Origin of the sequence: Micrococcus sp. HOU01, from assembly GCF_035609305.1 — a bacterium.
In the GTDB taxonomy this organism is placed as follows: domain Bacteria; phylum Actinomycetota; class Actinomycetes; order Actinomycetales; family Micrococcaceae; genus Micrococcus; species Micrococcus luteus.
This window is the reverse complement of record NZ_CP141211.1, coordinates 1,357,869-1,415,295: the sequence shown is the minus strand read 5'-3', so window position 1 is coordinate 1,415,295 and position 57,427 is coordinate 1,357,869. Positions and strand designations below refer to the sequence as shown.

General features: G+C 71.1%; 53 protein-coding genes and 1 pseudogene (2 of these 54 only partly in view). 20 read left to right on the top strand and 34 right to left on the bottom strand.

The annotated features are described in order from the left end of the window. From ctaD to SOY78_RS06465, 4 genes are all read right to left on the bottom strand, one after another. Positions 1–809, bottom strand: partial view of a cytochrome c oxidase subunit I gene (gene ctaD / locus SOY78_RS06480; RefSeq protein ID WP_052007134.1) — the beginning only. 901 nt of this gene lie to the left of the window's left edge; the window shows 809 of its 1,710 coding nt (coding positions 1–809); it begins with the start codon at positions 807–809; its stop codon lies off the left edge, out of view. Next, the gene (gene coxB, locus SOY78_RS06475; protein WP_324701931.1) at positions 809–1,669 is read right to left on the bottom strand and encodes a cytochrome c oxidase subunit II; all 861 of its coding nucleotides are present in this window, start codon (positions 1,667–1,669) and stop codon (positions 809–811) included. Before coxB ends, ctaD begins: the two co-directional genes overlap by 1 nt. A 335-nt stretch (positions 1,670–2,004) precedes the next feature. After that, a complete protein-coding gene (gene erpA, locus SOY78_RS06470; protein WP_002854644.1) occupies positions 2,005–2,397 on the bottom strand; it encodes an iron-sulfur cluster insertion protein ErpA in 393 nt (130 codons plus the stop codon). A gap of 118 nt (positions 2,398–2,515) precedes the next feature. Next, a complete protein-coding gene (locus SOY78_RS06465; RefSeq protein WP_036384731.1) occupies positions 2,516–3,919 on the bottom strand; it encodes a dipeptidase in 1,404 nt (467 codons plus the stop codon). An 80-nt stretch (positions 3,920–3,999) separates the two neighbouring features. Between SOY78_RS06465 and SOY78_RS06460 the strand changes: the two are divergent. Beyond that, a pseudogene (locus SOY78_RS06460) lies at positions 4,000–4,621 on the top strand (DUF3043 domain-containing protein). Between the two features lie 66 nt (positions 4,622–4,687). Here SOY78_RS06460 and SOY78_RS06450 read toward each other — a convergent pair. Next, complete coding sequence (locus tag SOY78_RS06450) at positions 4,688–5,815, bottom strand: quinone-dependent dihydroorotate dehydrogenase (protein ID WP_324701317.1); 1,128 nt, start codon at positions 5,813–5,815, stop codon at positions 4,688–4,690. Positions 5,816–5,870: 55 nt separating this feature from the next. Here SOY78_RS06450 and SOY78_RS06445 point away from each other — a divergent pair, with 55 nt between their 5' ends. Further along, the gene (locus SOY78_RS06445; RefSeq protein ID WP_036384727.1) at positions 5,871–6,980 is read left to right on the top strand and encodes an alpha/beta hydrolase; all 1,110 of its coding nucleotides are present in this window, start codon (positions 5,871–5,873) and stop codon (positions 6,978–6,980) included. Here the strand turns inward: SOY78_RS06445 and SOY78_RS06440 are convergent. From SOY78_RS06440 to hrcA, 10 genes are all read right to left on the bottom strand, one after another. Next, complete coding sequence (locus SOY78_RS06440; protein ID WP_237069128.1) at positions 6,920–7,783, bottom strand: isoprenyl transferase; 864 nt, start codon at positions 7,781–7,783, stop codon at positions 6,920–6,922. The two genes, SOY78_RS06445 and SOY78_RS06440, sit on opposite strands and share 61 nt — an antisense overlap. After that, entirely contained in the window at positions 7,780–8,601 is an 822-nt protein-coding gene (gene recO, locus SOY78_RS06435) for a DNA repair protein RecO (RefSeq protein ID WP_101967656.1), read from the bottom strand. The genes SOY78_RS06440 and recO overlap by 4 nt, the downstream gene beginning before the upstream one ends. Next, positions 8,598–10,331 carry a 2-isopropylmalate synthase gene (leuA, locus tag SOY78_RS06430; protein ID WP_036384708.1) on the bottom strand — a complete coding sequence of 578 codons (1,734 nt, stop codon included), beginning with the start codon at positions 10,329–10,331 and terminating at the stop codon, positions 8,598–8,600. Before leuA ends, recO begins: the two co-directional genes overlap by 4 nt. Before the next feature lie 337 nt (positions 10,332–10,668). Beyond that, positions 10,669–11,634 (bottom strand): GTPase Era, encoded by a 966-nt coding sequence (gene era, locus SOY78_RS06425; RefSeq protein WP_036384707.1) that lies wholly within the window; start codon positions 11,632–11,634, stop codon positions 10,669–10,671. A 43-nt stretch (positions 11,635–11,677) separates the two neighbouring features. Further along, positions 11,678–13,003, bottom strand: a complete 1,326-nt coding sequence (locus SOY78_RS06420) for a hemolysin family protein (protein WP_217564757.1) — start codon at positions 13,001–13,003, stop codon at positions 11,678–11,680. Between the two features lie 11 nt (positions 13,004–13,014). Further along, positions 13,015–13,488 (bottom strand): rRNA maturation RNase YbeY, encoded by a 474-nt coding sequence (ybeY, locus tag SOY78_RS06415; protein WP_010078622.1) that lies wholly within the window; start codon positions 13,486–13,488, stop codon positions 13,015–13,017. Next, on the bottom strand, positions 13,478–14,551 hold the full coding sequence (locus SOY78_RS06410; RefSeq protein WP_036336560.1) for a PhoH family protein: 1,074 nt from the start codon (positions 14,549–14,551) through the stop codon (positions 13,478–13,480). Before SOY78_RS06410 ends, ybeY begins: the two co-directional genes overlap by 11 nt. 40 nt (positions 14,552–14,591) lie before the next feature. Continuing rightward, positions 14,592–15,353: a 16S rRNA (uracil(1498)-N(3))-methyltransferase gene (locus SOY78_RS06405; RefSeq protein ID WP_248086574.1), complete on the bottom strand. Its 762-nt coding sequence runs from the start codon at positions 15,351–15,353 to the stop codon at positions 14,592–14,594. Continuing rightward, on the bottom strand, positions 15,350–16,483 hold the full coding sequence (dnaJ, locus tag SOY78_RS06400) for a molecular chaperone DnaJ (protein ID WP_248086575.1): 1,134 nt from the start codon (positions 16,481–16,483) through the stop codon (positions 15,350–15,352). Before dnaJ ends, SOY78_RS06405 begins: the two co-directional genes overlap by 4 nt. A gap of 75 nt (positions 16,484–16,558) precedes the next feature. Then, entirely contained in the window at positions 16,559–17,572 is a 1,014-nt protein-coding gene (hrcA, locus tag SOY78_RS06395) for a heat-inducible transcriptional repressor HrcA (protein WP_036336566.1), read from the bottom strand. Between the two features lie 171 nt (positions 17,573–17,743). On the opposite strand from hrcA, the gene SOY78_RS06390 reads away from it, so the two are divergent. Next, complete coding sequence (locus tag SOY78_RS06390) at positions 17,744–18,604, top strand: DUF3097 family protein (protein ID WP_036336568.1); 861 nt, start codon at positions 17,744–17,746, stop codon at positions 18,602–18,604. Positions 18,605–18,698: 94 nt separating this feature from the next. Further along, on the top strand, positions 18,699–19,118 hold the full coding sequence (locus SOY78_RS06385) for a DUF4870 domain-containing protein (RefSeq protein WP_002854682.1): 420 nt from the start codon (positions 18,699–18,701) through the stop codon (positions 19,116–19,118). Positions 19,119–19,133: 15 nt separating this feature from the next. Here SOY78_RS06385 and hemW read toward each other — a convergent pair whose 3' ends face one another. Together hemW and lepA are read right to left on the bottom strand one after the other, a co-directional pair. Next, positions 19,134–20,411, bottom strand: coding sequence for a radical SAM family heme chaperone HemW (gene hemW / locus SOY78_RS06380; RefSeq protein ID WP_324701316.1), 1,278 nt, complete (start codon positions 20,409–20,411; stop codon positions 19,134–19,136). Continuing rightward, entirely contained in the window at positions 20,412–22,271 is a 1,860-nt protein-coding gene (gene lepA / locus SOY78_RS06375) for a translation elongation factor 4 (RefSeq protein WP_017489171.1), read from the bottom strand. It lies immediately after the preceding gene. Between the two features lie 113 nt (positions 22,272–22,384). On the opposite strand from lepA, the gene SOY78_RS06370 reads away from it, so the two are divergent. Together SOY78_RS06370 and rpsT are read left to right on the top strand one after the other, a co-directional pair. Next, positions 22,385–23,071, top strand: coding sequence for a type II toxin-antitoxin system PemK/MazF family toxin (locus tag SOY78_RS06370; RefSeq protein WP_324701315.1), 687 nt, complete (start codon positions 22,385–22,387; stop codon positions 23,069–23,071). Positions 23,072–23,352: 281 nt separating this feature from the next. After that, positions 23,353–23,619, top strand: a complete 267-nt coding sequence (rpsT, locus tag SOY78_RS06365) for a 30S ribosomal protein S20 (protein ID WP_002854699.1) — start codon at positions 23,353–23,355, stop codon at positions 23,617–23,619. A gap of 65 nt (positions 23,620–23,684) precedes the next feature. Here rpsT and holA read toward each other — a convergent pair whose 3' ends face one another. Genes holA through SOY78_RS06345 form a run of 4 tightly spaced genes read right to left on the bottom strand, consistent with a single transcriptional unit; the run spans position 23,685 to position 27,684 of the window. After that, complete coding sequence (gene holA / locus SOY78_RS06360) at positions 23,685–24,704, bottom strand: DNA polymerase III subunit delta (RefSeq protein WP_017489172.1); 1,020 nt, start codon at positions 24,702–24,704, stop codon at positions 23,685–23,687. Between the two features lie 9 nt (positions 24,705–24,713). Then, a complete protein-coding gene (locus SOY78_RS06355; RefSeq protein WP_324701314.1) occupies positions 24,714–26,984 on the bottom strand; it encodes a ComEC/Rec2 family competence protein in 2,271 nt (756 codons plus the stop codon). After that, positions 26,981–27,349 carry a hypothetical protein gene (locus SOY78_RS06350; RefSeq protein ID WP_324701313.1) on the bottom strand — a complete coding sequence of 123 codons (369 nt, stop codon included), beginning with the start codon at positions 27,347–27,349 and terminating at the stop codon, positions 26,981–26,983. Before SOY78_RS06350 ends, SOY78_RS06355 begins: the two co-directional genes overlap by 4 nt. Further along, a complete protein-coding gene (locus SOY78_RS06345; RefSeq protein ID WP_324701312.1) occupies positions 27,346–27,684 on the bottom strand; it encodes a hypothetical protein in 339 nt (112 codons plus the stop codon). The genes SOY78_RS06350 and SOY78_RS06345 overlap by 4 nt, the downstream gene beginning before the upstream one ends. Positions 27,685–27,971: 287 nt before the next feature. Between SOY78_RS06345 and SOY78_RS06340 the strand changes: the two genes are divergently transcribed. Beyond that, positions 27,972–28,919 carry a DNA cytosine methyltransferase gene (locus tag SOY78_RS06340; RefSeq protein WP_324701311.1) on the top strand — a complete coding sequence of 316 codons (948 nt, stop codon included), beginning with the start codon at positions 27,972–27,974 and terminating at the stop codon, positions 28,917–28,919. Positions 28,920–28,934: 15 nt separating this feature from the next. Here the strand turns inward: SOY78_RS06340 and SOY78_RS06335 are convergent, their stop codons facing one another. From SOY78_RS06335 to SOY78_RS06315, 5 genes are all read right to left on the bottom strand, one after another. Then, positions 28,935–29,873 (bottom strand): NaeI family type II restriction endonuclease, encoded by a 939-nt coding sequence (locus tag SOY78_RS06335; protein WP_324701310.1) that lies wholly within the window; start codon positions 29,871–29,873, stop codon positions 28,935–28,937. A 46-nt stretch (positions 29,874–29,919) separates the two neighbouring features. Next, complete coding sequence (locus SOY78_RS06330) at positions 29,920–30,627, bottom strand: HNH endonuclease (protein WP_324701309.1); 708 nt, start codon at positions 30,625–30,627, stop codon at positions 29,920–29,922. 91 nt (positions 30,628–30,718) lie between these two features. Beyond that, entirely contained in the window at positions 30,719–31,189 is a 471-nt protein-coding gene (locus SOY78_RS06325; RefSeq protein ID WP_324701308.1) for a hypothetical protein, read from the bottom strand. A 75-nt stretch (positions 31,190–31,264) separates the two neighbouring features. After that, complete coding sequence (locus SOY78_RS06320) at positions 31,265–32,092, bottom strand: hypothetical protein (protein WP_324701307.1); 828 nt, start codon at positions 32,090–32,092, stop codon at positions 31,265–31,267. Next, positions 32,080–32,886 (bottom strand): hypothetical protein, encoded by an 807-nt coding sequence (locus SOY78_RS06315; RefSeq protein ID WP_324701306.1) that lies wholly within the window; start codon positions 32,884–32,886, stop codon positions 32,080–32,082. Before SOY78_RS06315 ends, SOY78_RS06320 begins: the two co-directional genes overlap by 13 nt. Positions 32,887–33,631: 745 nt before the next feature. On the opposite strand from SOY78_RS06315, the gene SOY78_RS06310 reads away from it, so the two are divergent. The 5 genes from SOY78_RS06310 to SOY78_RS06290 all read left to right on the top strand — a co-directional run bounded on the left by SOY78_RS06310 (position 33,632) and on the right by SOY78_RS06290 (position 40,740). Then, the gene (locus SOY78_RS06310) at positions 33,632–35,257 is read left to right on the top strand and encodes an ATP-dependent nuclease (protein WP_324701305.1); all 1,626 of its coding nucleotides are present in this window, start codon (positions 33,632–33,634) and stop codon (positions 35,255–35,257) included. After that, positions 35,257–36,909 (top strand): ATP-dependent helicase, encoded by a 1,653-nt coding sequence (locus SOY78_RS06305; RefSeq protein WP_324701304.1) that lies wholly within the window; start codon positions 35,257–35,259, stop codon positions 36,907–36,909. Before SOY78_RS06310 ends, SOY78_RS06305 begins: the two co-directional genes overlap by 1 nt. 709 nt (positions 36,910–37,618) lie before the next feature. Continuing rightward, the gene (locus SOY78_RS06300; RefSeq protein WP_324701303.1) at positions 37,619–38,155 is read left to right on the top strand and encodes a hypothetical protein; all 537 of its coding nucleotides are present in this window, start codon (positions 37,619–37,621) and stop codon (positions 38,153–38,155) included. A 310-nt stretch (positions 38,156–38,465) separates the two neighbouring features. Beyond that, entirely contained in the window at positions 38,466–39,815 is a 1,350-nt protein-coding gene (locus SOY78_RS06295) for an MFS transporter (protein ID WP_058859990.1), read from the top strand. A gap of 85 nt (positions 39,816–39,900) precedes the next feature. After that, positions 39,901–40,740 carry an IS5 family transposase gene (locus tag SOY78_RS06290; RefSeq protein ID WP_058859505.1) on the top strand — a complete coding sequence of 280 codons (840 nt, stop codon included), beginning with the start codon at positions 39,901–39,903 and terminating at the stop codon, positions 40,738–40,740. An 84-nt stretch (positions 40,741–40,824) separates the two neighbouring features. Here SOY78_RS06290 and SOY78_RS06285 read toward each other — a convergent pair whose 3' ends face one another. Together SOY78_RS06285 and SOY78_RS06280 are read right to left on the bottom strand one after the other, a co-directional pair. Beyond that, positions 40,825–41,004: a hypothetical protein gene (locus SOY78_RS06285; RefSeq protein WP_324701302.1), complete on the bottom strand. Its 180-nt coding sequence runs from the start codon at positions 41,002–41,004 to the stop codon at positions 40,825–40,827. A 45-nt stretch (positions 41,005–41,049) separates the two neighbouring features. Continuing rightward, positions 41,050–41,232, bottom strand: coding sequence for a helix-turn-helix domain-containing protein (locus SOY78_RS06280; RefSeq protein WP_324701929.1), 183 nt, complete (start codon positions 41,230–41,232; stop codon positions 41,050–41,052). A 583-nt stretch (positions 41,233–41,815) separates the two neighbouring features. Between SOY78_RS06280 and SOY78_RS06275 the strand changes: the two genes are divergently transcribed. From SOY78_RS06275 to SOY78_RS06260, 4 genes are all read left to right on the top strand, one after another. Then, entirely contained in the window at positions 41,816–42,016 is a 201-nt protein-coding gene (locus SOY78_RS06275) for a hypothetical protein (protein ID WP_324701301.1), read from the top strand. 178 nt (positions 42,017–42,194) lie between these two features. Next, positions 42,195–42,989, top strand: coding sequence for an abortive infection system antitoxin AbiGi family protein (locus tag SOY78_RS06270; RefSeq protein WP_324701300.1), 795 nt, complete (start codon positions 42,195–42,197; stop codon positions 42,987–42,989). Between the two features lie 159 nt (positions 42,990–43,148). Then, positions 43,149–43,454, top strand: coding sequence for a hypothetical protein (locus tag SOY78_RS06265; RefSeq protein WP_324701299.1), 306 nt, complete (start codon positions 43,149–43,151; stop codon positions 43,452–43,454). A gap of 45 nt (positions 43,455–43,499) precedes the next feature. Further along, positions 43,500–44,174, top strand: coding sequence for a zinc ribbon domain-containing protein (locus SOY78_RS06260; protein WP_324701298.1), 675 nt, complete (start codon positions 43,500–43,502; stop codon positions 44,172–44,174). A gap of 394 nt (positions 44,175–44,568) precedes the next feature. Here SOY78_RS06260 and SOY78_RS06255 read toward each other — a convergent pair whose 3' ends face one another. Continuing rightward, positions 44,569–45,756, bottom strand: a complete 1,188-nt coding sequence (locus SOY78_RS06255) for a hypothetical protein (RefSeq protein ID WP_324701297.1) — start codon at positions 45,754–45,756, stop codon at positions 44,569–44,571. A gap of 35 nt (positions 45,757–45,791) precedes the next feature. Between SOY78_RS06255 and SOY78_RS06250 the strand changes: the two genes are divergently transcribed. The 3 genes from SOY78_RS06250 to SOY78_RS06240 all read left to right on the top strand — a co-directional run bounded on the left by SOY78_RS06250 (position 45,792) and on the right by SOY78_RS06240 (position 48,394). Next, on the top strand, positions 45,792–45,995 hold the full coding sequence (locus tag SOY78_RS06250; protein WP_324701296.1) for a hypothetical protein: 204 nt from the start codon (positions 45,792–45,794) through the stop codon (positions 45,993–45,995). 124 nt (positions 45,996–46,119) lie between these two features. Beyond that, a complete protein-coding gene (locus SOY78_RS06245) occupies positions 46,120–46,422 on the top strand; it encodes a type II toxin-antitoxin system RelE/ParE family toxin (protein ID WP_324701295.1) in 303 nt (100 codons plus the stop codon). A gap of 13 nt (positions 46,423–46,435) precedes the next feature. Further along, on the top strand, positions 46,436–48,394 hold the full coding sequence (locus tag SOY78_RS06240; RefSeq protein WP_324701294.1) for a HigA family addiction module antitoxin: 1,959 nt from the start codon (positions 46,436–46,438) through the stop codon (positions 48,392–48,394). Between the two features lie 35 nt (positions 48,395–48,429). Here SOY78_RS06240 and SOY78_RS06235 read toward each other — a convergent pair whose 3' ends face one another. The 4 genes from SOY78_RS06235 to SOY78_RS06220 all read right to left on the bottom strand — a co-directional run bounded on the left by SOY78_RS06235 (position 48,430) and on the right by SOY78_RS06220 (position 54,127). Beyond that, the gene (locus SOY78_RS06235; protein WP_324701293.1) at positions 48,430–48,903 is read right to left on the bottom strand and encodes an SLBB domain-containing protein; all 474 of its coding nucleotides are present in this window, start codon (positions 48,901–48,903) and stop codon (positions 48,430–48,432) included. Positions 48,904–49,129: 226 nt separating this feature from the next. Next, a complete protein-coding gene (locus SOY78_RS06230) occupies positions 49,130–50,104 on the bottom strand; it encodes a DegV family protein (protein WP_324701292.1) in 975 nt (324 codons plus the stop codon). Between the two features lie 32 nt (positions 50,105–50,136). Then, positions 50,137–52,644 (bottom strand): leucine--tRNA ligase, encoded by a 2,508-nt coding sequence (leuS, locus tag SOY78_RS06225; protein ID WP_324701291.1) that lies wholly within the window; start codon positions 52,642–52,644, stop codon positions 50,137–50,139. A gap of 157 nt (positions 52,645–52,801) precedes the next feature. Then, complete coding sequence (locus SOY78_RS06220) at positions 52,802–54,127, bottom strand: membrane protein (protein ID WP_036336588.1); 1,326 nt, start codon at positions 54,125–54,127, stop codon at positions 52,802–52,804. Positions 54,128–54,399: 272 nt separating this feature from the next. On the opposite strand from SOY78_RS06220, the gene SOY78_RS06215 reads away from it, so the two are divergent. Continuing rightward, entirely contained in the window at positions 54,400–55,455 is a 1,056-nt protein-coding gene (locus tag SOY78_RS06215; RefSeq protein WP_036336590.1) for an alpha/beta fold hydrolase, read from the top strand. 66 nt (positions 55,456–55,521) lie between these two features. On the opposite strand, the gene SOY78_RS06210 is transcribed toward SOY78_RS06215, so the two are convergent. Beyond that, positions 55,522–57,427: the 3' portion of a primosomal protein N' gene (locus tag SOY78_RS06210; protein ID WP_044659809.1), read on the bottom strand. 146 nt of this gene lie beyond the right edge of the window; 1,906 of the gene's 2,052 nt are visible here — the last part of the coding sequence; its start codon lies beyond the right edge, outside the window; its stop codon occupies positions 55,522–55,524.

The following is a 57,427-nucleotide window of genomic DNA, read 5'->3' as shown; positions in this document are numbered from 1 at the left end:
ATGTACACCTCGGGGTGGCCGAAGAACCAGAAGAGGTGCTGCCACAGGATGGCGCCGCCGTTCTCCGGGTTGAAGATGTGGCCGCCGAAGCGACGGTCCAGGCCCAGCGCGAAGAGCGCGGAGGCAAACGGCGGGAACGCCATCATGATCAGGATGCTGGTGATGAGCGTGTTCCAGGTGAAGATCGGCATGCGCCACATCGTCATGCCAGGAGCACGCATCGTCAGGATCGTGGTGATGAAGTTGACGCCGCCCATGATCGTGCCGAAGCCCTGGAGGACCAGACCGAACACCCAGAGGTCACCGCCGACGCCCGGCGAGAACGTGGTGTTGGAGAGCGGGGCGTAGGCGAACCAGCCGAACGAGGCCGCACCCTGCGGGGTGAGGAACCCGGCGGTCGCGATGAGGGAGCCGAACAGGAAGAACCAGAACGCCAAGGCGTTCAGACGCGGGAAGGACACGTCCGGAGCACCGATCTGCAGCGGCACCAGCACGTTGGCGAAGCCCGTGAAGAGCGGGGTCGCGAACATGAGCAGCATGAGCGTGCCGTGCATGGTGAACAGCTGGTTGTACTGCTCCTTCGTCTGCAGGATCTGCATGCCGGGCTCGAAGAGCTCCGCGCGGATCATGAGGGCCATGACGCCGCCGATGCAGAAGAAGACGAAGGACGTGATCAGGTACATGTACCCGAGCACCTTGTGGTCGGTCGTCGTCAGCCAGCTGACGACGATCTTGCCCAGCGAACGGGGCACCACACGAGGCTGCGCCTGTGAGCGCACCTCATCCGTTGCGTACTCGTAAGTGGTCATCAGTGGCTACCTCCACCGCGGGGGGTCTGGAGATCGCGCTCCATCGTCCCGGCGCCGTCAGGGTTGTTGTTGGGATTGCGGCTGTACTCGTCGCCCACCTGACCCGGCTCCATCTCCTCGAGGCGCTGGACGAACTCCGCCTCGTCGACGACCTCCACGTTGAAGAGCATCTCGGAGTGGGACTCGCCGCACAGCTCGGCGCACTTGCCGTCGTAGCTGCCCAGCTCCTGGGGGGTCAGGTACAGGTGGTTGGTCTTGCCGGGCACCATGTCGCGCTTCTGGAGGAACTGCGGGATCCAGAAGGAGTGGGCCACGTCACGGGACTTCAGCTCGAAGTGCACCGGCACGTCATTCGGCAGGTACAGGACCGGAAGGGTGTCACGCACGCCCTCGGTGCCGTCCAGCTGGGCCTGGATGCCGGAGTAGTAGGCCTCGATGACCTCGCCGTTCTCCTGCTCGTAGGAGTAGTTGAAGTCCCAGGACCACTGCTTGCCGTACACGGTGACGGTCAGCGGCGAGTCGTCCACGGGGCGGTCGACCTCGGTCTGGACGCGGTCGGTGAAGCCCCAGAAAGTGAAGACCATCAGGATCGGGATGGCCGTGAACATGGTCTCGAGCGGCACATTGTAGGCCGTCTGCTTCGGGAAGCCCTGGTTGTTCTTGCGGCGGCGGTACGCCACCATGCACCAGATCATGGCGCCCCAGGCCAGCAGGCCGACGACCATGGCCGCGATCCAGGAGTTCACCCACAGGTCGGTGAGCTGGGCGTTGTGGTTGGTGGTGTCCCGGGTGCCGGGGTACCAGCCGCGCTGGACCTCTGCCGAACAGCCGGTCAGCACCAGGAGCGCCGTGGTGCCCACGGCACCGGCGGTCCAGCGGCGGCGGGTCCGACGTCCGGCGTCATTCTGTGCTCTCACAGACGGCCTTCCTCTTCATCTCGTGTGCGAGGGGCGTCCCCGCTCCCCCGGCGATTCGGCGGCTTCTCGCAGCGTCCTCGCAGGGAGCACGGGTATGCCCTGATGATTCAGAGCCAGTCTAAGCCGAAACACGCGGATTCTCCGCACCGTGACACGTGCCGATCGTGTCTGGGAGTCGGGTCCGAGCATCCTGGGCGCGGTGCCCGGGCACGACGACGGCGGGCCGGCCGAGGCCGACCCGCCGGTTCGCGGTCCGTGGCGCTCCGGGCGCCCGCAGATCAGTGGAAGGAGTCGCCGCAGGCGCACGAGCCGCCTGCGTTGGGGTTGTCGATCGTGAAGCCCTGCTTCGAGATGGTGTCCTCGAAGTCGATGGTCGCGCCCATGAGGTAGGGCACGCTCATCTTGTCGACGATCACCTCGACCCCGTCGTAGTCACGGACGGTGTCGCCGTCGAGGACGCGCTCGTCGAAGTAGAGCTGGTAGATCAGGCCCGAGCAGCCGCCCGGCTGCACGGCGACGCGCAGCCGCAGGTCCGTGCGGCCCTCCTGCTCGAGCAGCGAGCGCACCTTGCCGGCCGCCACGTCGGTCAGCTCGACCTCGTGCGGGGGCAGGCCCTCGGCGTCCTGGGTCGCGCCGATCTCGACGCCGGTCTCCTCTGCGGACAGAGCCATCGTGACCTCCTCAGATCATGGGGCGCGGACGGGGCCGTCACGCGCGTGTGGTCTCCCGGGCAACACTAGCCGCCCACGGGGCATTCCCGGCCCGCCGCACCGACGGGCCGGGCGGCGCTCACGCCGAGAGCCGCGCGAGCCAGAGCGCCTCGGCCACGACGGCCCGCTGGAAGTCGTCGATGTGCAGCGACTCGTTGGCCGAGTGCGCCCGCGTGTCCGGGTCCTCCACGCCCGTGATGAGGAGGGTGGCCTCCGGGAAGACCTCGGCGAGGTCCGCGGTGAACGGGATGGAGCCGCCCATGCCGATCGCCCGGGGCTCGACGCCCCAGGCGTCCTCCAGGGCGGCCATCATCGCGGCCGCGGCGGGGGCCGAGGTGTCCGTCGTGAACGGCTGACCGAACTCCCCCGCGGTGACCGTGGTCTCCGCGCCGAGCACCGCCGCGGACTGCGCCTCCAGGTGGGTGCGCAGCGCCTCGAAGGCCTCCGCGGGCTCCATGCCGGGGCCCAGGCGCAGCGAGAACTTCGCGCGCGCCGCGGGCTGGATCGTGTTCGAGGACTCCGCGACCGAGGGCGCGTCGATCCCGATGATGCTCAGCGCGGGAGCGTTCCACAGCCGGTCCGCGACCGGGCCGCGGCCGGCCAGGGTCACCCCGTCCAGCACGCCCGCGTCCGCGCGGAAGACGTCCTCGGGGTAGTCCAGGCCCGCGGTCTGCCGCGGCTCGAGGCCGGGCACGGCGACCGCGCCGTCCGCGTCGTGGAGCGTGGCGATCAGCCGCGAGAGCAGGACGACGGCGTCCAGGACCGGCCCGCCGAACATGCCGGAGTGCACGGCGTGGTCGAGCACCCGGACGGTCACCGTGCCGTCCACCAGCCCGCGCAGGGAGGTGGTCAGCGCGGGCTCCCCCACGGCCCAGTTGGACGAGTCCGCGACCACGATCGCGTCGGCGTCGAGGCGCGCCCGGTGCTTCTCCAGGAAGGTGCGGAAGGTGGGCGAGCCGGCCTCCTCCTCGCCCTCGATGAAGACGCGGACGCCGACGCCGGCGTCGGGCAGGACGTCCCGCAGGGCGGCGAGGGCGGCGAGGTGGACCATGATGCCGGCCTTGTCGTCGGCGGCGCCGCGGCCGTACAGCCGCCCGCCGCGCTCGGTGGCCACGAGCGGCGGGGTGTCCCAGAGGTCCTCGTCCCCGAGCGGCTGCACGTCATGATGGGCATACAACAAGACGGTGGGCTTGTCGGAGGCGCCGGGCTTCTCGCCGATCACCGCCGGCCCGCCGGGCCGGTCGTCGTCGCGGGTCTCGGTCACGATCTCCACATCCTGCAGGCCCGCCTCGCGCAGCAGGCCCGCGACAGCCTCGGCGGACCGCTCGAGCTGGGTGCGGTCCGCGGAGTCCCAGGCGATGCCCGGGATCGCCACGAGGTCGGTGAGGGTCTGGAGGGTCGTCGGGAAACGGGCCTCGACGGCCTCACGGACGGCGGAGACGAGGGCCGCGTCCTGCGGCGCACGGGAGGTGATGTCAGTCATGACGGCCAGCGTAGACGGCGGCGGGGCCGAGGGTCGTGCCCCCGGCCGGGCCGGACGCGCCCCACCACTAGACTGGACGGGTGTTCAAGCGAGACAAGACCCCCGAGACCGCGCCCGCCCCCTCGACTCACGGCTCCTCGGCTGCTCCCGCCGAGGGCGCCGTGTCCGGGGCCGCGCCGCGCGACCGCTCGCAGGGCAAGAAGGGCCCGACTCCACGGCGCCGCGACCAGGAGGCCGCGCGCCGTCGCACCCTGGTCCCCGAAGATCGCAAGGCGGCCCGCAAGGCCGAGCGTCAGGCGATGGCCCAGGAGCGGATGCGCCAGCGCGCCGCGCTGGAGACCGGGGACGAGCGCGGCCTCCCGGCACGCGACAAGGGACCGCAGAAGCGCTGGGTCCGTGACTACGTGGACGCGCGCACCGGCATCGGCGAGTGGCTCATGCCCGTCGTCTTCGCCTACGTCCTGCTCATGTTCATCCCCGGCCGCGAGGCGCAGCTGATCCTGATGATCAGCCTGTACGTCCTCGTGGCCCTCGTGCTCATCGAGAGCTTCCTGGTCAGCCTGGCACATCAAGAAGGGCCTGACGGAGCGCTTCGGCACGCCGGAGCCCGGGACCGGCTTCTACGGCATCATGCGGGCCCTGCAGTTCCGCCGCCTGCGTCTGCCCAAGCCCCAGGTCAAGCGGGGCGAGTACCCCGCCTGACACGACACCGCGCCACGGCCCGGACCCCGGTGGGTCCGGGCCGTCGCGGCCCCGGCGAGCAGACCGTCAGCCCCGCAGGGACCGCGCCAGCCCGGCGGTGATCCGGCCGGCCCAGAACGGCCCCTCGTAGAGGAACGCGGTGTAGCCCTGGACGAGGTCCGCGCCCGCGTCGAGACGGGCCTGGACGTCGTCGGCGTCCGTCACCCCGCCCACGCTGACGACGGCGGTGCCCGTCGGCAGCGCCGTCCGCAGGACCTCCAGCACCCGCATCGACCGCTCCTGGAGCGGGGCGCCGGACAGGCCGCCCGCGCCCAGGGCGTCCACGTCGGCACGCGGGGTGCGCAGGCCCTCCCGGGAGACGGTCGTGTTGGTCGCGATGACGCCGTCGAGTCCGAGGCGCTCGGCGAGCGCCCCGACGGCGCGCACGTCGTCGTCCGCCAGGTCCGGGGCGATCTTCACGGTCAGCGGCACGCGACGGCCCGGGACCGCACGGTCGGCCTCCTCGCGCACCGCCGTGAGGATCGGCTCCAGCGCGTCGATCTCCTGCAGCTGGCGCAGCCCCGGCGTGTTCGGTGAGGACACGTTGACCGTCAGGTAGTCGGCGTGGGGCGCGAGCAGGCGGGTCGAGGCCCGGTAGTCGTCCGCCGCGTCCTCGAGCGGGACCACCTTGGTCTTGCCGATGTTCACGCCCAGGACCGGCCGGGCCGGGCCGAAGCGGCGCTCCAGCGTCTGCCGGGTCCGCACCAGGCGGGGGGCGACGGCCGCCGCGCCGTCGTTGTTGAAGCCCATGCGGTTGACCAGCGCCCGGTTGTCCACGAGACGGAACAGTCGGGGCTGCGGGTTGCCGGGCTGCGGCTGCGCCGTGATCGTGCCGACCTCGATGTGGCCGAACCCGAGGTCGGCCAGGGCGGCGGTCCCCCGGCCGTCCTTGTCGAACCCCGCGGCCAGGCCGAAGGGCGTCGGGAACCGCAGGCCCATGACCGTGCGCGCGAGCATCGGGTCCGGGCGGAAGGCGGCGCGCAGGGCGGCGGACGCCCCGGTGCGCTCGGCCAGCCGGATCGCGTCGAAGCCCCGATGATGCGCCCGCTCCGCGTCCATGCCGCCGAACACGGCACGGAAGAAGGGCGGGTACAGGCGAGGCGCGCGGGAGGTCAGGATGCCGTCGACGGCGGACTTGGGATCAGGCAGCTGCATGCCCCCATCCTCGCACGGGCCTCCCGCCTGCCCGGGGTCCTCCTACAGTGGTCGGATGGCCCGTGACCCGCTCCAGCCGCCGCCCCCGGACCCCTCCGCCCCGCACGGCGCACCCGCCGGCGGACCGACGGAGGAGGACACCCGCCCGTTCCTCGACGATCCGCCGGGCCTGGGCTGGGTCCCGGACGGGCTGCCGGGCTTCGAACGATGCACGCTCGGCCTCGACACCGATGAACAAGGACAGAACCTTGTCACAGTGGTGCGTCCGCGCACGGACTCCGCCCGTGACCCGGCCCGGCGGCCCATCCTTTCGGTGCACGGGTGGAGCGACTACTTCTACAACGCCCCGCTCGCCCGCGCGTTCGAGGCCGCCGGCTACGCGTTCCACGCCGTCGACCTCCGCCACTACGGCCGCTCGCTGCGCGCGGGGCAGACGCCCGGCTGGACGGACGACCTGGCCCGCTACGACGCGGACCTCGAGGCCGCGTTCGAGACCATCGCCCAGGACCACCCGCTGCCGCCCATCCTCATGGGCCACTCCACGGGCGGGCTGATCGCCGCGCTGTGGGCGGACCGGAATCCCGGCCGCCTCGCCGCGCTCGTGCTCAACAGCCCGTGGCTGGAGATGCAGGGCAGCGCGGGCGTGCGCCTGCTGGCGAAGTCCATCGTGGGGCCCGTCTCCGCCATGAAGCCCTACGCCATGCTCACGCTGCCGCGCATCGACCACTACTGGCGTACCCTCTCGGACCAGGCCGAGGGCGAATGGGACCTGCACCCGCTCTGGCGTCCCCCGCACGCGTTCGAGGTGCCGGCCGCCTGGCTGAGCGCGGTCCTCTCGGGGCACCGGGCCGTGGCCGGGCGGCTCGACGTCTCCGTGCCGATCCTCGTGCTCGTCTCCGCGCGCGGGCATCGGGGCACGTCCTACGGCGAGGCGATGCTGACCTCGGACATCGTCCTGGACCCCGACGCCATGGCCCGCCGCTCCCTGCGGCTCGGCGACCGGGTGACCGTCCACCGGCTCCCCGACGCGCTGCACGACGTGTTCGCCTCCCCCGCGTCGGTGCGCGAGGCGGCCGGTGCCGCGACGCTCACGTGGCTGGGGGCCTACGCGCCGCCGTCGGCGTCCGAGGCCGAGTCCGGCGCGCCGGACGACGGCGCCGGCTGAGGGGTGTCCACGGCGCCGCCGTAGCGGCGGTCCCGTCGGGCGTAGGTCTCGACGGCGGCCCACAGGGTCCGCCGGTCGACGTCCGGCCACAGCACGTCCAGGAACAGCAGCTCCGCGTAGGCGGACTGCCACAGCAGGTAGTTGGACAGGCGCTGCTCCCCCGAGGTCCGCAGGAACAGGTCCACGTCCGGGACGACGTCGACGTCCTGCCCCGTGCGGAAGCCGCGGTCGAGGTAGCGGGTGATGACATCCTCGCTGATCTCGCCCGGCCGCATCCGGCCGGCCCGGACCTCTTCGGCGATCGCCTGGACGCCGTCCAGGATCTCGGCGCGGCTGCCGTAGTTCACGCACATGTGCAGGGTGGTGCCGGTGTTGTGGCGCGTGAGCTCCTCGGCCTCCTGCAGCTCCCGGATCACGGGGGTCCAGAGGCGCGGGGCCCGCCCGTTCCACCGGATCCGCACGTTCCACGAGTGCAGGGTGTCCCGCTGCCGGCGCAGCACGTCCCGGGAGAAGCCCATGAGGAAGCGCACCTCCTCCGCCGAGCGCCGCCAGTTCTCCGTGGAGAACGCATACACGGACACGTGGCCGATCCCCAGCTCCACCGCCCCGGCGACGACGTCCAGCAGCGCCGCCTCGCCGGCCCGATGGCCCTCGGTGCGGGGCAGGCCGCGCTGGTTGGCCCACCGTCCGTTGCCGTCCATCACGATCGCCACGTGCCGAGGCACGAAACGCGGGTCGATCCGCGGGGCGACCGCACCCGAGGGGTGCGGCGGCGGGGGCTGCGGGGCACGGTCGGCGCTCATGGTCTCCTCTCGACGCGCGGGGCGGGGAGGCCGAGGTCCTGGTCCAGGACGGACAGGGACACCAGGCGCCGCTCGGCGTGGAACTGCAGGTACGCCGCCACGATACCGGCCGCCTCGCGGCGGGCGGGGGCCCCGGAGGCGTCCGCGGTGGCCCAGTCCCCCGCCGCGAGGGCCGAGAGCAGGTCGAAGGTCTCCGGGGCCGGGTGAGCGGCACCGGGTGGCCTGCATTCGGGGCAGACGGCCCCGCCGAGGCCCACGTGCAGCGCCGTGTGCGGGCCGGGGGCGCCGCAGCGGGCGCACCGGTCGAAGGTCGGGGCCCAGCCGGCCTGGGCGAGCGCCCGCAGCAGGAACGAGTGCAGGATCAGGCGCGGGTCGTGCGCACCGCGGGCCAGCGCGGCCAGCGCGCCGTGGAACAGGCGGTACTGGGCGCGCCGACCGTCGTCGTCCACCGCGGGGACCCGCTCGACGGCCTCGGCGAGGGCGCCGGCGACGGTGTAGGCGTCGTAGTCGGCGGCCAGCATCGTTGCGTACGGGTGCAGCAGCTGCGCCTGGCTCACGGTGTGCAGCTCCCCCCGGCCGCGCGCGAGCTGGAGCGTGGAGTGCATGAACGGCTCCACCACCGAGCCCAGCCGGGAGGAGGTCTTGCGCACCCCCTTGGCCACGGCCCGGACCAGGCCGTGCTCGGGGGTGAGCGCCTCGATGATGCGATCGGCCTCCCCCAGACGGTGGGTGCGAAGCACGATGGCCTCGGTGCGGAACGAGTTCGCCGCGTAGCCGCCGTGCCGCGCACCCCGCCGGGAGGAGCCGGAGCCGCTCACGCGCGCAGGGCGCGGTTCACCGCGGACACCACGGCCTTCAGCGAGGCGGTGGTGGTGTTGTGGTCCAGGCCGACGCCCCAGAGGACACGGTCGCCCACGGCCGCCTCCACGTAGGCGGCGGCCATGGCCGCGCCGCCCTCGGACAGTGCGTGCTCGGAGTAGTCGAGCACGCGGACGTCCACGCCCTCCTCGCCGAGGATGCGCAGGAACGCGTCGATCGGGCCGTTGCCCTGCGCCGTGCGGGTCTGCGTGACGCCGTCGACCTCGAGCTCGGCCTCCATCCGGAACGCGCCGTCCTCGCCGGAGGCCGAGGAGACCGAGCGGAGCCGGTAGCGGCCCCACTGCGCCTCCGCCGCGTCGGCGGGCAGATACTCGTCCTGGAACACGCGCCACAGGTCGGCGCCGGAGACCTCGCCGCCCTGGGCGTCGGCCAGATCCTGGATGACGTGGGAGAACTCGATCTGCGCGCGGCGCGGCAGGTCCAGGTTGTGCTCGGACTTGAGCAGGTAGGCGACGCCGCCCTTGCCGGACTGCGAGTTCACGCGGATGACGGCTTCGTACGAGCGGCCGATGTCCTTCGGGTCGATGGGCAGGTACGGCACGGCCCACGGGATGCCGTCCACGTCCGTGCCGGCCGCCTTCGCGTCGACCTCCATCGCCTCGAAGCCCTTCTTGATGGCGTCCTGGTGGGAGCCGGAGAAGGCCGTGAAGACGAGGTCGCCGCCCCAGGGCGAGCGCTCGGGCACGGCCAGCTGGTTGCAGTACTCGACCGTGCGCTTGATGTGGTCCATGTCGGAGAAGTCGATCATGGGGTCGATGCCCTGCGAGTACAGGTTCATGCCCAGCGTCACCAGGTCGACGTTGCCGGTGCGCTCGCCGTTGCCGAACAGGCACCCCTCGATGCGGTCCGCCCCGGCGAGGTAGCCCAGCTCGGCGGCGGCCACGCCCGTGCCGCGGTCGTTGTGCGGGTGCAGGGAGAGGATGAGCGAGTCGCGGTGCTCCAGGTTGCGGTGCATCCACTCGATCGAGTCGGCGTACACGTTCGGGGTCGACATCTCCACCGTCGCCGGCAGGTTCAGGATCATCTTGCGGTCGGTGGAGGCCTCCAGGACCGTGGCCACCTCGTCCGAGATGCGCCGGGCGAACTCGAGCTCGGTGCCCGTGTAGGACTCGGGCGAGTACTCGTAGGTGATCTGCGTGCCCTTGAGCTGCTCCTCGAACTTCTTCACCAGGCGCGCGCCGGAGGTCGCGATGTCCACGATCCCGTCCTCGTCCTGCCGGAACACCACGCGGCGCTGCAGCACCGACGTCGAGTTGTACAGGTGCACGATGGCCCGGTCGGCCCCCTCGAGCGCCTCGAAGGTGCGCTCGATCAGGTGCTCACGGGACTGGGTGAGGACCTGGATGGTGACGTCGTCCGGGATGTGGTCGCCCTCGATGAGCTGGCGGACGAAGTCGTAGTCGGTCTGCGAGGCGGACGGGAAGCCGACCTCGATCTCCTTGAAGCCCATGCCGACGAGCAGCTGGAACATGCGCAGCTTGCGCTCGGGGCCCATGGGGTCGATCAGGGCCTGGTTGCCGTCGCGCAGGTCCACGGCGCACCACAGCGGCGCCTTCTCGATGACCTTGTCCGGCCAGGTGCGGTCCGGCAGGGCGACCTCGATCTGGTCCTGGAACGGGACGTACTTGTGGAACTTCATCCCCGACGACTTCTGCAGGTGGGCGCTCATGCGTGTTCTCCCTCGACGTGCGCGCGGCGGGCGCGCGAAAGGTGGGTGGTCGGTGGCCGGACCGGGAGGTCAGGGACTCCGCACGGGGTGTCCGGTCCGGTGGGAGGCGTCCTGCCTCCGCGTGCGCTCAGGCGGCGTGGATCACGGCCTGGCACGGGGACCCCGTGCGGCCGGGAAGTAGCAGGCGGGCCGTGGCCGGCGCTGTCGTCGCGAGGCGGAGGGACATGCCCCCGACCCTAGCACCGAGGTGGGCCGGGCCACAGGAGGCCGTCCCCGTGTGACGCACGACGACGGCGGCCCGCTCCGGCGCATGCGCGCCCGGGCCGGGGCCTCCGGCTCAGAAGCCGAGTCGGCCGAGCTGTTTGGGGTCGCGCTGCCACTCCTTGGCGACCTTGACCCGCAGGTCCAGGTGCACCTTGGTGCCGAGCATGCGCTCGATGCCCGCCCGCGCCTGCGCGCCGATCTCACGCAGCCGGGAGCCGCCCTTGCCGATGATGATGCCCTTCTGGCTGTCCCGCTCGACGAAGACGTTCGCCCACACGTCCATGAGGGGCCGATCCGCGGGGCGGTCCTCGCGCAGGGACATCTCCTCGACCACCACGGCCACCGAGTGCGGCAGCTCGTCGCGCACGCCCTCCAGGGCCGCCTCCCGGATGAGCTCGGCGACCATGATCGCCTCCGGCTCGTCCGTGAGCTCGCCGTCGGGATACAGGGGCGGCCCGGCCGGCAGCAGGCCCGCGAAGACGCCCAGGACGTCGTCGACCTGGCGGCCGGCCACCGCCGAGACCGGCACGACGGCCGCGAAGCCCTCCCCGCCGTTCTCCGGCCCGAGGACCTCGTCGCCCAGCGCGGTCACGGCCACGAGCTGCGCCATGAGCTGCTCCGGGCCCACCTTGTCCGTCTTCGTCACCACGGCGACCACCGGGGTGCGGTGCAGGTAGGAGAGCTGCTGGGCGATGAACCGGTCGCCGGGACCGATCGCCTCGTCGGCCGGCAGGCACATGCCCACGGCGTCGACCTCGTTGAGCGTCTCCGCCACGAGGTCGTTGAGGCGCTCGCCGAGCAGGGTGCGGGGCCGGTGCAGGCCCGGCGTGTCCACGAGCACGAGCTGGAAGTCCTCGCGGTGGACGATTCCGCGGATGGTGTGGCGCGTGGTCTGGGGCTTGGAGGAGGTGATCGCCACCTTCTCCCCCACCAGCGCGTTGGTGAGCGTGGACTTGCCGGCGTTCGGCCGGCCCACGAGCGAGACGAAGCCGGAACGGAAGCCGTCCGCGGCGCGGGCCGGATCGACGAGATCGGTCATGGGGTCATCCTTGTCAGGCGGGGAGTGGGGTGGGGCGGCCGGCTCAGGCCACGGGGTCGGCGGGCTCGGCGCCGTGGGCCCGCTCCTCGCGCCGGCGCAGCCGCACCGGGCGGTCGGGGGTCTCGGAGACGCGCAGGCGCGCGACCCGGTTGCGGCGGGGCTCGAGGGTGTCCGCGACGAGCTCGATCCCCTGGACCACGACGCGCGAGCCCTGGATCGGGACGCGGCCGAGCTCCTTGGCGAGCAGGCCGCCGACCGTGTCGACGTCGTCGTCCTCGTCCTCCTCCGGCAGCTCGAACTCCTCCCGGAAGTCGTGGATGCCCATGCGCGCGTCGACGGAGTAGACGCCGGGCGCGACGAACTCCACCTCGGGGCGGTCCGGGCGGTCGTCCTCGTCGTAGATCTCGCCGACGATCTCCTCGATGAGGTCCTCGAGGGTCACGAGCCCCGCCGTGCCGCCGTACTCGTCCACCACCACGGCCACGTGGGTGGACTCGCGCTGCAGCTCCTGCAGGAGGGTCGCCACGGACTTCGACTCGGGGACGAAGCGGACGTCGCGCATGACCTCGGTGACGGGGGTGTCAGTCGCAGCGCCGTCGTGGTGCAGGGCGCGGGCGACGTCCTTGAGGTGCAGCATGCCCCGGATGTCGTCGGCGTCCTCGCCGATCACCGGGATGCGGGAGTTGCCGGAGCGCAGGAACAGGGCCATCGCCTGGCCGAGCGTGTGGTCGGCGTCGATGGTGACGACGTCGGTGCGCGGCACCATGACGGAGCGGACGATGGTGTCGTTCATGGAGAACACCGACTGGATCAGCTCCGCCTCGGAGTCCGCGAGCACATCCGCGTCGTGGGCGCGGGCGACGAACTCACGCAGGTGGCGCTCCTGGAAGTCGTCCTCGTCCTCCGGCTCGACCTCGCGACGGCGCCGGTCCCGGTCCAGTCGGGCGGCGAGCGGGCCCAGGGCCCGGCGGAGCACCCACACGAGCCCGCCCAGGCGGCGGGCGACGGCGGCCTCGTTGCGGGAGCCGATCGGCCGCGGGCTCCAGACGCCCAGCAGGGCGGCCACGCCCACGAGCACGACCGCGGCGATCGCCACGGCGAGCCACGTGTCGTCCACCACCGCGTCGGCGGCCGCGGTCAGGCAGACGGCGGACAGGGCCTCGGCCACGAAGCGCCAGACCCGCAGGGCCCCGAGGTGGCTCTCCCGCTCGCGGGCGATCTCCAGGACCTTGGAGCCGGGCTGCTCGCGGACGATGTCCTCCGCAGCCCGCCGGGAGAGGTAGGAGAACGCGGACTCGGCCAGGGACAGCGTCCAGGTCAGGCCGAGGAAGACCAGGAAGAGGGCGAAGAGGACGGCGGGTGTCAGCATGGGCGGTGCCCTCAATCCTCGACGGTGGGGGCCGGGGCGGGCCGGCCGAGGACCTCGGAGACGAGCCGATCCTGGAGCGTGAACATCTCCTCGCGCTCGGCGTCCTCGACGTGGTCGTACCCGAGCAGGTGGAGCATGCCGTGGGTGAGCAGCAGGAGCAGCTCGTCGTCACGGGAGTGCCCGCCGCGCGCCGCCTGCTCGGCGGCGACCTCGGGGCAGAGCACGACGTCGCCCAGCACGCCCTCGGCCGGCGCCTCGGGCGAGCCGGGGGTCAGCTCGTCCATGGGCAGGCTCATCACGTCGGTGGGCCCGGGCAGGTCCATCCACTCCTCGTGCAGCTCGGCCATGCGCGCGGCGTCCACGACGGTCACGGCCGTCTCGGCGCGCTCGTGGACGTGCAGGCGCGCGTAGACGTGCCGGGCCATGCGCAGCAGCGCGTCCTCGGGGACCTCGATCCCCGACTCGTTCAGGATCTCAACGGCCACGGCGGGCCCCTCCTCGCTTCTGGGACCGCTCCGCGGGGCCGCGGGCGGCGTCGTAGGCGTCCACGATGGCGCTCACCAGCGAGTGCCGGACCACGTCCGAGGAGTCGAAGCGGACCATCTCCAGTCCCTCGATCCCCTCGAGCACCTCGACGGCCTGGGCCAGGCCGGACTGGGTGCCGCGCGGCAGGTCCACCTGCGAGGTGTCGCCCGTGACGACCATGCGCGCACCGAAGCCGAGGCGGGTCAGGAACATCTTCATCTGCTCGCCGGTGGTGTTCTGGGCCTCGTCGAGGATCACGAACGCGTCGTTCAGGGTGCGGCCGCGCATGTACGCCAGCGGGGCGACCTCGATGGTCCCGGCCTCCATCAGCCGCGGGATCGACTCGGGCTCGATCATGTCGTGCAGCGCGTCGTACAGGGGGCGCAGGTACGGGTCGATCTTCTCGGAGAGCCCGCCGGGCAGGAAGCCGAGCCGTTCGCCGGCCTCGACGGCCGGGCGGGTGAGGATGATCCGGTTGACCTCCTTGGCCTGCAGCGCCTGCACCGCCTTGGCCATCGCCAGGTAGGTCTTGCCGGTGCCGGCCGGGCCGATGCCGAAGACGACGGTGGAGCGGTCGATCGCCTCCACGTAGTCCTGCTGGTGCAGGGTCTTCGCGCGGATGCGGCGGCCCCGGCCCGAGAGGATCGAGTCCAGGTGCAGCTGACCCGCGCCGCGCCCGGTGGCGGCGTCGCGGACGTGGTGGACGACCTGGCCCATCACCTCGGGGGTGACGGCCTGGTCGCGGCGGGCGATCGAGCGCAGGTCCTCGACGACGCGCCGCACCGTGGCCACCTCGGCCACCGGCCCGGCCAGGTCCAGCCGCTGGTCGCGGACCGTGACGTCCACGGTGGGGAACACGCCGCCGAGGATCCGCAGCAGGGCGTCCTGCGGTCCGAGCGTGCGGACCATGAGGTCGGCGGACTCGAACGCGACCCCCTCGTGCGCGGTGGCGGGCGGGGTCGGGGTCGTGGGGGGCACGGTCACGATGGGGCGGATCACCTCGGGGTCGCGGGGGCGGGACATCCCGACCAGTCTAGGCGTCGGCGCGCCGTCCTGCCGGGGCTCACCAGCGGCCGAGCCGGTGCTGGAGCACGGCGAGGGCGGCGGGGCCGGCCGTGGAGGCGCGCAGCACGTGCGGGCCGAGCCGCACCGGCACGGCCCCCGCGGCCACGCAGGCCTCGAGCTCGGCCGGGCCGATCCCGCCCTCGGGGCCCACGACGACGGCGATCTCGGCGGCCGCGGAGAGTCGCTCCGCGGGCACCGCGGACACCCCGTGCTCCGCGTCCTCGTGCAGCACGAGGACGAGCCGGCCGCCGTCGTCGTCCCGGGCCAGCCCGGCGACCGCCGTCCCGGAGACGTGGTCTCGGACCGCGGGCACCCGGGCGCGACGCGCCTGCTTGGCGGCCGCGCGGGCCGTGTCCGCCCACTTCTGGCGGGCCTTGGCGGCCTTGGGCCCCTTCCAGCGGACGATCGAGCGCTCCGCCTCCCAGGGCACCACGGCGTCCACGCCGAGCTCGACGGCGGCCTGGACCGCCATGAGGTCCCGGTCGCCCTTGGCGAGGGCCTGGACGAGCACGAGCGCCGGGGTGGGCGCCGGCTCCTCCGCCACCGCGACCAGCCGCACGGACACCCCGTCCGGGGCGGCCGCGAGCACGGTGCCGTGGCCGAGCGTGCCCGACCCGTCGGCCAGGAGCACGGCCTCCCCGGGGGCCAGGCGCATGGCCGCGGCGGCGTGGCGGGCCTCGGGGCCGCCGAAGACAACCTCCACGCCCGCGCTCGCGCCGGCCAGGGCGCCCGGCTCGAGGTGGAACAGGGGGGCGGTCACAGGTTCCTCAGGTTCTCCCGCAGCCGGGCGAACATGCCCCTGGCCTGGGGTGCGCCGTGCACGACCTCCTCGCCGCGCACCTCGGCCAGGCGCTCCAGGAGCTGGCGCTGCTCGTCGTCCAGGTCGGTGGGCGTGGTGACCACCACGTCCACCTTGAGGTCACCACGGCCCTGCCCGCGCAGGCGGCCGACGCCCAGGCCGTGGAGGACCTCGACGTGGCCGGACTGCACACCCGGGTCCAGGCTGACGGACTGCTTGCCGTCCAGGGTGTCCAGCGTGACGGTGGTGCCTAGGGCCGCGGCCGCCATGGGGACGGTCACGGTGGTGGCCAGGTGGTCGCCCTCGCGGCGGAAGGTCTCGTCCGGGCGGACCGCGATCTCCACGTAGAGGTCGCCGTTCGGGCCGCCGCCCGGGCCGGCCTCGCCGCGGCCGGCGAGGTGGATGCGGGTGCCGTCGTCCACGCCCGCGGGGATGCGCAGGGTCAGCGACGTCCGGGTGCGGACGCGGCCCTGCCCGTCGCACTCGTGGCAGGGCGTCGGGATGACGGTGCCGAACCCCTGGCAGGCGGGGCAGGCCTCGGTGGCCATGACGGTGCCCAGCAGCGACCGCACGGGGCGCTGGATCATGCCGTGGCCCTGACAGGTCTGGCAGGTCTCCGGCTGGGTGCCGGGCTCGCAGCACGAGCCCCCGCACCGCTCGCAGCGCACGGCCGTGTCCAGCTCAATGGTCTGCTCGCCGCCGAAGACCGCGTCGCGCAGGTCGATCCGCGCGATCACCAGCGCGTCCTGGCCGCGGCGGGCGCGGCTGGCGGGGCCACCGCGGCCGCCCTGGCCGGCCGCGTTCATGAAGGTCTCGAAGATGTCGGCGAAGCCCCCGAAGCCGCCCGCCCCACCGAAGCCGCCCGGGAAGCCGGCCTGGCCGTTCTCATTGCCCGTCGTGTCGTAGGCCCGACGCCGGTCCTCGTCCGAGAGCACCTCATAGGCGTGGGAGATGCGCTTGAACTGCTCGGCCGCCTCCGGGTCGGGGTTGACGTCCGGGTGGTGGGTGCGCGCGAGCTTGCGGTAGGCGCGGCGGATCTCCTCGGTGCTGGCGTCACGGCTGACGCCGAGCGTCTCGTAGTGGTCGGTCACGGTGGGGATTCCTCTCGGGGCGAGCGGGACGTGGGGCGGTGCGGGACGGGGCCCGCCAGGACGCGCGGAGGCACGTCAGGTGGTCAGGATGCGGGAGAGATAGCGGGCGATCGCCCGGACGGCGGCCATGGTGCCCGGATAGTCCATCCGGGTCGGACCGATGACGCCGAGCTTCGCCACGGCGCCGGGGCCGTAGGCGGCCGCGACCACCGAGGTGTCCGCGAGCGATCCGGCGTTCTCGGAGCCGATCCGCACGGACACCCCGTGGGCGTCCTGCTCCATCTCCGTGAGCAGGCGCAGCAGCACCACCTGCTCCTCGAGCGCCTCCAGGATCGGCCCGATGGACGCGCCGAAGTCCCCCGGGGAGCGGGCCAGGTTGGCGGTGCCGGCCAGGACGATGCGGTCCTGCCGGCCGGCCTCGAGCAGGTCCTGGACGGCCGCGGCCACGAGGGCCGCGGCCGGCCGGTGCTCCGGGCGGACCCGGGTGACGACGTCGTCCATCACGGCGGCCGCCTGCACCGGACCGAGCCCCAGCAGGGCGTCCAGCAGGAGGCCGCGGAGCACGGACAGCTCCGCCTCGTCGACCGGCCGGTCCAGGACGGCGTGCCGCTGGTCCACCCGTCCCGTGGACAGGATGAGGACCACGAGCAGGCGCGTGGGCGTGAGGGAGACCAGTTCGAGGTGGCGGATCGTGGAGCCGTCCTCGTGGGGGAACTGCGCGACGGCGACCTGCTGGGTCAGCTGGGCCAGGAGGCGCACCGTGGACTCCATCATGTGCTCGGTGTCCGTCTCCGGGTCCAGCAGGGTGCTCACGGCCCGGCGCTCGGCCGGGGACAGCGGCTTCACCTCGGAGAGGCGGTCGACGAACACGCGGTAGCCCTTGTCCGTGGGGACGCGCCCGGCGGAGGTGTGCGGGGCCACGATGAGGCCCTCCTCCTCGAGCGCCGCCATGTCGTTGCGCACGGTCGCGGAGGACACGCCCAGGGCGTGCCGTTCCACGAGCGCCTTGGAGCCCACGGGCTCGCGCAGCGCCACGTAGTCCTCCACGATCGCCTGGAGCACCTGCAGGCGGCGGGGCTGCTCCGACATCTCGGTCCTCCTCTGGTCCGTCGGGATCCGGGGCGACCCCGGAGGTGCCCCTGACTGGCACTCCGGCGGGTCAAGTGCCAATGCTACCGTCCGACCCGGGTGGACCACCCGACCGGTCCGCACGGCTTCGCTCACGGTGATCGCCCGGCCCCGTTGCTACCGTGCTCTCCCATGGACTGGAGCAGCTGGGGCCCCGCGGGCCACGACGACCTGACGCGCCGCCCCGCCCGGACCGTCCCCGATGTGCCCGCCGCCCCCGGCACGGTGGTCGAGGACGTGGCCTCCGGGTTCACCGGGGCCGTGATCGGCATCGAGCGCTCCGGCGGCGTGCACGTGGTGGTCCTGGAGGACCACCGCGGCGTGCGCCGCGGCTTCCCCCTCGGCGGCGGCTTCTGGATCGACGGCGAGCCCGTGACCCTGGTCCCCCCGACCGCCGCGGCCCCGGCGGCGCCGGCCCGCACCGCCTCCGGCTCGCGACGGGTCGAGGGGGCGCGCGCCCGCACCGCCCGCGCCTCACGCATCTGGGTGGAGGGCGTGCACGACGCCGAGCTGGTGGAGAAGGTGTGGGGCGAGGACCTGCGCCTCGAGGGCATCGTCGTGGAGCCCCTGCACGGCGTGGACGACCTCGCCGGGGCGATCCGCACGTTCGCCCCCGGCCCGCGGCGCCGGCTCGGGATCCTCGTGGACCACCTCGTCACCGGGTCCAAGGAGGAGCGCCTCGCGGCCGAGGCCATGCGCGTGCCGGGGGCCGCGGGCAACGTGCTCATCCTCGGCCACCCCTACGTGGACGTCTGGCAGGTCATCAAGCCCTCCGTCCTCGGCATCCCCGCGTGGCCCGTCGTGCCGAAGGGGCAGGACTGGAAGACGGGGATCCTGCGGGGACTGGGCTGGCCGCACGGGAGCAAGGAGGCCACGGGGCTGGGGTGGAAGCGGCTGCTCTCCCACGTCACCACGTACGCGGACCTCGAGCCGTCCCTGCTGGGCCGCGTGGAGGAGCTCATCGACTTCCTCACCGCAGCACCCGAGCACTGATCTCGGCGCGGCCCCCGCCCGCCCGCGCTATGCTGGCCCATGCCCTGCGCCCGGTCCCCGGCGCGCGGGTCCCGCGATCCAGGAGGAGCCCCTCGTGAACACCCGCGCGCAGCCCGACGCCGGCCGCACCGGCCACGGCCCGCCCGCCTGGCTCGTCTCGGCCGGCGGCCGCGGCGCCCCGCTCACGGCGAAGCAGGACCGTGACCGCGCGGCGCTGGCCCACCTCAGTCTGGCGTTCGGCGTGCTCGGCCCGCTGGTCGTGTGGCTGCTCTACCGCGACCGCGGCCCGTTCACCTCGCAGGAGTCGCGCGAGGCCCTGAACTTCTCCGGGCCGCCCACGCTCATCACGCTCCTGTTCTTCTTCCTGTCCCTGCTGCCGGTGGTCGGCCCGATCTTCGCGATCCTCGGCGCGCTCACGTGGGCCGCCATGGCGGTCTACGGCGTGATGGGCGCCTCGCACGTGTCCAAGGGCCGTCCGTTCCGGTACCCGTTCAACCTGCGCATCCTGCGCTGACCCGGGGCCGGCCGGTCAGAAGCCGGCCAGCGCCCGGACGATCGCGTCGTTGCGCAGCCGCCCCTCGAGCGTGGGGATGATGCGCCCGTCGACGGCGGCACGCCCGTCCAGCAGGCCCGCGGCGATGAGTTCGGCGATCGCCCCGCGGATCCGCGCGGCCTCCCCCGGCGTCTCCGAGACGAGCTCCGCGGTCGGGAGCCCGTCCACCGTGCGCACCGCGAGCATGATGCGCTCGAGTCGCCGCGCGTCGGCGTCGGGCCGCTCGCGGCCGACGGCGGGGGTGACCCCCGTGGCCAGCCGTTGCGCGTAGGCGGCGGGGTGCTTGGCGTTCCAGAACCGGACGCCGGCGAGGTGCGAGTGCGCTCCCGGGCCGATCCCCCACCAGTCCTGGTCCTCCCAGTACGCCACGTTGTGCCGCGCGCGGTGGACCCCGGAGCCCTGCGGGTCGCGCGCCCAGTTGGACACCTCGTACCAGCGGTAGCCGGCGGCGCCGAGCAGCTCCTCGGCGAGCAGGTACTTGTCCGCCTGGTCGTCGGGGTCCACGTCCGCCACCTCGCCGCGGGCCACCTGGGCCCCGAGCTTGGTGCCCTCCTCCACGATCAGCGAGTACGCGCTCACGTGGTCCGGGGCCAGGGCGACGGCGGCCTCGAGCGTGGCCCGCCAGTCGGCGAGGGACTCTCCCGCGGTCCCGTAGATCAGGTCCAGGGACACCTCCAGGCCGGCCTCGCGGGCCGCGGCGACGGCGGCGGGGACGGACTCGGGCCGATGGGTGCGCTCGAGCGTGGCGAGCACGTGCGGCACCGCGGACTGCATGCCCAGGGAGAGGCGGGTGAAGCCGCCGGCCGCGAGCTCACGGGCGTACTCCGGAGTGATGGTGTCCGGGTTGGCCTCGGTGGTGACCTCCGCGCCGGGCGCGATCCCGAACCGGTCCACCGCCGCCTGGAGGATGCGCACGAGGTCCGCGGCCGGCAGGAGCGTGGGCGTGCCGCCGCCGAAGAACACCGTGTGCAGCGGGCGGGCGGGCACGTCCGAGGACGCGAGCACGTCCGCGGCGAAGTCCAGCTCCGCGACCGCGGACTCCCAGTAGTCGCCGCGGCCGGCGCCGGGGCCGAGGTCCACGGCCGTGTACGTGTTGAAGTCGCAGTAGCCGCACCGCACGGTGCAGAAGGGCACGTGGACGTACAGGCTGAAGGTGCGCGCCGCGCCGTCCTCGGCCGCGCGCACCCGCTCGCCGACGGCGGCCGGCAGCCGGCCGTCGTCGGGCACGGGCGCACCCAGGGGCAGGGCGGGCACTTACTTCTTCGCAGCCGAGTCGGCGCCGGCGCCGTCGGAGGACAGGGCGGCGATGAACGCCTCCTGGGGCACCTCCACGCGGCCGACCATCTTCATGCGCTTCTTGCCCTCCTTCTGCTTCTCGAGCAGCTTGCGCTTGCGGGAGATGTCGCCGCCGTAGCACTTGGAGAGCACGTCCTTGCGGATCGCGCGGATGTTCTCGCGGGCGATGACGCGCGAGCCGATGGCGGCCTGGATCGGCACCTCGAACTGCTGGCGCGGGATGAGCTCCTTGAGCTTGCCCGTCATCATCACGCCGTAGGAGTAGGCGTTGTCCTTGTGGGTGATCGAGGAGAAGGCGTCCACCTGCTCGCCCTGCAGGAGGATGTCCACCTTGACGAGGTCCGCCACCTGGTCGCCGTCGGCCTTCCAGTCCAGCGAGGCGTAGCCCTTGGTGCGGGACTTGAGCTGGTCGAAGAAGTCGAACACGATCTCCGCGAGCGGGATCCAGTAGCGGATCTCCACGCGCTCCTCGGAGAGGTAGTCCATGCCGCGCAGGTTGCCGCGCTTGGCCTGGCACAGCTCCATGACGGCACCGATGAACTCGGCGGGCACGATGATCGTGGCCGAGGCCATGGGCTCGCGCACCTCGTGGATCTTGCCCTCGGGGAACTCGGAGGGGTTGGTCACGGTGACCACCTCGCGGTCCTCCCGGGTGACCTCGTAGACCACGTTGGGGGCGGTGGAGATCAAGTCCAGGTTGAACTCGCGCTCGAGGCGTTCGCGCACGATCTCCAGGTGCAGCAGGCCCAGGAAGCCCACGCGGAAGCCGAAGCCGAGCGCCACGGAGGTCTCGGGCTCGTAGACCAGCGCGGCGTCGTTGAGCTTGAGCTTGTCCAGGGCGTCACGCAGCACGGGGTAGTCCGAGCCGTCGATCGGGTACAGGCCGGAGAACACCATCGGCTTGGGGTCCTCGTAGCCGCCGAGCTCCTCCGCCGCCGGCTTGGCGTGATTGGTGACCGTGTCGCCCACCTTCGACTGGCGCACGTCCTTCACGCCGGTGATGAGGTAGCCCACCTCGCCCACGGCCAGGCCCTTCGTGGGCGTCGGCTCCGGGGAGGACACGCCGATCTCGAGGAGCTCGTGGGTGGCGCCCGTGGACATCATGCGGATCTTCTCGCGCGGGGAGAGCCGGCCGTCCACCACGCGGACGTAGGTGACCACGCCGCGGTAGGTGTCGTACACCGAGTCGAAGATCATGGCGCGCGCCGGGGCGTCCGCCTCGCCCTCGGGGGCGGGGATGGACCGGACCACACGGTCCAGCAGGTCCTCGACGCCGACGCCCGTCTTGCCGGACACGCGCAGCACGTCCTCGGGCTCGCAGCCGATCAGGGTCGCCAGCTCGGCCGCGTAGCGGTCCGGGTCCGCGGCGGGCAGGTCGATCTTGTTGAGCACGGGGATGATCTCCAGCTCGTGCTCCATGGCGAGGTAGAGGTTCGCCAGCGTCTGCGCCTCGATGCCCTGTGCGGCGTCCACGAGGAGGATGGCGCCCTCGCACGCGGCGAGCGAGCGGGAGACCTCGTAGGTGAAGTCCACGTGGCCGGGCGTGTCGATCATGTTCAGCGCGTAGTCCACGCCGTCCAGCTCCCACGGCATGCGCACGGCCTGCGACTTGATGGTGATGCCGCGCTCGCGCTCGATGTCCATGCGGTCCAGGTACTGGGCCTTCATGTCCCGCGGCTGCACCACGCCGGTGGCCTGCAGCATGCGGTCGGCCAGCGTGGACTTGCCGTGGTCGATGTGGGCGATGATGCAGAAGTTGCGGATCACCGAGGGCTCGGTGGCAGCGGGCACCGGGGGGTTCGACGCCAGGGGCGACACGGGCACTTCCTCTACGGGTGAAGGGATCAGGACTCTGACCGCCTAGTCTCTCATGGCCCCGACGGGGCCCGGCCCGGCGCCGCGGGCCCCGCGCGTCCACTAGATTCCCCTGCATGGCCTTCGACCTGAACCGCGCCCTCGCCCTCGGCCGCCGGGCGATCCGCCTGATCGGCTCCCTCCGCGACGACGACGCCCGCCGCTCCTGGACCGGCGACGCCGGCGGGCGGGGCTCCGGCGCCGCCCCGTTCCCCGGTCCTCCCGGCCCCGCCGGCCGCGCGTGGGACCCGAAGGAGCCGACCGACTCCTGGCCCTTCCCCGACCGGGGCCACGACGGCCGGCCCCGGGGCGGGCAGGACCGGACGCGGCCGGCGTCGGGCGCCACGGACCCGCAGGGCCGCGCCCTGCTGGCGGACTTCACCGGCATGGGCCGCGTGGAGTACGCGCCCGTGCCCGGTCCGGCGGCCGGTCCCGGCGAGATCGTGTGGACCTGGGTGCCGTACGAGGAGATGGACGGCCGCGGCAAGGACCGGCCCGTGCTGCTCGTGGGCCGCGACGGGGACCTGCTGCTGGGCCTGATGCTGACCAGCCGCGACCGCAACAACGCCCGCGTGCGCGACGAGGACTACGTGGACGTGGGCTCCGGCCCGTGGGACCGCGCCGGCCGCCCGTCCGAGGCCAAGCTGGACCGCGTGCTGCGCGTGGACCCCGCCGCGGTGCGCCGCGAGGGCGGCGTGCTGGCCCCGGCTGCCTTCGAGCGGGTCGGCGACGCGCTGGCCCGCGCCCAGGGCTGGCGCCGCTGATCCGGGCGCTGGCCCGCTGCGCTCCCGTTGCCCCCGCCGTCCCCGCGGCGACGGGTCCGGCCCTCCCGGCCGACACGGGGCCCGCCCGGTGACCGCGTGCCCGGCGACGCGGTGGTAGGATCGTGCGCATTGTGTCCGCCGGTCGACGGGCACCCCCGGAACGGGTCATCATCGGTGTTCCCCACGCCGCTCAGTCCACGGATCCGGGCACCCTCCACGACCCCCCTGTTCATGCGGCGCACGGACGTCTCGTCCGCGCCGCCGACGACGAAGGACCCGATTTGGCTAACATCAAGTCCCAGAAGAAGCGCATCCTCACCAACGAGAAGGCGCGCCAGCGCAACGTCGCGGTGAAGTCCGAGCTGAAGACCGCCATCCGCGCCGTGGACAAGGCCGTCGCCGCCGGCGAGGCCGAGGCCGCCGCCGCCGCCCTGCGCACCGCCTCCCGCAAGCTGGACAAGGCCGCCTCCAAGGGCGTCATCCACAAGAACCAGGCCGCGAACCGCAAGTCCGGCATCGCCGCCCGCGTGAAGGCCCTCCTCGGCTGATCCACGCCGCACGGCTGTGACCGCGGCCCCCGCTCCGATCGCTCGGAGCGGGGGCCGCGTCGCGTTCAGCGGCTGACGGCGGTGGCGACGCGGATGACCGCGCGCTCGACGGCGAACTCGGGGTTGCGGGAGGCTCCCTTGGCCTCGGCGTCGGCCTGGGCGATCCACTCCATGGCCTGCGCGATGCCGGCGGGCGTCCAGTGGCGGGCGGCCTGCTGGATGTAGCGCACCTGGAAAGGGGCGACGCCCAGCAGCGCCGCCAGCTCTCCCGCCGGGCGGTGGGCGTCGATCATCCGGGCCACCTGCCGCGCCTTGAGGGCGAGGGCCGCGGTGACCATCACGGGGTGCACCCCGGTGGCCATCGCGTGCCGCACGAGGGAGACGGCTCGGGCGGCGTGTCCCTCCAGGGCGGCATCGGCGACGGCGAAGCTCGTGGCCTCGACCCGGCCGCCGTAGTAGGTGTCCACCATGGCGGCGGTGACGGTGCCCTCGGTGTCGTCCACGAGCTGGGCGCACGCCGCGGCCAGCTCGGTGAGGGAGGCGCCGGTGGCGCGCAGCAGGGAGCGGGCGGCGTCCTCCTCGATCCGCCGGCGGCGGTCCCGGAACTCGGCCAGCACGAAGGCGAGGCGCTCCTCGTCCTTCTTCAGCGGCACGCAGTCCACCACGGTGCCCGCCTTCGCGACGGCGTCCAGCAGCCGCTTGCCCCGGCTGCCGCCGGCGTGGCGCAGCACGAGCGTGACGTCGTCGGCCCCGGGGCCCTGCTGCACCAGGCGCAGGGCGTCCTCGAGGAACGCGTCGTTCATGGACTCCAGCCCGTCCACCTTGATGAGGGTGGGCTCGGCGAACAGCGAGGGGCTCGCGGCGGTGGCCAGCTGGCCGGCCTGGTACTCCCCCGCGCGCAGGCTGTGGACCTCGAGCTCGCCGTGGCGCTCGCGCAGCGCGGCGGTGACCTTGTCCGTGACCCAGCGGGCGGCGTGGTCCTCGGGGCCCTTCAGCAGCATGAGCGGGGCGGGCTCGGCCTTCCGCCAGGCCAGGGGGTCGACGCGGCCGGCTCGGCCGGAACGGGGGCTGCGGGCGGCGGACATGCCCCCATCCTAGGGCGCGGTGCGGACGGCCGAGGGCGGGCGGACGGTGTACACGCCGATCTCCCCGGCCCCGGCCGCGCCGTCCGGCCCCTCGGCCACGAGGGCGATCGTGCCGTGCAGGTCCGTGCGCGCGACCGGCCCCAGCCGGTGCAGGGCGTCCAGGGTCGCCGGGTGCGGGTGCCCGTACGTGTTCTCCGCGCCGACCGAGACGACGTGCAGGCGCGCCCGGACCGCGCGCGGCACCGCCGTGCCGCCATTGCGGGCGCCGTGGTGGGCCACCTTGAGCACGTCCACGGACGGCGGCCCGGCCGCGTCGGAGCGCCGCCCGGCGGCCCAGACGCCGGAGGCCTCCTCCTCCATGTCCCCCGTGACGAGCGTGGTCACCGGACCGGCCGGGGCGTCGACGGTGACGAGGAGCTGGGCCGAGGCGTCGTTCTCCTCGGCCGCCCGCGCGTCGGCGAGCAGCACCTCCCAGCGCGCCTGCCCCGCCGCGCCCCGCTCGCCCGTGACGAGCCGGGCGCCCCCGGCGGGCGGGGCGATCCCGGGGGCCTCCCCCGCCGTCGCCCCGGAGCGGCCGACGCCGGCGGCGTCCCGGGTGGCGTAGCGCACCGCCCCGGGTACGGCCCGGTCGGCGACTCCCGCGAGGCCGCCGGCGTGGTCGGCGTGCAGGTGGGCGAGCAGCACGGCCTCCACGCGGTCCACCCCGAGGTCCTCGAGGCAGCGCCGGGCGGCCTCGGGCTCGGGCCCCACGTCCACCACGACGCCGGCCCGAGGCCCGGAGCGGAACACCGCCATGTCCCCCTGGCCGACGTCGCAGAAGGCCACCGCCCAGTCCGGCGGGGCCGCGCCGGCCGGCCGGGGCACGAGGACCGCGCCCACGCCGCCCACGGCCGCCGCGACGAGCACGGCGGCGAGCAGCACCAGCGCGGGCGTGCGCTCCGGGGGCAGGGGCGCGCCCGCCCCCACCCGGCGGACCCGGGCGTGGCGGCGGCGCTCCAGCACGAGCACGGCCGCGAAGCCCGCGAGCGTGGCGGCGGTCAGGAGCGCCCCGAGGCCCACGCCGAGGGCCCCGGACGGCCAGGGCCGCAGCGCGCCGGGCAGCCCAGCGGCGGCGTGCGCCACCACCCCGATCCAGGCCGCGGGCCACTGGACGAGCCACACGAGCGCGGCCGCCACGGCGGGGGCCGGCAGCACGAGGGCGGCGGCGAGGGTGCCCAGCACCGTCACCGGGGCCACCGCGGGCGCCGCCACGAGGTTGGCCAGGACGGCGTAGGCGGAGAGCTCCCCGGTCATCGCCAGCAGGACCGGCTGGCACGCCAGGTGGGCGGCGAGGGTCACCGCGAGTGACGCCGACAGCCAGCGGGCCGCGGCGTCGGGCAGGACGCGGCGCAGGGGCCCGTGCAGGGTGCGGTCGCCCCAGGACCCGGCCAGGACGATCCCGGCGGTGGCCGCGAGGGAGAGGTGGAAGGCCGACTCGACGGAGAGGGACGGCACGGCCACCAGCAGGGCGGTCCCGCCGATCGCCAGGAGCGCGAAGGCCTGGCGCCCGCGGCCGAGTAACACGGCGACGGCGCCGAGCGCGCCCATGACGGCCGCCCGCAGCACCGAGGGCTCGGGCCCTACCACGACGACGAAGACCGCCAGCAGCCCCAGCCCGGCGGCGATCACCACGGCGCGGTGCACGCGCAGGGACCGCAGGGCCACGGCGGTGAAGCCGAGCAGCAGGGCGACGTTCGCCCCGTCGGGCGCGTCCACGACGGTGTAGCCCTGGCGCTCGTCCCTGGCCCACCGGGCAAGGTCGAAGAAGCGGCGAGCCTCCTCCGGCCAGTCCCGCTGCAGACCGGTCTCCTCGACCAGCTCGGCGGCGTAGTCCTCGAAGTCGGCCCACTCCCCGCAGTACCGCTCCCAGAAGGCAGGCACCGACGGCACGCCATCACCGTCCTCGACGTAGGCACCAGACTCGATCCAGGCGCAGAACGCCGGCGACTGGGCCTTACCCACCTCCTCGTAGGTCTCGCCCCACTGGACGGCCCGCTCGATGCTCATGGGCGTCGTCACCGGAAAGCCGCGGACCTCCAGGACGGCGAGAGAGTCCACATGGAGGTCGACGCCGGGCTCGAGGCGGACGACGCGCCCGCGGTGGACCTCATCCGTAATTGCATCGCCGGCCTCCGAGGCCGGCATCCAGACGCCACGGTCGGGGTGGCCCTCAGCCGCGCAACGGGTGCAGCCGACGAAGACCTGGGGCTCGGTCGTCGTGGTCTCAACGGTCGTGGTCATGCTGTGGTCTCCTCGCGGTTCAGGGGCGCCCGGTAGAGGGCGTAGAGGCCGATCTGATGGTCGATGAGCAGCCAGTAGTCGAGGCCACCGGCGCGGGCGCAGTGGAGCTGGTGCTGAAGACGTCCGAGTTCAGCTGCGGTAGGCATCTCCTCGGGCCACAGGGCCGCCTCGTCGTCAGCCTCGCTCCCACGGTCCCACTGGGCCAGGTACGCGGCTACGGCGTCCACGGAGCCGCCTGCGGCGTCTGCCTCGGCCACGGCGACCTCGTAGTCCTGGTCGGTGGCGGTGACGATGCGGACCAGGCGGACGGTGTCGTCTCGAACCACACGGATGACGCGGGCCCAGGGCTCAGTGCTGGTGGTCATCGAGCCGCCTCCGGGTCCAGCACCAGCACTCGGTACGCGCGGGAGTCGAAGGGGCCGATGCGCAGGGTCTCGGTCCTCATGACGATGCCGGCGTCGACGAGGGCGGCCGTGAGCCCGGAGTGCTCCGACCAGTCCTTGAGGATCAGCTCGTCCGGGAAGCAGATGTAGCCCTCGGCGGTTGCGTCCAGGTTGAGGACCTCGGAGTCGCCGTCGACGTCATGGAGCTCGAGCAGCTGACGAGCGCGGTCGAATGTGATCCGCCCGGTCAGGACGAAGTCGGGCAGCAGCAGGTCGCGGTGGCCGTAGTCGATGGTGACGGTCTGGCTGATGGACACGGTGGTCTCCTCGGTGGTGACGAAGAGCGGTGGGTGAGGCACAGACCTCTCCGCTCGTCGTCCTTCCCGGTCGCGGCGTGCCGCGGCCCGCTCCGCTGTTGGGAGGTGAGATGACTCCCCCGCCGGCATTTTTCGTGATCCGATGACTCGTGATCCTCGCCGCGTTCCGCTTCACTTCACCCGCATGATTACAGCGATTATGAGCACACTAGGGTGCAGTGACGCTACGAGATGGTTTGGATCCCTGCCGGCATAATGTAGGCTCGCAGGCGAGCAGAGGAGACGATATGGCACTGACCTCGATCGAGGTCTGCGCGGGCGCTGGTGGACAGGCGCTCGGGCTGGAGACCGCAGGCTTCAAGCACCTGGCGTGCGTCGAGTACGACGCCAACGCCTGCACCACGCTGCGCACCAACCGGCCGCAGTGGAACACCATCCAGATGGACCTCAACAAGTGGTCCGGCGCAGACTACGCCGGTCAGGTGGACCTGTTCGCAGGTGGCGTGCCGTGTCCTCCGTTCTCCAAGGCCGGCAAGCAGCTGGGCGAGGCGGACGAGCGCAACCTCTTCCCCCGTGCCCTGGACCTGATCGAGGAGATCAGCCCCCGTGCGGTGATGCTGGAGAACGTCCGCGGCCTCCTGGACCCGCAGTTCCAGGGCTTCCGCGACGGCGTAGACGAGCGCCTGAAGTCGATGGGCTACGTGCCCTCCTGGCGTCTGCTGAACGCCTCGGACTTCGGGGTCTCCCAGCTCCGCCCCCGCGTCATCCTGGTGGCCCTCAAACAACCGTGGGCGGACCACTTCACCTGGCCAGAGCCGGACAAGAAGCCCGCCCCTTCAGTGGGTCAGCTCCTCGGCCCCCTCATGGCCGCGAACGGCTGGGAGGGCGCCCAGGCCTGGGCTGACGGTGCTGACCGGATCGCCCCGACGCTGGTCGGCGGCTCCCACAAGCACGGTGGTCCGGACCTCGGCCCCACCCGCGCCCGCGCCGCCTGGGCGAAGCTCGGCGTGGAGGGCCGCACCATCGGCAACGCCGCGCCGGAGCCCGGGTTCGTCGGAATGCCGCGCATCACCGTCCAGATGGGCGGCATGGTGCAGGGCTTCCCCGCCGACTGGCAGTTCACTGGTGGGAAGACCCATGGCTGGCGCCAGGTCGGCAACGCCTTCCCGCCGCCGGTTGCTGCCGCCGTGGGCAAGCAGATCAAGAAGGCGCTTCGGGCCGTGAAGGTGGTGTGATCCAGTCGGCTACAACTAGGCCGGGGCATCCTTGTCGAGGAGTTGGGCGGGAATCGCGATCCAGTCTCCTGGTCCGATCTCGTAGCCACACTTCTTGGCCTTGCCACGCTGATCCGGCGTCTGCCCGTTGAGCAGGACAAGTCCGTGCTCCTTCAGCAAGGCGTCCTTCGCCTGGCGGATGCGCCGCATGGGGTCCAGCAGGCGCGTGCCCACGGTGAGCAGGGCGCGGCGCGGGATGACAACCCCCGGCAGGAAGCTGAACATGTGGGTCGCCCTGACTTTCAGGCCATTGCCTGGCGCGAAGACGATCTTGTGCTGTTCCGGGGTGAGGTCCCGTAGGGGGTTGCGCGGCAGAGGCGTCCACTCCGGGTCGAACAGCGGGATCGCGTAGTCAGCCTGGGACTTGGTCGAGATGCCGCGCTTCTTGTCGCCGTTGCCCTTAGCGGTCGTCTTGCCGAGGAACTTGCGGTGCGTCCGCATCAGGCGTGCGGAGAAGCGATCGTTGACCTGGTCCACCCCGATGATGAGGCAAATCCGGCACTGGTCCTCGATGGAGATCATCCAGCTGGTCCCGACCGAGTTCTTGATGTCGACTGCGACACCCTCGATGGTGGTGTCGAGGGGTCCCTCCTTCGGGAGGGCCAGCGCCTCCAGGATGCGCGACTCGAGCTTGATCCCGATCTGGGTCTTCTCCTGCGGCTCCAGATCGGTGATCGCCATGCGGCCGGTGTAGGCCCCGTCCAGAACGTGGTCAACTGCGTCGACCACGGCGTCCGTCAGAAGCGCGCGGGCGTGGTCGTTCTTCTGGAACCACGCCAGGACGCGCTGAAGTTCGGCGTCGTCGGCCGGGCCCACGATCACGTGATCGACGAGCGTCCACGACTCGGGGGTGGTTTCACGGCGCTCCGCGCGGCAGATGGTGCCGACCGGTGGCGTCAGAGCCCTGTGCGTCATGCACAGCACGCTAGCCGGCGCCCCGCGCGGGCCCCCGGGATCTCTGTCAACGCTCCAAGCGCTCTGCCAACTCACTTGGGTTGAGCCACGGCCGTGACCGGTGGATCATGCGGTGGCAGTTCGAGCAGAGCAGGGCCAAGTCCTCAAGCCGGGTGAGCACCGGCCCTGAGTCATGCAGGGGGCGCACGTGGTGGACCTCGATGTAGCCCCTCCCCACGTCGCCGTAGGTGGCGCCGAAGTCGAAGCCGCAGACCTCGCACGCGATCTGACCGCCTGCGGCCACCACGGACCGGATCTTGGCGGCGCGCAGCTTGGGGTCGCGCTCCCGCCGCAGGTGGGCTCCAGCACGGGCGGTGCCCTCCCAGGCGGCCAGGACCTCCGTGTCCGGATCGGCCGGCACCTGGGATGTTTCGACCGCGGTCAGGTCTGCACGCAGGCGCTGGGCCTCAGCGTGCATGTCCTCCGGACGCCGGAGGAACTCGGCGATGACCAGGGCCTCGTTGCGTCCACCCTTGGTGGGCTTGCCTGTGTAGTCGGGGTGCTGGGTGGCGATGTCGAAGGTCTTGCGCTGGACGCTGCCTGGACTGCGGAATGCCGCCGGTCGGCCCTCGGCCGGGTGGATCGTGGCTGCTTGGAGCAACGCCGACAGCTCAATCACCCGTGGGTCGGTCGCCCGAAGACCCTTCCAGTCGTTGCGGGCCACGAGGTCGGCGGCGAGCACAACCTCCTCGTACGTCCAGTTGAGCTGCGCCATGCGCAGATCGTGCGTGGCGGGACCGTCGAGGCGTGGGACGTGGTGCTGACGGCGTGTCGGATCGGCTGGTGAACCAGTCGATCCGACACCGTCAGAGCTCGACGCGGAGGACGGTCCAACCTATCTGCCGCAGGTCGTAGAGGCCGTCCTCGCGCGGCTCCACCCGGTCCTCGTAGTCCTCGACCTGAATGACGGCTCGGGTGCCGTCCCATCGGTGGTTCAGCTCGAGCGCGCTGAGGATGTCCTCAAGGACGTGCTTCGTGACCACGGGGGTGTCCCAGCCGTTCCACTCCTCCCCGTACTCCTCCGCGAGGAAGGGGTGGTTGTCGAACGCGTCGAAAACGAAGGCCGGGACAAGGTCGCGGTCAGGGTCGCAGAGCTGCCACTGGCCGTCACCGAAGAGGATCTCGGCTTGGACGGGGCTGTTGGCAGACTCCAGGCGGCGGACCTCGTAGACCGGCTGGCCGTCACGGGCGGTGCTGGATGCGTCGTGGGACGAGACGGCGCGGTAGGTGGCGCCGGGACGTCGGGCGGCCTCGGTGGGGAACTCGGTGGTGGTCATGAGGTCCATCCTCTCGGGTGCGGCAGGGGACATGTGCCATGGGGTCTCCCGGGCAGCCCATGGCGGCCATCGTAGTCACCGTAGTGCGGTCGGGAGCCATCGCGCCGGGTCTTGCGCACCATTCGGTATGAGCCTGTCCCGGGCCACGCGACCGTCGCGAATCTGTTGGACGATCGGATGGGCTGGCTTGTGGACTCCATGGGAGTCAGCCTCGTAGAGGTAGCCGTACCCGTCTTCACCCACGGCGTTAAAACGCTCTGTGATGGTCTCGATGATTGCGGCTGCGCCGGGGGTGGTGAAGTCACCGAAGTGGGCGTTTGTGCTCCACAAGGCAGCGACTCCACGCGTCTCGGGTTCGAACAGGGCGCGGAAGCTGGCGGTGCAGACGTGCATCCAATAGGGCCAGACAATCAGCTCGACACCCGCGGACTGCTCCAGTTCCTCCTTCCGCTGTAGAGGGTGGGGCAGGTCGCCGCGGTAACGCGGGATGAAGTGGGAGGGGCCGTCGAATTCGATCAAAACGGAGGGGTGGCCAGCGACGTCGAGTTGGAAGTCCACGGTGTTGGGACGGCGCGTGCGTGGGTTCCTCACCCTGACTTGGCGCTGGATCTCACACGACGGGAACGCTCGCTGGGCCACGGCCGTCACGACGAACTCGTTCAAGCTCACCTTGCGCCACTCCGGCGGCACTGCTCCAGGGATCTCACCCCGACCCAGGGCCTTGTGAACCACGTTTTCGTCGATTACCTCTTCACCAGCGACGTTCGTGAAGCCGAGCCCCTCGAGCGCACTGTCCTCGACCCCCAGGATCTTGGCTAGGTCGGTACGCAATATGTACGAGCCCACCCAGTGGTCGGAGTCGTCGAGTCGGAAGATGCCTTGTGGCTTACCTAGCGTCCCCATGTGCGCGATCGTCTCACAGCCTGTCCTGCCTGGCCCCCGGGCTGCCTATCCAGGTACGAGGCGTAGTGTGCGCGGCATGCCTGGCGCAGTTGGTCTGCTTCAGCCATTGCCTGCGCACCTTGCTGCCGGACCGTCTCGTCGTACCACAGCACATGTTCGGCCCACCGTGCGCCGAACTCTAGAAGGACTGGGCGGAAATGGAAGCTGTCGTCCTGGGACGCCAGGAAGCGCTTGGCGCCACCGCTGAACCTCTTGGATGCGATGAGAACGTCACGATTGAGTCGCATCTGACCAGCCCACGGTGAGCCTGCGGTCCACCCCATATGCACACGCCAGGGGGCTGACCGATGATGCTGGACGTAGTTGCGGAACCTCTTGAAGAACGGCACGACCTCATGAGCCATTTCCAGGGCACTCTGCCGCTTCTCGAACTCCCCCGCGACTTCGACGCTCGCAACCTGTCCGAGGCTCTTCGGGATCTGGTCTTGGACCGCCCAGAAGCTGGCCATGCAGGACAGAATCTTGCGATCCAAGGCTCTGATGAGCCTGTCGCTCTCGGCCCGGTCGTCCCGCTTGGTGATGGCAAGAATGAGATGGGGGTCTGTCTCGTACGTGTGCAGCAGATCTGCCAGCTCGATGTGCTCGTCGTTCCAGTTCTCGAAGGCATCGCGGAACCGCTGGATGAAGTAGAAGTACCGGTAGCCGCGGCTCGCTCGGAACTCGCGTTGCAGCTCGATCTGCTCGGCTTGCCACGTCTCGTAGTCCGTTGCGTCGGTGCGGTCTTCGGTCGCCACAGCACAACCCTAGTAGGAACGCGTGTCAACCGAGGCGGCCAGGAAGCAGAAGCGGCCGCCGGCGCTTGAAACGGGATTGCGCCGACGGCCTGCACCGCGGGCCACGGAGGGGGGATGGGCCGGCGGTGCTGGGCATGACTCTACGGCCTGTTGGGTGTGGTCGGCACGCCCTGTGGGCAACCCCCAGAGGGGGTCGTTCGGTGGAACCACCTAGCGATCCCGTGGGGCCGCGTCGCCCCTCCCTGGAGTCTGACTCGGACCACCATGGGACTGAAAAGCCCTAGTCATGACACATATCCGGCACACCTACTGGGTGAAACTGTTCGCTCCGGACAAAGTCGAAGGATGAGGTGGGTGTCCCTGAGTCGGCGTTTTACCAGGTCAGCCGGGACATCCCATCGAGGGCTGCTACCCCTTCACTTCCTCGGGGGGCCTACTCGACTGCTACTCGCGCCGTTGTCGGTTGACTACCATCTCACTGCCGACGAGGCGATATAGGTTGGCGACAGGTGGGTCGACAAGCTTCTCGAAGATGATGTCGATGACGGCACGACGTGCATGACCGGCCCCAAGCACCGTAGCTGCACGGCAGTGGGTGTCACTGGGCATCGCTGAGACGCTCGACTGTTCCGTTGTGGATCGCTTGTCGGAGCGGCTCACGTGTTCGACTCGGCATTTTCGATACGCTGATCGAACAGGCGATCGAGTGATTGTCAGAAGGATCCACAAGTACGACGAGGAACAGATGAGGCTCTCGCAGATCAAGATCACGGGGCATGCTGTGCTCGAAGACCTGGAGATCTCAGTCCGAGAGCATCTCGTGATCGTCGGCGGGAACGATGTCGGGAAGACCTCGATCCTCCGTCTCCTGCATATGTTGCTCGGCGCGTCCACCCAGCAGCTGTACCAGTCCGTGCATCCGGAACACATCCGCGAGGGCTCAGAGGCGCTCGTCGTCGAGGCGCGGCTCGAGGACTTCAGCGAGGACGAGGCCAGCCAGTTCCCATACCAGATGTCTATCCGTGAAGGCGACCCAGACTACCTGAGCCTTCGGCTTGAGGTGACGCGGATCGAGGGGGACGCGGACAATGTCCTGATCGACCGCTACTACCCGGATTCCGGCAACCGTCGGCAGCCCACGCGGGATCAGCTCACGGCGATCGGGTGGCAGTACCTGCCCGCAGACCGCAGCAACTCCGCGGAGTACATGGAGGGGAAGCGGAGCGCGTTCCGCATGATGCTCGACTCGGTCGAGGTCGGCGACGATCGCGAGGCGCTGGAAGAGATCCTCGAGTCCTTCAATGGCACGCTCGCCGACAACGACGCGCTCCTGACCCTCCGTACGGAGATCGCTGGCCACCTCTCCCGGGCCGTTCCGCGGTCCTTCGAGGCGGAGAACCTCACGATCCGAACGGCCGCGGATCCTCATGCCAGTCCTCTGGACGGAGCGACTCTGTACCTCCGCGAAGGCGACAACTACAAAGCCCTCGGCGATCAGAGCGACGGGATGCGGCAGCTGATGGCGCTGACGTTCTTCGACCTGGCCCAGTCGACAGCGAACATCGTCGCCGTCGACGAGCCTGAGATCCACCTGCACGCAGCAAGCCAGCGGACGGTCGCAGCACTGTTCGCCGCATCGAAGAAGCAGCGCATCGTCGTCACCCACTCCCCCTACGTCGTGCAGCGGTTCGAACCAAAGCACGTCCTCGTCGTCAGCCCATTCCGCGAAGTGAAACAGATCCCCGAGGCCAACTTCAACGCCGTCGATAAGGAACGGATCCACTGGTGGTCGCCGCAGTTGCTCGAAGGGCTGACCGCGCGCAAACTCCTGTTCGTCGAAGGTGCCGCCGACCGGGTGATCGTCGAAGCAGTCGCGACGAACGCCGGCGTCAGCCTGGACCGGGCCGGCGTCTCGGTATTCGCACTCGACGGGGCGGACAAGTTCAAGAAGGTGCTCGAGATCGTGGGAACGAAGGGCTTCGACCTCCCCTTGAGCGGTTTGTGCGACGAGGACCGCGAGCACGCCTGGGCGGGCACGCTGGGCGTCAAGCCCGAGAACCTCAGCAAGAACGGCTTCTTCGTGGCGCGAGCGGATCTCGAACACGAGTACGTGCGGCTGCTCGGTGCCCGTGTAGTCGCCGACGAGCTGATCTCGTCCGGCATCGCCCGCGAGCAGGGTCTGCTCAACGCGTCCGGAGAAGCCTCGCTCGACGACCTGACCGAGGAGCAGGTCGCTGACTTCATCACGACGAAGGACAGCCGGAAGATCCCGGCAGCACGGGTGATCGCGCCCCTGCTCACACCCGCGGCGATCGCGTCATCGGATGCGCTCAACGGCCTGGTCCAGCACGTCAAGGCGATGATCTCGTAGTGGCGAACACTCCCATAGGAGAGCAGCTGGCCGCGGTCGAGAGCCTGGCCGACCGTCTACTGGTTGTCGCTCCACCGGGTTGCGGGAAGACGGAACTGCTCGCCATGCGAGCAGAACGCATGATCAGGGACGGCACCGTGCGTCCTGGCCGCCGGCTCCTCGCCATCACGTTCACCAACCGCGCCCGCGACAACCTGCGGGAGCGTCTCCGTCAGCAGCTCGGAGAAGGCCGGATGCGCACGAGCGTGTCAACGATGAACTTCCACGAGCTCGCGGCGCGCGTGGTCGAAGCGCACGCACCCGTGATCGGCCTGGAACGCGGCTACACCGGCCCGAACCCCTCCTGGCTCCGTCGCGCCATCGCCGCGCTCGATCTCGACCGGCAACGCGCGGCCGAGGTACGCGACCTTCTGCAATCGGTGAAACGCGAAGCACTCACCGACGCCGAAGTGCTCGCTCGGCTCTCTGTGGACGATGATGCTCTTGACATCGAGCGCGCTCGACAAGCAGAGAACTACATCGACTACGGAGACCTGCTGCGGTACGCGCAACTGATCCTCCGGAACGACCGCGTCGCCGCGCTCTTCCAAGCCCATTTCGACGCACTGCTCGTCGACGAGTTCCAGGACCTCTCGCTCCAGCAGTACGAACTCACCCAGCGGGTCGCGAATCGAAACGTCGCGTACGTCGGCGACCCGTTCCAGGGCATCTACGGGTGGGCAGGCGCGGCACCGGAGCAGATCCACGCCGAGCTCGAGGAGAGCTGCGAAGTGATCACCCTCACAGACTCCTTCCGCTCCTCGCCCGCCGTTCTGAAGGTCGTCAACAGCATCTCCGCAGACCTGGGTGCCCCCGCGCTCGAAGCGGTCGAGCCGGAGCGCTGGGGGAAGTCCGGCGGCCACGCGTACGCGGCCAACTACCCGAGCGACACCGCCGAGGCCGACGGCATCATCGCCCTCACCGACTACCTCGCCGGCAAGTACCCGGACGACAGGATCGGTGTCATCTGCCGCGCCGCCTACCGCCGAGGCGCACTGGACCGCGCCTATGAGCGAGCGAGCCATCAGCCGCAGTTCTGGGACATCGCGCTCGACACGCCACGCGTCGCAAGCCTGCTCAAGCTGCACGCGCGCCACGTCGACCCGGCCGCCTCTTTCGCAGACCAGATAGCGGAACTGCAGGAACGCGTCTGCGCCGCGGTGCCGCCGACCGACGTCGACACTCTGACAGAGGTCCAGGAAGCCTGCGAGCAACTGGCGGAGCACGAGGAAACCGATGTCTCGGTGGCGTCGCTGGTCAACCGCATCCGCGACCACCAGGTGGTCTCGGCGATCGCGCCGGGAGTCCACGTCCTCAACGCGCACGTCGGCAAGGGCCAGCAGTTCGACTGGGTAGTCGTCATGGCGCTCGACGAAGGCCACGTCCCGAGTTCATACTCCCGAACCGAGGCTGCGTTGCTCGAGGACGAGCGAGTGCTGCTGGTCATGGTCTCCCGCGCGCGCAAGGGTCTCTTCCTCACCCATTCCGCGTCGAACTCGAACCAGTACGGGCGTGTGTTCCGCAACGATCCGTCGAGGTGGTGGAAGCAGATGGAAGCCGCCGCGAAGCCGATGCCGGACAACGTGGCGAGACTGCTCAAGGTCAATGCGTAGATCACACGCCGCCCGCCGACCGCCCATCGAGACCATCCTGGTCATATGGACCTATCGCTGAACGACGCGCAGCTTCGACAAGCGGCGCGGGCACTGGCGCATAGCCATCACCGAAGCCGGTGCGTTCTACCTTGAGCACGGCCACCACCCCACGGACATGCCATCGGTCAAGAAGCCGCCCGCCCAACCCGCGTCCGAGCAAGACAATCGACCGAACGGCGCGGCCAGCGAACCCAAGCCGGAACCTGCTGAGTCATCTTCTGGGAAGGCGAAGCCTGCACGCACCGTTAAGGACGAGACGATCCCGATGCCCGAGCGGGTGCGACGCCCACATCAGGCCGTCCGGGAGATCGTCGACCACAAAGCCCGCATGGACGTCCCGATCGAGGAACGGCAACGTGCAGTGCTCATCCTCCACGCACTCGCCCAGGAGGCGCTGCGCCGCGGATGGACGGTGACCGCAATTCCGTCCGGCTTCCAGAAGGACCCCTGTATCTACCTATCGATCTGGGGATTCAGGCGTCCCTCGTCGAGCGCTACGCCCCAGAAACCACAGGCTCCGAAAGGCTTGGCAGCGAGCATCCACGACTGTGAAAGCACCCTGCGTGATCGGAGAAGCGCATCCGTCGTCCCTGACCCGTAGGTTCGATGTATGACGTCAAGTCCCGGTTAACCGCCTCTCCAGTCGTTCAGCCCTGACGGGGAGGACGTGGTTCTCTCGCTGGCCGTGTCGTGGGCGGGCGCGGTTCGTGAGCAGCTCCACAACGTCAAGACGCGGGTTGCGTACTTCCACAGCATCGACAGCATGTACGAGCGTATGGACGGCGACGTCACGATGGACCAGCTTGCGTCGGCGTGGCAGGCGGCGTGGACGGCGGAGGCACTGCTCGTGATCAGCGCCGACAATCTCGAACGCTGGATCAGACGACTGTACGTCGACCGAGGGCGTGAACCGCTTGAACGTCACTCGCAGCTCCGAACGCTCCGCAATGCCGTTGAACACATGGATGAATCAGAGTTCGACGAGGATGACTGGGTTGCCCGGCCGGGCGAGCCTCAATCACGCGGGTTGGGAGCGCTGCCGGACGCTAGCCTGCGCATCGCGGTTGGGAGCCTTGAGCAGGTGTTTGGACTGATTAGTCACGAGGAGCTTCAAGGGATCGTCGATGTGCTGATCAGCGAGCTTGAGCGCGAGATAGACGACTATGCGACGGACATGATCGCCCTCTACCGCGAGGATCGCTAAGAGCTCGCGCGGATAGGAGGACAGGCCCGGAGGCAACGATTCCCCGCTGCTAGCATGTGCAGCATGTCAGGCGCTTCGAGCTCGGCCGCTTGCGCGGCAGTGACCAGGACGTCCCGCTAGCGGCGGGACGTCCGGCACACAGCAACACCTCACCTGGAACGTCCAGCCGCTTCGTGATCAGACCGGAGCGGCCCTTCGTGCTGCTCGGTAACTCTTCAGAGCGACGGAGCAATTGATGCTTTCAGGCACTTCCACCACTTCACGCGGGACCGGTCCCGCCCCCGTGCGCGCATGGCTCGTGCTGTGCGCGATGTCGATGCTGCAGTTCTTCATCGCGGTCGACGTGACCGTGGTCAACATCGCGCTGCCCTCGATCGGCGCGGACCTCGGCGTCGCGGGACACTCCCTGACCTGGGTCGTGGTCGGCTACACCATCACCGGCGGCGGGCTGCTGATGCTCGGCGGCCGGATCGGTGACCTTCTCGGCCGCCGCCGCACCCTCCTGGTCGGCACGAGCGTCTTCGGCGCGGCCTCCCTGCTAGCGGGCCTGGCCCCGTCCTTCCCGGTCCTGGTCGCAGCCCGCCTGCTCCAGGGTGCGGGCGAGGCCGTCGCGCTGCCAGCGGCGATGGCGACCATCGTGCTGCTCTTCCCCGAGGGGCCGCGCCGGTCGCGGGCCCTGAGCGTGTGGGCGGCCGTGGCCAGCTGCGGCCTGGTTCTCGGGTTCGCCCTGTCAGGGATCATCACCGCCCACCTGGGCTGGCGCTGGGTCTTCCTGGTCTCGGTGCCCTTCATCCTGGTCGTGATCGTGACCGCGCTGCTCCTGGTCCCAGCCGACCGGCCCGCGTCTGGCGGACGGGTCCGCCTGGACCTTCCCGGTTCACTCCTGCTGACCGCGTGCCCGCTGCTGTTCGTCTACGCCGCGGTCGAGGCGGGCGAGCCTGCCACCGGCCTGTGGGTCAGCGGGGTCGCGCTGCTGTGCGCGGTGCTGGCTGCCGCCGGGTTCGTGAGGGTCGAGTCGAGGTCGCCGAACCCGCTGGTCCCGCTGACCTTCTTCGCCGACCGCGCCCGGCTGCGGGCGAACCTGACGACGATGCTGCTCAGCGGTGCGTTGTCGACGTCGTTCCTGCTGTTCACGTTCTACCTGCAGGACAGGCTCGGCATCGGGCCTCTGGGGGCAGGCCTGACGATGCTGCCCCTCGCCGTGGCACTGATCGTGGCCTCGGTGCTCGTGCCCCGGCTGCTGGGACGCTGGGGCGCACGCGCCTGCGTGCTGGTCGGCCTGGGGGCTGCTGCCGGCGCAATGGGCGTGGTCGCGCTCGTGGCCGTCCTGGGCAGCGGAGCGACGTGGCTGCTCCCGGCGATGCTTCTGATCGCAGCGGGCATGGGCTTCGGGCTCGTGGGTCTGCAGTACATCGCCGTCAGCGGTACCACCGAGGAGGACGCCGGGATCGCCTCCGGCGTCCAGCGAGCATCCGACCAGCTCGGTGGAGCAGCCGGTGTAGCCGTCTACGTCGGCCTAGGGTTCGCACCGGCCCTGCACGCCGACGCCGGGGACCCGTTTGTGGTCGCTGCGGTGCTCGCCGTCGTCGGGCTGGTCGTCGGTGCCGTGGTCATCTCCCGCTCGCCGTCCACCGCGGCGGGGCAGCCGCAGGCCGGGTAGCAGGACCGGGGCTGCCGCGCCGCGCCCAGACGGGTACGCCGCGGCAGCCCCGCCCGTCTCCCGACGACGACGATCACAAGATCACGTGCCCGTCCTGCCCGGCTTCATCGCCGACCCTCTGTGGGAGCAGTTCCAAGCCCTGCTACCCGAACGCAACATCAACCACCCTCTGGGGTGCCACCGCCCGCGCATCCCAGACCGGGTCGTCTTCGACAAGCTTCTGGCCCGCCTCGTCCTGGGCGGCACCTACCAGCAGCACGCCGACGAGACCTGCTCGGCGACCACGATGCGAGCCCGCCGGGACGAGTGGATCCGTGCCGACGTGTTCGAACAGCTCCACCACCTGGCGCTGGAGGCCTACGACCAGGCTGTCGGCCTCGACCTGAACAACCTCGTGGTCGACGGATGCATCGTCAAGGCACCATGCGGAGGAGATAACACCGGCCACAGCCCTGTCGACCGCGGCAAATCGGGTCTCAAGAGATCGGTGCTCGTGGACGGCGGCGGGATTCCGGTCGGATGGGTGCTGGCCGGGGCCAACAGGAACGACTCTCCGCTCCTGCGACCGACGCTAGAAACCCTCGCCGTGCTCGGATTCAGGCTTCCTGAGGTCATCACAGTCCACCTGGATGCAGGCTATGACTCGGCTCGGACCCGGGATCTGCTCTCCGAGCTGGGCTGCACCCCGAACATCACTCCCAAGGGGGCCTTCCTACCTATCAGCCACACTCGTCGATGGGTCGTCGAGCGGACCAACTCATGGCACAACAGAGGGTTCTCGGCGCTGGCAAGGGTGACCGACCGGCAAGGGTGCGTGCAGAACGCCTGGGTGGCGCTGGCCAGCGCGATCATCATCATCCGCCGTCTGGTCCGGCAGTCCTGGAAGCGCTACCGGTGGGACTCTCGCCCTGCCCGGTGCCCCTGACCCATACGCGGTCCTATCCGCGCAACCTCTAAGCGAGACCTTGCCCTGATGCCATGGCTTCGGCCTGCCCAGGCCGCCGGTACCTCAACCCGCACTCTCGTGACCCGGATGGTGCTCGTGCTCGGCGGCATCGCGGGAGGACATGTAAGCGATAGCCTCGTGGAGGAAACGGGACCGGTAACCGTCGCCACAGAGCTGCGACAGGCGGTCGAGCTCGGCGAGGTCCTCGTCCTCGACGACGAACTCGATCATCACAGTGTCCACGCAGACGAGACTATGCCGGTCCACTCCAGCGCGCGAGCACCGATGCTACGGTGCCGTGGTCAGCAGCGACACAGACTCCACACCCAACTGCTCGGCCAATGCGTCAACGGAGTCCAGCGTGAGGTTCCGCTCCCCCCGCTCGATGCCGGCGAGGTAGCGGGGCGTGACGCCAAGTTCCTCGGCGAGCTGCTCCTGGGTGAGGCCCCTGGACCGGCGGAGGCCGCGCACCTTCGCGCCAAGGACCGATCGGAGGGGGTGAGGCACATTTCAAGCGTCGCCGCGGGTACTCATCGGTTCCAGGTAGTCATCGCTTCCACTAGGGTCGGGATCGAATATCGAACGAGACCTTCTGGAGGTGGATCAACTCCGCATTTGCTCCGGGAACAGTGCCTACTGCAACGGCGCGAACAGCACGAACGGAACCCCGCGGCCGCTCTACGCTCACCTGGCTGGTGAGACCCCCGTTGGAACTGCGACGAACAAGATCCCAAAACTGGCGAACATCGCATGCATCAGCTCGTAAAAGCGATTCGTGCGATCGAGTAGCCCTTCGGGACCCCTACGAATCTCACGCGCAACCCCTTCGTCACCGCGACCCAGTCCCAACGCATCGTCACTGAGTTGAATTTTTATCATTGAGCCTTCAGGCCCCCCGAAGATCGTGCTCTCGATCCCGCCTTCGATCATCCTGACTGCCCTTGTTCGTCCTACTACCTGTTGACAGCAACAGTACCGAGATGCAGGTCGGCCATCGGTTACGCGCCACCCACTCGCGCCGACGGCCATCACGCTGCCCCCTAAGCTCGGAGCCGTGGACTACGAAGGCGTGGAAGGGCCGGACGGCGTCGAGATCCGCGCACCCCGCGACGACGAGTACCGTACCTGCGCCGAGTGCGGCGGCGACTGCCTGCGCGAGCCGGGCGGAGCGGACGGGCTGGGCATGCGCATCATGTTCGTCTGCCCCGAGCACGGGGTCCAAAATATCGTCGACCCATTCGAAGAGCAGCGGTGACTCTGACGACACTCTCTGAAAGGCCTCACCGGTTCGATCGCTCGTCACATCCCGTAGGCCGGCAATCCGGAGCACTTGCTGTCGTGACTGCAGACAGCTCTACGCTTGCCGCATGACCAGCATGTTTGAGGTACCGACTCGTCTCCTTGGGGATTACCGAGACCCCACGTGGGAGGACATGAGCCAGTTCGTCGTGCACTTCACCGACGATCCCCGTGTCTTCGCCGAGATCCTGGCTACCGGCTACTTGCAAGCCTCTGGCCCGTACGGATTCAGTTGGGCCCGGAAAGTCCCACAAGTAGCGGATCGCCACCACTCGGTCTGCTTCAGTGAAGTCCCGCTCAACAACGTGGAGCGGCTCGTCCGTCGGCACGGCAACTATGGCATCGGCTTCACGAAAGACTTCATCCGCAGCAATCAAGGCGCTCGCGTCTGGTACGTGGATCAGGGCTCGGTACAGGCCCGTCGCTTGAACGAACACCTCAAAGACCTAGTAAGCCGAGGCGACTTCAATCACCCGATGTGGGAGCTCACTCCTTTGATCGACCTCGTGATGCCGGGCCGCTACGAGTGGGACTGGGAACGCGAGTGGCGGATCAGGGGCGCCCTGCGTTTCAAGCTCAGCGACATTGCATTCACGATCACGCCGGAAGGCATCGACGAAGTGGCCGAGCCGACCTTCTTCGTTTCTCCCGAAATGGACTTCACTGTGATCGCCAGTCCCCGGCCACTTGCGGACTACATGGAGAAGCTCGTCCAAGAGTTTTTCCAAACCTTCGAGGACCCCGTGAACAGTCTCCCGGTAGACGGCGGCGAGTACGTCTGGATCGTGGAGCAGCACGAGACTGAGGACGCCGTGGACCTCCTGTTTCCCGAGCTGGAAGAAAGCATCCTCCGCCAGCTCGTGGACTATCTGAACAGCGAGAGCTATGTCTGGGTGAGCAGCGCAGATGTCGCAAGCATCTGGGAGTAGTGAGTGGATCCGGGCGCGCAGCCATCGTCCATAGGTAGTCATCGCTTCCACTAGTGTCGTATCGGAGAGTTGTTCTACGGACGACAGGAGACCGCGGATGCCGAGAGGCCGGGCGTAGGCGCTCGTCGCGCCGCCTGAGCGATGGATCGACGGATCTGCGTGAGACTCGACCGCGCCAGTCACGCCGCCCTCAGGGTGCTGACGTCGAACGGGGCCAGCGTCGCCGAGGCCGTCCGTGCCGCGATCACGGAGGCCGCCGAGAGGTTCCCGGAACCGCCGATCCATGACGAGCGAGACCTGACCTATGACGAATGGATCGCCGCGCAGGTCGCGGCCGCTCCCCCGCCGACCGACTACCAGATCTACGCGATCACTGTGGCGTTCGTCGACCAGCAGGACACCTGGCTGAGCGAAGAGCAGTGGGCCGCAGCGCGCGACGGTTCCCAGGACGAGCGAGCTGCCTAGTCGTGCGATGCAGCACAGAGCGTCCAGTGAGCGAGACTTGGCAGCATGGACGGCGGACACAGCGAAGCCACGCGGCGAAGGGGTCGGCAGCACCGGTACCTGCTCAGCGGCATCGCTGTGTGCGGCGTGTGCGGCGCTCCCACCAGGGTCGGCACGCAGAACACGAGCACCCGCCGGCCCTTCGTGGCCGGTCAGCCACCGGCCCGCTACCGCGTCTACGAATGCGCCGGCACGCCGGGGAGCACCGGCTTCCACGTCTCGATGCACCAGGAGCACCTCGACCGGATCGTTACCGACGCCGTCCTGGCACGGATCCGCGAACCGGACTTCCGCCCGCCGTCCGCCCGTGCTGGGGACGAGGACGGCCTGGAGCGCCGCGCACTCCGGCTGGAGATCAAGAGCGACCGCGCATGGCTGGACTCCGTGCAGAGCGAGGCCACGCGATCACAACGGCCCGACACCCTCCTCCGGCAGCAGGACATCGTCCTCCCGAAGATCCGGGCAGCTGAGAAGAGGATCGAAGATCTGGAAGAGCCCGACCCGCTCGTGCTCGGACTGAAGGACGCCCGGTCGACCAAGAACGCCTGGGAGCGGATGCCGCTCGCCCAGCGGCGACACGTCGTCCGGGCTCTCCTGATCCCACGGATCCTTCCCATCCCGGCCGGCGAACGAGGCCGACAAGGAATCAACCTCCACAGAGTCGATCTCCGCTGGCTGTGATCGATTTAGAAGGTGGGTCAGGATCGGAATTGGAAGGTGGGACTACAATGGCGTCTGACCAGGGCAAACCGCTCGGGAGCGAACCGTCGTCAGGAACGAGCTACGGCACGTTTCCCACGCCAGAGACGGTTTCCGCGAGAGATGCGTGCTGCTAAGGCACGTAGGACGAGGCATGCCTAGGCAACCCGAGCCTGTTCTGCCAACGCCAATCCATCGTCGCATTTCGGATCCTTCGATTGCCAGACGTGTTCGACGTGTAGTGAGGGCTATGAGCCGGACGGGTCCGGCGGGGCGGGAACTTCACCTGCATCTAAGGCCGAACTGATCGACGAGATGTCCACGAGGCCCCGGCTTGACTCAGGTCGAGACGCCGGGATGCGAGGATGCGAGGGCGCTACTTGTCTGTCTCTGCGACGGCCAGACCCACGAAACGGCGGGCGTCGTCACGCATCTGCTCGAGCACGACGAGGTTGTCCTGCATGACCTCGGGATCGTAGGTGCTGGTCATCCGGAGCTGGCGCATCCGCGCGAGCACATCCTGATCCGACAGGCTCTCGAACCAGGCGTCGAGCTCCTCGACAGTCGGGGCATTCTCCATCTGGCTAATGGTCTCGCCCATGTCCCGTCGCACCGTCCTCGCTGCGAGCCGGTCCTTGTACAGCTCAGCCGCAGACGACGTTGTTCCAGTTGTCAGCGCGGCGCGGTCATCGGCACGGCCGACGGAGATGTCGTATCGCGCCGGCAGCGCCGGTGTCGGTGGCTCCGTACCTGTGATCAACCGTCGCACTGCCTGCGTTCGCACCCACGTCGCGAGGTCAGCCAGCTCCGTCATGAGCACGGGCCACCGCGTGGTGCCGGGTCGGTTGATCCCCACGGTCAGGAAGAGTGCCACAGGGATCTGCTGACCCCGCGGCGTTTCGGCGATGACCTCGCCGACCTGCAGCGGAACCTCCGGTCGACGCTCGACGTCCGCCAGCGACGGAGGCGTGCGGTCCTCCCGATGGATCGCCGCGAGGCGGACGGCCGTGATGGCTGGAGCCCGATGCTTGGAATGATTCGTGTGCAACGCCAGGAGCGCCATCGGATGGTCCTGCGGCCCCTTGTACCGATGGAAGGGCTGCAAGTTCTCGATGCGCTGGAGCAGGTCGCTTCCGCGTTGGAGGGAGGGCGGGCCGTTCCGAACGCGCCCCTTTACCCACTCCTCGAACGCCTGGTACGTCTGCGCCGCGGGCATCTCGACGGTCTTGGCGGCTTTCTCATCGAGAGGTCCGTCCCGGTATTCGATCTCGGCGAAGAGGGCGTGCTCGATCGCGTTGCGCAACGCCACCAGTGCATCAGCGACTAGGAGAGGAACTTTGCGCGGGATCGGCGACACCCCGACCACGACCGTCTGGCTGTGGGTGACCAGCGGGACTTCACTCAGCTGGATGATGCCGGCCGGCTGGCTCTGGTACTCGAAGAGAATGTCCGCGATCGCAGCGATGACCTCGTCGGCGTGAGCGAGCGTCGGCGCAACGTGGAGCTGGTGATCCGGCAGCCAAGCATAGCGACCGCTTTGCTGGTTCATCGCTTCGACAGCCATGGTTCCTCCTTGTCACCCAGCGTAGGCTCGCGAGCATGGAGTACGAGTCGGCGGGCGAGCTGGATGGTGTGCCGATCGGCGTGCCCACGGACGAGGGATACCGGACCTGCTCCGCCTGCGGCGGGGACTGCGAGCCCGACACGAGTCTCAGCTCCGACGGCACTGGCGTGCGGATCGCATGGGTCTGCCCCGAACACGGGGCACAGTCGGTGGTGGATCCGTTCAGCGACCTGCGGTGACGTGCCGGCCAACGGTTGCTCGCACCGCGAGGCCCCACGTCGTGTCGTTCGAACTCCAATGTCAGACCTCGGGCATAATCTCAGTGAGGACCGCGTTAGACTGTAACGAGATCGGTGACACTGATTGCGCATAGAGTACAAGGACAACAAGCTGGCGAAGCTGTGCACCGATGAGCGCGAGATGCAGAAGAAGCGGCCTGATCTCAAGAAGAAGCTCCGACTGCGGATCAAGGCGCTCGAGAACTCGGACACGCTCGGCGACCTGCCCGAGGACAACCCGGGAGGAGCATGGCACGACCTCTCGGGCAAGCGTGCAGGCACATGGGCCGGCGAGCTCAGCGGGAACTGGCGGCTGCTCGTGGAGCCGAATCCCAACTCGCTGAGCGCCGTCGCCGCGACCGTCGTCGGCATCGAGGACTACCACTGAGGAAGGAGGGACCATGACCACCACGAACTACGCTGTCGCTCCCGGGGAGTACCTCGAGGAGTGGATCGAGGATCATGGCCTGTCCCAGCAGCGAGTGGCCGAGCTCCTCGGAAGCAGCCGCAAGCAGGTGAACGAGATTGTCAATGGGCGTGCTCCGATCACGAGCGACACCGCCATGCGCCTTGAGCGAGTCGTCGGTATCCCCGCGAAAACTTGGCTGAAGTATGAGGCTCTGTACAGAGCGGACCTCGCCCGCATCGCCGACGAGGAGAGCCTGGCGGAGCATGCTGACAAGATCGCGCCGTCCGCCGTGACGTACCTGCGCAGCATCGGTGCGACCGCCGCCACCAAGCGGTCCCCCGGCAAGCTCGTGTCCGACTTCCTCGCGTTCCACCGCTGCGGGACCTGGGATGCGTACGTTCACCTGCACGAGGAGGCCTCGACGGGCGACTACGCGCTGGCGGCGCTCAAGGACGCGGGCTCGACGCTCGACCCGACGCTGCTGACGACCTGGCTGCGCGCAGCCGAGCTGGCAGAGCCGTTCGAGCGCGGCCGCAGCTACAACTACAACCCGGAGAAGCTCCGAGCTGCTCTGCCCGATCTCCGTGACCGCGCGGCGACCCCCGACTCCACGATGCTCCGTGACCTCGCGAACATGCTCGCCGACGTGGGTGTGGTCTTCATGGTCGTCGAGCCCCCGAAGAAGCTCCCGCTCCTGGGCATGACCCGCTGGATCGACAAGAGGGTGCCCGTCATCCAGCAGACGGGTCGCTGGGGCAAGGACGGGTTCGTCATCTGGGCACTTTTCCACGAGCTCGGGCACGTCCTGGGTGACCCGCGCGGCGAGATGCACGTGGAGTACAGCACGGAGAGGAAGCGCAACTCGGCAGCGGAGAAGGCGGCCAACGCGTTCGCCTTGGAGGTCCTCTTCGGCGCTGCCGGAGTCTCGCAGTTCCGGGGCCTGTCCCGCGACCGCGAGATCGCCGACATGGCGCGTGAGATCGGCATCGCTCCGGGTGTCGCGGTCCACCAGATGCACCGCCGCAGGATGCTCGACTACAGCTACGGCAACCGTCTCTGCGTCGACCTCAGCCGGCACCTTCACCGAGTGACGAGTCACGACTTGTCCCTGGAGTCCGCGAACCTGCTTCTTCTGGATACGAATGTGCTGTCGCCGGAGAAGCTTGCTGAGAACGGCTCATGGGGCAGTTCGACGCTCGTCACGTCGTCGACCTCCGCCCAGGAAGTCCTGGGGATGCAGCGGCCGGACCGGGAGGCGCGCTACCGCTATGCGTTGCCGCTGATGGATGGCCGCCTCAAGGTCCGAGCTGAGGTGTTACCGGATCAATTTCTGCGCTGGGCCTCCGAGCACGCGAAGCACTCGCCGGTCTCCAAGCAGACCGACAGCCTCATCGTCCCAGCCTCCCGACTGCGAGGAGAGTCCCGTGAGCTTGGGCACGCCGCCATCGCGGTCGCGCACCAACGTGGGCAGGATCGACTGTTTCGGGCGTACGCCTCAAGGGCACTGCGCGTTAAGCAGCTGGGCAGAGTGCTGGACAAGTGGGAGTTTCTGCGCTCACGGCTGGACGCGGTTATCCCACTCGACGAGGCCATCGCTGCGTGCGCAGTTGTCCTGGCGAACCAGTTCGTCGACAGCCGTCAGAAGCTGAAGGGCACTGCCCGCAACACGATGAACGACATGTACGTGGCCGCCACGTCCGTAATCACAGGCATCCCACTGGTCACGGATGACGCCCAGCTCAAGGCCTTCTACGAAGAGCACGGATGGACCGTCACCACTCGCGATGACCTGTTCATCGCTTCGCCTGCGCCTCTGCCGACCTCCGACGGGCTGGATGATGCCCGGGCGCAGAGAGGTAACCGCTACGCGAACCGTCCCCTGCATCTGCGCGCGCACGTCGATCAGGCTCCGCCGGCCGGGTCGTCAGGACCACGTGTCCCCCGAGGGTGAGGCGCAGCGACCTGGTCCGGACGACTGAGGATCCCTCAGCGGATCAGTTCCGGTTCAAACCAAATCGACGGGAGTCGAGCGCAGTCTTGAAGTGGCTCTCGGCCGCGTCGATCTCGCGAGTCGGCGTCGCCGGGTCGAACACGCGTCGCACCGCCGGCGGCCCGCACGGCGTCGGCCACGCGCGCGCCGGGGGCCAGGCTGACCACCCCGGGCCGCTCCACCTCCCCCACCACGTGCACCCGCAGCAGCGTGGCCACCGGCCCGGACCCGCCCGACGGCTCCGCGGCGGGTCCGGCACCGTCGGAGGGGGGCGCGGCATCGGCCGCGTCCGGCCCGTCCTCGGTCTCCGGTTCCACCCGGGCCTCGACGGCCGAGGCGGCGGGCGCCGGGGACGGCGGTGCGGGGCTGGTCAGCCAGGCGACCGCCCACCAGGCCGCGGCCGCCACGAGCAGCACGGTGACGGCCAGGAGGGCGGGGCGCCAGCGCAGGACGCGCCCGCGCGGGGGCACGCGCTCCCACGCGGAGGGCCCGCGCGCGGCGGGGCCGGCGGAACGGGACCAGGACGGACGCGGGGCGTCCTCGGCGGGGTCGTCGGAGAGGGCGGCGTCCGGGGCGAGGCGGTGGGGTGGCTCATGCCGGGAGTCTGCGCCGGACCCCCGGCCGCACCGCGGCCGGCGGCCGTGTCTGGGGACGGCCGACCCGTCGCGGGCGCCTGTGCAGGAGCCGTCGCCGGCGTCAGTCCCCGGAGCCCCCCGTGGGCGACTCCAACGGGCACATCACCACGCCGAGCGCCCCGAGCCCGAGGTGCGCGGCGAGCACGGCGGGCAGCTCCACCACGGGGACCGGCGTGGTGGACACGGGCGTGAGCCGCTCCGCGAGGGCGGCGGCGGTCTCGGGGTCGCCGTACTCGTGCACGGCGATCCGCACCGGGACGTCCCCGGCGCGCTCGGTGGCCAGCTCGACGAGGCGGTCCACGGCGCGGGCCGCGGACCGGGGCCGGTCCACGAGGCCGATGGCGCCGTCGTCGACAGCCAGGACGGGGCGCACGTGCAGCAGCGTGCCGATCAGCGAGGCGAGCCCGCTGATCCGGCCGCCGCGGCGCAGCTGCTCCAGGCTCGGCACCGTGAACAGCACGTGGCTGGAGTCCACGGTGGCCTCGAGCCGCTCGCGGATCCGGGCCACGGTCATGCCCACCCCGGCGTCCACGGCCGCGTCCACCACGGCCATGCCGAGCGCGAAGCCCACGGTCCGCGAGTCCACCACGGTCACGGGCCGCTCGGCGTCCACGGCGGCGAGCCGTGCAGCCTCCGCGGTGCCGGAGAGCTCCCCGGAGAGGTGCACGGAGAGGATCCGGGCGTACCCCTCCCGCGCCAGCTGCGCGTAGACGCTGCGGAACGCGCCGGGCGAGGGTCGCGAGGTGCGCACCGCGGTGCCCGCCGCGAGGGCCAGCGGCAGCTCGAGGGCGAGGTCGTCCGTGCCCTCAGCGTGGATCTGGTCCCCCACCATCACGGGCAGCGGCACCTGCCGGATGCCGGCGGCCAGGGAGTGGCCGAGCGCGGCGGCCGGCAGGGCGGCCGCGGAGTCCGTGACCACGGCCGTCCGGTCCCGGCGCGGCGGCTTCAGCCCGTACCGGGCGCGGCCGACCAGCTGGGACCGACGGGAGCGCAGGCGCACGAGGGCGTCGTCGCGCCACTGCTCGATGGTCGCCACGGCCGGCCTCCTCTCCGCGCGCTCGCGCGCGGTCAGCGGATCACGAGGTTCACGAGCTTGGGCTCGCGCACGATCACCTTGACGATCTCGGCGTCGCCGATGAAGGTGCGGACCTTCTGCGACGCGCGGGCACGGGCCTCGAGGTCCTCGGCGGTGATGTCCGCGGGCACCTCGAGGGTGTCGCGGACCTTGCCCTTGACCTGGACGACCGCCGTGACGGTGTCCTCGACCAGCAGCGCCTCGTCCACCGCGGGCCAGCCGGCGCGGACCACGGAGGGCTCGTGGCCGAGCAGCACCCACATGTCCTCGGCCGTGTACGGCGCCACGAGCGAGAGCAGCACGGCCACGGCCTCGGCGGCCTCGCGGACGGCGGGGTCGGCCGCGCCGGCGCCGGCGTCGATCTCCTTGCGGGCCGCGTTGACCAGCTCCATCGTCTTGGCGACGACCACGTTGAACTTGCCGTCGTCCAGCAGCTGCTGGGCCTCGTGCACGGTCCGGTGGGTCACCCGGCGCAGGGTCACGGCCCCGCCCGCCGGGTCCGTGCCGGCCGGGGCGCCCGTCGCGCGGACGTCGCGGGCCAGGCGCCACGCGCGGGCCAGGAACTTGCCGGCGGCGCCCGGGGCGACGTCGGCCCAGTCCACGTCGTCCTCGGGCGGCGAGGCGAACACCATGGTCAGGCGCACGGCGTCGACGCCGAACTCGTCCAGCTGGTCGCCCAGGTCCACGCCGTTGCCCAGCGACTTGGACATGGCCTTGCCGCCGTTGAGCACCTGGCCCTGGTTGAGCAGGGCGCGGAACGGCTCGGTGAAGGGCACCAGGCCGAGGTCGTGCAGGGCCTTGGTGAAGAAGCGGGCGTACAGCAGGTGCAGGATCGCGTGCTCCACGCCGCCCACGTACTGGTCCACGGGCAGCCAGCGGCGCAGGGCGTCGGGGTCGAAAACGCGGGCGTCGTCGTTCGGGGACGCGTAGCGGAGCATGTACCAGGACGAGTCCACGAACGTGTCCATGGTGTCGGTGTCCCGTCGCGCGGGGCCGCCGCACTGCGGGCAGTCCACCTCGACCCACGACGTCGCCGCGGCCAGGGGCGACTGGCCCTTGGGGGCGAGCTGCTCGCCCTTGAGGTCGGTCGGCAGGGTGACCGGCAGCTGGTCCTCCGGCACGAGCACCTCGCCGCAGTCCGGGCAGTGGACCACGGGGATCGGGGTGCCCCAGAAGCGCTGACGGGAGAGCAGCCAGTCGCGCAGGCGGTACGTGGTGGTGCCCCGGCCGGTGCCGCGCTCCTGCACGATCTCGATGGCCCGCGCGATGGCGGCGGTCTTGTCCAGGCCGTCGAGCTCCCCGGAGTTCACCAGGATGCCCTCGCCGGTTGTCGCGACGCCGGAGACCGCCGGGTCCTCCTCGCCGGTGTCCAGCACGGTGCGCACGGGCAGGCCCATGGCGCGGGCGAAGTCGAGGTCGCGCTGGTCGTGGGCCGGCACGGCCATGATGGCGCCCGTGCCGTAGTCGGCCAGCACGTAGTCCGAGGCCCAGATCGGCAGACGCTCACCGGTCAGCGGGTTCACCGCGTGGCGGCCCAGGAACACGCCGCTCTTGGGACGGTCCGTGGCCTGGCGGTCGATGTCCGAGACCTTCTTCAGGTCCTCGCGGTACGCCTCGAGTTCGGCCCGCACGTCGTCGCCGGCGAGCTCGGCGGCCAGCGGGGCGTCGGCGGCGACCACCATGAAGGTCGCGCCGTGCAGCGTGTCCGGCCGGGTGGTGAAGACCGTGACGACGGGGCCGTCCTCGACCTGGAAGTCGACGTGGGCGCCCTCGGAGCGGCCGATCCAGTTGCGCTGCATGGCGAGCACGCGCTCGGGCCAGTGGACGGTGAGCTGGTCCATGTCGTCCAGCAGCGCGTCCGCGTACTCGGTGATGCGGAAGTACCACTGGTTCAGGGTGCGCTTGGTGACCTCGGTGCCGCAGCGCTCGCAGCGGCCGTCCACGACCTGCTCGTTGGCGAGCACCGTCTGGTCCTGGGGGCACCAGTTGACCGGGGAGTCCTTCCGGTACGCCAGGCCCCTGCGGTACAGCTGCTGGAACAGCCACTGGGTCCACCGGTAGTACTCGGGGTCCGAGGTGTGCAGCTCACGGGACCAGTCCACGGCGATGCCGTACCGCTGGAAGGAGCGCTTCTGCGTCTCGATGTTCGCGTAGGTCCACTCGGCCGGGTGGGCGTCGCGCTTGATGGCGGCGTTCTCGGCCGGCAGGCCGAAGGAGTCCCAGCCGATGGGATGCAGCACGTCGAAGCCGCGCTGCATCCAGTGGCGCGCGACGACGTCGCCCATCGCGAACGCCTCGGCGTGCCCCATGTGCAGGTCGCCCGACGGGTACGGGAACATGTCGACCACGGTGCGGGTCTCGGAGCCGTCCTCGCGCGGGGCGAACGTCCCGGCCTGCTCCCAGTACCCGGCCCAGCGGGCCTCCACGTCACGGAACGAGTACTCCGCGTCGGCGGGGATGCTGGGGGTGGCCGGCACGGCGCTGTCGGGGGTCTGGCTCACGGCGGTTCGAGTCCTCACGCAGTCGGGATGGGGCGCCGGCCCTCGGGCGGCGCGGACGGGGCCGGCGGCACGGCCGGCCACCCCATCCTACGGCGACGGCGCCCCGGCCCGGCCGCAGGGCCGCTCCGAGACGCCGTGCCCGGCCGGGCACGCGGTTTCAGGCGGAGTGGCTGCCGCCTGCCGGACGCTCGGGCCCGGCGTCGGGACCGGGGCGCGCCCCTCCGGAGGTGAGCGCGTCGTCCTCCTCGAGCACCTGGGCGACCTCGTCCTCGAGGGCCTCCGTCACCGCGTCCGGGGCCGCCACGGAGTCCCCGACCGCCTCCTGCAGCTGCACTGCGTGCTGGGCCGTGAAGGTCTTCTCCGGATGCTCACGCAGGCGGAGCAGCGCGAGCAGGCGCAGACGCAGCCCCGACTCGGCGGAGATCTGCCGGCGGTGGGTGAGCCACCAGACGAGGAGCACGAGCGCGAGCACGATCCCCAGGTGGCCCAGCGCCGGGTAGACGACGTTCATCAGGTCGCCGAAGCCGACGAAGCTCACCGCGAAGGCCAGCAGCGTGACGCCGGCGAACACGGGCCGGTAGCGGCCCGGGCGGTCGGCCGTGAGGCGGCGTCCCAGCGCGTAGAACATGCCGATCGCGGTGTTGAAGATCATCAGGTAGATCACCACGACCATCGCCCAGCCCAGCCAGGGCGCGATCGAGGCGAACAGCCGCAGCATGGGGACGTCGGCGCGGCCGATCTCGGCGTAGCCGAGGTAGAGCAGCGTGGAGGCCATCAGGAGCAGGGCGGTGTACATCAGGCCACCGGTGAGGCCGCCGAGGAACGCCTCCCGGGGGTGAGTGATGGACCCGCCGATCACGAGGCACATGGACACGGCCATCACGACGACGAGGCCGAAGTAGTTGACCGAGGACAGCCACCACGGGTCCACCGGCGTGGTGGCCTGGACGGCGAGGGACTCGTGGGCGGTGAAGCCGCCGTCGCGGGTGACCAGGACGTGGACGAACCCGGCCACGACCGCGACGACCACCAGGGGCGTGATCAGGGAGATGATCGCGGAGACCTTCTCCACGTCCAGCATGCCCGTCACGAGCACGAGCAGGGTCATCAGGGTGGAGCCCGCCCACGTCGGCCAGCCGAACTGCTGGGCGAGCGTCGAGCCCGCCCCGGCGAGCATGACGACGCCGATCGCGAAGAGCGTCACCGTCACCACGACGTCCAGGATCCGGGCCATCACGGGGTGCGAGACGCTGCGGAAGACGACCTTGTGGTCGGCCGCGAGGAACACGCTGCCCAGCTGGAGGATGACGGCGCCGCCGGCGGTGACGAGCAGGCCGGCCAGTCCCGCGCCCACGACGCCGATCCAGCCGAAGCCCACGAAGTACTGGATGACTTCGGCGCCGGTGGCGAAGCCGGCGCCGACGAGCAGGCCGACGAAGGCGAGGGCGATCTTCAGGGATCTGAGCGCGACGGGGTGCTGCACGCATGGGCCTTTCGTGGGGGACGGGGTGCGCCCGTGCGGGCCCCGGGACCGAGGACGGGCCGGAGTACGGTAGGCACGCGCGCGCCATCGTGGCCAGGACCAGGCGTCGCCGGGTTCCGGGCAGCGTGGCCTCAGGCCCACCCCAAGGCCGCCCTCCCGCTGGCACGCCGCGGTCGCGATCAGGCCGAGCATCTCGGCGGACCCCGTCCCCGCGTCCAGCGGAGACGAGGCGCCACGGCGTCGGCGGTCGAAGGCCTGGCTAGGGTGGGGACGTGCCTGTCCCGACGCCGTCCGCCGCCCCGGGCCCGCCCGTCCGCCTGCGCGATCTGCTGCGCCCGCCCGCGGCGCCCGCCGATCCCCGCGTGCTCACGGGCCACCCGGCCCGGACGCCCCGCCGGCACACCCTGGCCGTCCCGGACCCCGTCAGCGGGATCCGGTCGTCCGTGGCCGTGTGGGAGTACACCCCCGTTCCGGTGGCCGCGCCGGGATCGCCCGGCGCACCCGAGGGGGACGCGGCCGCTGCCCCGCTCGTGTTCGTGCACGGCTTCCGCGGGGACCACCACGGCCTCGCCCTGCTGGCCGACGCGCTCCCGGAGCATCCGATCCACTCGATCGAGCTGCCCGGCTTCGGGGCTTCGGAGCCCTTCCCCCACGCCGAGCACACCGTGGCCCATCACGCGGACGCGGTGGCCACCGTCGTCGCCGCCCTGGGTCTGCGGGCGACCCCCGTGCTGGTCGCGCACTCCTACGGGACGACGGTGGCGGCCGAGCTGGTCGCGCGGGACCCGTCCCGGTGGGGACGGCTGGTCCTGCTCAACCCCATCGCCGAACCCGCGCTGGAGGCGTCGGCGTCCGTGTCGAGTCGGGTGCTGGCGGCCGTCGCCGAGGGGTACTACGAGGTCGCCGCCCGCCTGCCCGAGCGCCCGGCGCGGCTGCTGCTGGGCGCGCCGCCGGTCGTGTGGGTGACCACGCTCGCCATGACCCGCACCAGGGACAGGGATGTCCTCGCGTACACCCATGACCAGCACCGGCGCCACTTCTCGGACTTCGCCTCCGCACGCATGCTCTCCGAGGCGTACCGCGCCTCGAGCACGGGCTCCGTGGCCGACGTCGCCGCCCGCCTCAGCCTGCCGGTGCTGCTGGTCGCGGGGCGGGAGGATCCGCTGGGCTCGGTGCCGGCACAGGAGGCGCTCGCCGCGGCGATCGACGACGCGGGCGGCACGGCGGAGCTGCACGTCCTCGACGGCGTCGGGCATCTGCTGCACTACGAGCGGCCGGCCGCCTGTGCGGCGTTGATCCGCGACTGGCTCCGCCGCGCCGGCCGCTGACGCCGTCATCGCCCCGGCGTCGCCGCGCTCCGGCCCCTCGGGCTGCGGGTCGGTCCGGCCGCCCCCTCAGAGCACCCCGGCCGGGTCGAGCCGCACCCGCACCGGGGCGGTCTCCCGCCGAGCGCTCGCTGCGGACCGGGCGGCGCGCAGGGCGCCGACGGTGGCCTCGGCCGCCGCGTAGGGGAAGATCAGCAGGGCGCGGGAGCGGGTCTCGTCGGCGGGGTCCGGCACCGGCCCAATCCAGGGCAGCCGCGCCGGGCCGCCATCGAGCGGGGCCGAGTGCGGATCCTCGTGGACGTCCTCGTCCGGCCGTTCCCGGCGGGCGGCCTCCACGAGCTCGAGGTACTCCGCGACGGCGGCGGCCTCCCCCGTGACCTCTGCGAGGCGGCCGGCGGGAGGCAGGTGCAGCTCGCGCCGCTCGGCGACCTGGCGCGCGGCGAAGCCGTCGGGGTCCCGTCGGACGAGCGCGTTCACCGCCTCCCCCGCGTCCGCGGTGACCACCACGACGCCCCCGTCGGAGGCGGGGCGGACCAGGCAGGCGGCCGCGAGCCAGCGGGCGAGCACGCGGCCCGGCACGTCGAGGCCCTCGCGCTGGAGCTGGCTGTCCCCGTCGAGCAGCAGGGCGGCCGCGTAGCCGTCGGGCGTCGCCGGCTCGGCCCCCACGGTCGCCACCACCAGGGAGGGCCCGGGCGGCACCGAGCCGAGCATGTGCTGCGCCGAGGAGGCGTGCACGGGCACGCGCGGGAACGCCCGGCCCAGCTCCTCGGCCGTGCGGTCCACGCCGCGGGCGCCGGCCCGCAGCGTCGTGCCGCCGCACTCGGTGCACCGGAAGCCGCGCTCCCGGGTGCCGCACCACCGGCAGGCCACCTCCCCGTGCCGGGCGGCCCGCGCGTCGCGGAAGCCCAGCGGCCCCGCGCAGACGCGGCAGCGGGCGGGCGTGCGGCACCGTTCGCACACGAGGGCGGGGATGAAGCCGGCCCGGGCCACCTGCACGAGCACCGGGCCCGGCCGTGGCCCGAGCAGCGCGGCGCGGGCGGCGGCCCAGGCGGCCTGCGGCAGCCGCGCCCGCTGCGCGAACGGGTCGCGCGCCGTCTCCCAGGCGTCGGCGGTGGAGACAACCCGTGGCCCGAGCTCGCGCTGGGTCGCGCGGGAGGGGCCCAGGTGCAGCAGCCAGCCCGACTCGACGAGCCGTTGCACCGGGACGGACCGGGAGGGCCCGGCGAAGAGCAGCGCCGCGCCGGTCGCGCGGGCCCGCTCCAACACGACCTCTCGGGCGTGGAAGTAGGGCGCGCGGGGTTCTGCCCACGCGTCGTCGCCGTCGTCCCAGAGCACCACCAGCCTCAGGTCGCGCACGGGCGACCACACGGCGGCCCGGGTGCCGGCCACGATGCGCCGGGTGCCGCGCAGCGCGGCCAGGTGGGCGCGGTACCGGGGCGTGTTGCCGTCCTCGGAGCCGATCCGCGCGTAGGCGTCCTCCCCCACGTGCTCGTCGAGGGCGGCGCAGAGCCGGTCGAGGTCGCGGTGGTCGGGCACCAGCAGCAGGACGCCGCCGTCCGAGGCGGCCACCGTGCGCGCCAGAGCGGCCAGCGCGCCCGCCTCGTCCCATTCGAACAGGCGCGAGGGCACGACGGCGGCCGCCCGCGCGGCGTCCCCGGCCAGCACGGCGGACACGAACGCGGTGCCCCCCTCGAGGGACTCCCACACCGTGGGCACGAGGCCCTCCTCCGCCGCGGGAGGCTCCGGGCGCTCGGCGTCCGTGCCGGTCAGCGTCACAGGGTGGTCCGCGGCGGTTTCCGCGTCCTCCGCCAGGGCGGCCTTCTCGACCTGCGCAACGCGCGGGGGCACCGCGGCCCGCAGCACGTCCGTGACGACGCCGGCCTGGCGGCGGGCCACCGCGCGAGCCGTCGCCAGGACCTCCTCCGTCAGCGGCGGGATGGCGGTGAGCACGCCGGTGAGCTCGGTGAGCTGGGCG

Coding starts and splice junctions, on each gene's coding strand:
- SOY78_RS06260 (WP_324701298.1), top strand. CDS start 43,500: ATGGACGGCGGACACAGCGAAGCCACGCGGCGAAGGGGTCGGCAGCAC.
- erpA (WP_002854644.1), bottom strand. CDS start 2,397: ATGGCTCTGTCCGCAGAGGAGACCGGCGTCGAGATCGGCGCGACCCAG.
- SOY78_RS06445 (WP_036384727.1), top strand. CDS start 5,871: ATGGCCCGTGACCCGCTCCAGCCGCCGCCCCCGGACCCCTCCGCCCCG.
- SOY78_RS06335 (WP_324701310.1), bottom strand. CDS start 29,873: ATGACGCACAGGGCTCTGACGCCACCGGTCGGCACCATCTGCCGCGCG.
- holA (WP_017489172.1), bottom strand. CDS start 24,704: ATGTCCGCCGCCCGCAGCCCCCGTTCCGGCCGAGCCGGCCGCGTCGAC.
- hrcA (WP_036336566.1), bottom strand. CDS start 17,572: ATGTCGGAGCAGCCCCGCCGCCTGCAGGTGCTCCAGGCGATCGTGGAG.
- SOY78_RS06270 (WP_324701300.1), top strand. CDS start 42,195: ATGAGCCAGTTCGTCGTGCACTTCACCGACGATCCCCGTGTCTTCGCC.
- SOY78_RS06420 (WP_217564757.1), bottom strand. CDS start 13,003: ATGCTGACACCCGCCGTCCTCTTCGCCCTCTTCCTGGTCTTCCTCGGC.
- SOY78_RS06250 (WP_324701296.1), top strand. CDS start 45,792: ATGGAGTACGAGTCGGCGGGCGAGCTGGATGGTGTGCCGATCGGCGTG.
- SOY78_RS06295 (WP_058859990.1), top strand. CDS start 38,466: ATGTCGATGCTGCAGTTCTTCATCGCGGTCGACGTGACCGTGGTCAAC.
- era (WP_036384707.1), bottom strand. CDS start 11,634: ATGACCGATCTCGTCGATCCGGCCCGCGCCGCGGACGGCTTCCGTTCC.
- SOY78_RS06390 (WP_036336568.1), top strand. CDS start 17,744: ATGGACTGGAGCAGCTGGGGCCCCGCGGGCCACGACGACCTGACGCGC.
- SOY78_RS06355 (WP_324701314.1), bottom strand. CDS start 26,984: ATGACCACGACCGTTGAGACCACGACGACCGAGCCCCAGGTCTTCGTC.
- SOY78_RS06240 (WP_324701294.1), top strand. CDS start 46,436: ATGACCACCACGAACTACGCTGTCGCTCCCGGGGAGTACCTCGAGGAG.
- SOY78_RS06450 (WP_324701317.1), bottom strand. CDS start 5,815: ATGCAGCTGCCTGATCCCAAGTCCGCCGTCGACGGCATCCTGACCTCC.
- SOY78_RS06255 (WP_324701297.1), bottom strand. CDS start 45,756: ATGGCTGTCGAAGCGATGAACCAGCAAAGCGGTCGCTATGCTTGGCTG.
- SOY78_RS06325 (WP_324701308.1), bottom strand. CDS start 31,189: ATGACCACCACCGAGTTCCCCACCGAGGCCGCCCGACGTCCCGGCGCC.
- SOY78_RS06440 (WP_237069128.1), bottom strand. CDS start 7,783: ATGAGCGCCGACCGTGCCCCGCAGCCCCCGCCGCCGCACCCCTCGGGT.
- SOY78_RS06320 (WP_324701307.1), bottom strand. CDS start 32,092: ATGGGGACGCTAGGTAAGCCACAAGGCATCTTCCGACTCGACGACTCC.
- SOY78_RS06350 (WP_324701313.1), bottom strand. CDS start 27,349: ATGACCACCAGCACTGAGCCCTGGGCCCGCGTCATCCGTGTGGTTCGA.
- SOY78_RS06340 (WP_324701311.1), top strand. CDS start 27,972: ATGGCACTGACCTCGATCGAGGTCTGCGCGGGCGCTGGTGGACAGGCG.
- SOY78_RS06330 (WP_324701309.1), bottom strand. CDS start 30,627: ATGGCGCAGCTCAACTGGACGTACGAGGAGGTTGTGCTCGCCGCCGAC.
- leuA (WP_036384708.1), bottom strand. CDS start 10,331: ATGAGCGCCCACCTGCAGAAGTCGTCGGGGATGAAGTTCCACAAGTAC.
- SOY78_RS06370 (WP_324701315.1), top strand. CDS start 22,385: ATGGCCTTCGACCTGAACCGCGCCCTCGCCCTCGGCCGCCGGGCGATC.
- SOY78_RS06410 (WP_036336560.1), bottom strand. CDS start 14,551: ATGTCCCGCCCCCGCGACCCCGAGGTGATCCGCCCCATCGTGACCGTG.
- SOY78_RS06310 (WP_324701305.1), top strand. CDS start 33,632: ATGAGGCTCTCGCAGATCAAGATCACGGGGCATGCTGTGCTCGAAGAC.
- SOY78_RS06465 (WP_036384731.1), bottom strand. CDS start 3,919: ATGACTGACATCACCTCCCGTGCGCCGCAGGACGCGGCCCTCGTCTCC.